Consider the following 55070-nt stretch of genomic DNA (forward strand, 5'->3'; position numbering starts at 1 on the left):
GGCGGAATTTGTCCGGGACGAGCTTGTCGCGAAGCGACATGCAGCGTCCCGGCAAATTCCGCCGCCATCTTGTTTCATCCGCCTGGGCGTCAGCCAGCCAAGCCTTCACCCGACCAGAGCCGGGAAGGGGGGACCGGGGGGCCCGTGGCCCCTCGGCGGGGTCTGGGGCAGAGCCCCAGCCGCCTTTGCCTTTCCCTTCGCCCAGCCTAACCGCTACTCGCCGGCCTTCGTCGCAAAGCCCTTCCTGACGAAGGACAGGGCGAGGCCGGCGCAGAGGGCGGCTTCGGTGGCGATGGTGGCCAGGGCCGCGCCTTTGGCGGCGAGGACTGGGATCAAAAGCAGGTTGAGGCCGATGTTGAGGCCAGCGGCGGCGACGGTGACGCCGGCGTAGTAGCGTTCGCGGCCGAGGGCGACGAGGGCCTGGGTGAGGACGTAATTGGGGAGGATGAAGGGCAGGGAGGCCAGCAGCCAGGAGAGCAGGGGGATGGCTGCGGCGTATTTGTGGCCGAAGGCCAGGGTGAGGATGAAGGGGCCGAGGATGAGCCCGCCGATGGTGGCGGCCGCCGACAGGCCGATCATGACGGTGAGCATGAGGGTGAAGGAACGCTTGAAGGCCTGGGAGTCTTCGAGGGAAACGCGCAGTTTGCGGAAAAAGATGTGGGCCAGCGGCGTGGCCAGCATGATGACGCCTTCGATGAGGCGGTAGGCGGCGGCGTAGTTGCCGACCTCGGCCGGGTCCGGGGTGAGCAGGCGCAGCAGCACGATATCGCAGCGAAAGTAGATGGCCGTGGCGGCGGAGATGCACAGAAAGGCCAGGCAGGGGGCGTAGATTTCGCGGCTGACGGCCAGGCGCGGCCGGGTGGCCAGCGGCTTGGCAAAGGGAGTGGCCAGGGCGATGGCTTGTCCGACGAGCAGACCGAAGAAAATGGCGGTGGGGCCGGGGGACGGCACCAGCAGGGCGAGGCCGGCGCAGACGGCTGTGGCGGTGCGGGTGACGGCGCGCCAGACGGCCTCGGCGGCGAAATTGTTATGGCCCTTGAGGTGGGCGGAGACCAGGGCGGCGGCGGTGAACAGGGCGTAGTAGAGCACGGCCGCGCCCAGGGACCAGCGTTCGCCCCGGGAGAAAAGGGGAAGCAGGCACAGGCCGAAAAGGGTCGTTGCGACCAGATGCCCTATGGCCAGGGACATGAGCGGCGGCCGATCCGTGGAAGTCACGAGCCCGGCCTTGGCGGTTTCGCGGAAGATGAGCGTGGTGAAGCCGCCGTCCTGAAGGATGGCGAAGAGCGAGGCCAGGGTGAGGATGTAGGTGTATTGGCCAAAGCCGGCCGGCCCCAGGACGCGGCCGAGCAGAAAGGTCAGGCCCACGGAGACGGCGGCGGCGTAGAGCGTGGCCGCCCATTGGCTGGACAGGGCCTTGGCCAGGGCGCGGCTCATGGGCGGGGTGTCCCGGCCGTTTCCGCCTCGAGGAGAAACGTCACGGCGGCGGGCAGGTCGCGGGCCAGGACATGGGGCCAGGCGGGTTGGCGCTCGGCCAGGACCCAAATGTCGCCGGAGAGGTGCGGCAGCTCGAGTTTTGCGGCATCCCGCCTGCCATGGCCGGTCATGACGAGGATGGTGACGGCCGCGCCGAAGGCCAGTCCGAAGGCGATGTCCGAAGCCGCGTCGCCGATCATGGCCGTTGTGGCTGGATTGAGGCCGTGGCGGGCGGTAAGCGCCTCGAACAGGCCCGTGGCCGGCTTGCGGCAGGCACAATTGTCGCTCGGTGCGTGGGGGCAGAAGGCCGTTTCGGTAATTTTCGCGCCAAAGGGGACAAGGAGGTCCACCAGGCGCTTTTGGACGGCCTGGAAATGCGTTTGGGTATAATACCCCCGGCCGATGCCGGATTGGTTGGTGACGCAAAAAAGTCGTTTCCCGGCCCGGACGAGTCGTCCCAGGGCCTCGCCGCCACCGGGGACGAGCGCCACGCCGGCCGGGTCGCAGAGATAGTGGCGCTCCTCGATGATGGTGCCGTCCCGGTCGAGGAGCACGTCGCGGATGCCGGGCAGCGCCATCAGAAATCGTCCTGCAGGCCGGGCAGATAAGGCTGGGGCCGGGGCGAGAGGAAAAGGGACAGGGGCGCGCCGGCATTGTCTTCGAGCTTGAGCGGGAAGGTCAGGGCGCTTTCGGTCAGGTCGGGGAACTTGGATGCGTCGAGCACGGCCTCGATGCGCATGCGGGTAACGTCTCGCGACCAGAGCTGCGCGCCCTGGCCGGAAAGATCGAAGCGGACGAAGCCGTTGTTGATGGGGCGGCGAAAGCGCATGACCGACACGCGTCGCACCATGAGTCCCTGCCACAGGCCGGAGCGGTCGCTGCGCAGGGTGTCCAGGGGCCTGAAATGGGTGCCGTCCGGGGAAAAGGACACGGTGACCGTATTTTTGCCGGCCTTGTCCGCGAACACGCGGGGATAGGACAGGATGCGCAGAGTCTTTATCGGATAGGCGGAACTGATGGGCACGGTGACCGAGCAGGGGCCCGGGGCCTTGCAGGACAGGCAGTCCTCGCCGCTATTCTTGCGGATGTTCCAGGCCAGCGGAAAGGCGGCCAGGGCGTCCTTTTCCCGGGCGAAGCTCGGCTCGAAGCGCAGCACGCCGACGCCGTCCGTGCCGAGGAGCAGGGTCGTCGGCGGCGGGGACAGCACCGGCACGGTGAGCGTCGTGTCGCCGATGCGCAGCCTGGGGCGGTTCAGCGCGCCGGAAAGCTTGATGGCCGGAACGTTGCGGGGCGGCTTTTCGCCCAGGCGGGCCGTGACCGGAACATTTTGCGCCAGGGCAACGAAGGGATCGGTCAGGGCCGGATCGTAAAAGAGGTAGGCCGGCCGGCCGTTTTCGCCAGGGATGGCAAACACGGGTGCGATGCCGGGATGGGCGGCCAGAAACGGGGCCAGGGCGCTGGCGGGATTGGCCGGACCCTGGGGAATGTCCTGACCGGCCGGGAAAACGTAGAGCGCATCGGCATCGACCAGCGGTTCCCCGGGATGCCATGTGGTCAGGGCGTTATGCCCGGCGGCGCGAAGAAGGGCGTCCAGGGCCGGGCCGGGGCCGGTCGGACGGCCGGCCAGGGTCGCGCTCGCCTCGATGCGGAAGGCTTCGATGATGCCGGGGTTGGCCACCGGGCCGTAATCCATGCGCAGGCGGATCTTTTCGGTGTCCGGGCCGATGGCCGGCACGTCATACGTTTTGGTGATGAAGCGGCGCTTTTCATGATTGGGGGCGATCAGCTTGCCGTCCGGGCCGAGAAAGTCCTTGCCGGTCACCGTGGCGATTTCCGTAAAGGGCGCGTCGCCGGCGGCCACGGAGACGCCGATGCGCGAATCGGACGGCACGCCTTCAAGGAACGTGGCCGAGAACATCAGCGACAGCTTCGCGGCGGTGATGCGCGTCCCGGCGGCGGCCTGGAACGTATAGGTCGCATGGCCGGGCTTTTCGTAATCGTAGTGGGACAGGGTGTGGTAGCGGCTTTCGGGGCCGAGGTTCACCGCCTCGTCGCAGTCGGCGTAGAAGTCGTAGGTGGTGAAGTCCTCGACGAATCGCGCCGCGCCATTCGCGTCCGGATAGAGCACCACCGGGGCCGTGCTGACAAGGCCGATGGCCGAGACCGTGGTGTCCTGGATCGTGATGCGCTTGTGCGGGAAAAAGGGCGTCTGGGGCGGCGTCAGATCGCTTTGGATCAGGTGGAACGTGCGCTTGTAGCCCCGCGGCGTGTAATGGGAAAGATTTTCGAAGACGCGGGGCAGGTACCAGTCGGCAATGAGCTTGGGGTTGCGGTTGCTCTGGTAGAAGAGATAGCGCACGTCGTTTTTGTTCCAGGCGAGATAGTCGGCCAGCTCCTTGGAATAGGACGTTTCGCGGCGATAATAGGTCCCGAGCGAACGCAGGTTGGGGATGTTGACCGTCAGGCACAGGCAGATGCCGACCAGGGGCACGGCCCAGGCGGCGCTTTTCCCGGACAGGTCCAGATAGGTGGCGATGCGTTCGAGGAGCACGGCCATAGCCAGCCCGGCCATGGCCATGAGCAGGTAATAGGCGTTGAAGACGTAGCGGGAGCTGATTTCGAGCTGGGTGCCGGCGACGAGAAAGGCCACCACCGGCATGAACGCGAAGGCTCCGAGCAGCACCAGCCCGTCGCGGTAGCGGCGACTGGCGGCGACGGCGCAGCCGGCCAGTCCCAAAAGGGCCAGGGGCAGCCAGGGCAGGCCATGGCGCTCGGCTGCGTAGGCTCCGAATTCCGTCAACACGGTGAGGGGGAAATCGGCCGGGATGCCGGGAGAAACGCCTTTGGACCGCAGCAGGGTGAAGATGTTGCGGTAGGCCGGAATCCACGGCAGGTAGCACAGCCCGACCACGGCCACGGCGGCAAGCAGGGCCAGGCCTTTTTTGACCGCGTCCCGCAGCGGCAAGTCCTTTTTCGCCAGCCGGCTGCCCAGGAACCATACCGTGAACACGCCCTCGGCCGCGATGTTGGAGCTGGCCATGTACGACGTGTAGCACATGGCCATGGTGACCAGGGCGTAGGCGACGTAACGCACCGCGCCGCCGCGCGAAAGCGCCCGGTAGAGCGCCCAAAGCGACAGCAGGGCCAGCAGCATGAAGAGGCTGTAGGGCCGCAGTTCCCGGGAATAATGGAGCTGGTAGACGGAAAAAGTGGTGAGCCCGGCGGCGAAAAGCCCGGCCCGGCGCGACAGGATTTCGCTGACCAGTCCGTAGAGCACGGCGATGGAGGCCGTGCCGCTGGCGACGCTTAAAAGCCGCAGCATGGCGTCGTCGTGGCTGACGGAGAGCACGAAGTGGGTGATCAGATGATAGAGCGGCGGGAAGAACTCGCCGCCGATGTCCGACGGGCCGACCACGGTCAGGATGTGGAGCATGCGGCCGATGGAAAGTTGGGAGATGCCGAGCGTTATGAATTCGTCCCACCACAGCGAGGGTTCGCCGAGATAGGCCAGACGCAAGACCGCCCCGGCCAGGAGCAGCAGGACGAGCAGCAGGGGATACAGACGACGGGCGGTGGTTGGCATAAGGAAGGTTCCTGGTCCCGAAACGCCGGGACCAACGCCATTTAGCCAAGCTTTCCGGGGAAGACAAGGCCGGGGCCGGCAGAGCCATACCCCTTGATCCGTTTTTGTCCCGTATCCGGTGCCGCCCCCCAAGTCCCTATGAGAAGTTTTTGAAAGGGGCATCAGGGGGAAACTTTTTTTAAAAAGTTTCCCCCTGGCCGCCGGAGGCCCCCCCGCTTCCTACGCCACGATGACGCCGCCGGCGAGCACGCGGCCTGCCGCGTCATAAAGGGTGGCCACCTGTCCCGGGGTGGGGCGGGGGAGCGGTGCTTCGAACACGATGTCCAGGCTGCCGTCCACCGTGATCGCGGCCCGGGCCGGGCGCGGGGCCATGCGGTAGCAGGTCTGGCCCAGGACCGTTTCCGGCCAGTCGTGCGGCGGGAGGAGCATATTGACCTCCCGGGCGCGGCAGGACGTGGCCAGGAGGTCCTTCTTCGGACCGACGCGCAGGGTGTTGGCGTCGGCGTCCTTGGCCAGGACGTAGAGCGGTTCGCGCCAGCCCACGCCAAGTCCCTTGCGTTGGCCGATGGTGTGCCGCCACAGGCCCTGGTGCGCGCCGAGGATCGTCCCGTCCGGGAGCGCGATGGGGCCGGGGCCGGAGAGGGGAACGCCGCTTGCCTCCAGAAAGGCGCGGTAGTCGTCGCCGGGCACAAAGCAGACCTCGCGGGATTCCCGGGGCAGGGGCGGGGCCAGATCGAGGGCGGCCAGGGCCTCGGGATTGTCGGCCTTCTTGCGATGGGCCAGGGGGAAAATGGCCTGGGCCAAGGCCTCTTGCGGCACCAGGGACAGGAAATAGCTCTGGTCGCGCGTGGCATCCGCGCCGCGAAAAAGGGCCGCGCCTGCCGGCGTGTCCGCAAGCCGGGCATAGTGGCCGGTGGCGATTTTGTCCGCGCCAAGGGAGATCGCGGCCTCGGCCAGCAGGCCGAATTTCAGGTCGCGGTTGCAGGCGGCGCAGGGATTGGGGGTCTCGCCGGCGACATAGGCGGCGATGAAGGGTTCGATGACGCGGGCGCGGAAGGCGTCTGACAGGTCGATGGCCTGGAAGGGCACGCCGATGGCCGCGCACTGGGCGGCAATGGCCGCCGCTAAATCTTTTTGCGTGTCGTCCGAGGGCAGGAAATGGGCGTGGATCGCGAAGACCTCATGCCCTTCCTTTTGCAGCAGGCCCAGGGCAAGGAGGCTGTCCGCGCCGCCGGAAACGGCTACGGCTATGCGCATGAAAATCCTCCGGCTGGTGGTGGGCCGGCGTGGGGGCAGGGCAGCCGCGCGCGGCGTATATTTGAAGAATACGCCTTGGCGTCCGTCCTGCCCCCTGCCCGCCCTGGCGATCCGATTCGCACTCGGGAAAATCTTTCGCCCGGTTCTTGGGCATGGTCGAGAAGGACCATTCCGCCGTACTGGTTGGATGTATTGTGCTGCCTGGCTCTCTGCGTCCCTGGTTGAACGGCCGGCGTGGGGGCAGGGCAGCCGCGCGCGGCGTATATTTGAAGAATACGCCTTGGCGTCCGTCCTGCCCCCACGCCAGCCCTGACGACGCGTTTCAAGTCCGGAAGTATCGGACCGTGAAGGTTGCATGATACAAGGGCAACGAGCCGCTCGTTTCTTACGGGTCTGCCTTCTCGAACATCACGGTCCCGGTGAAGTGAACACACCCCGTCGAAAGTTTTTGAAGGGGGTCCAGGGGGAAACTTTTTTCAAAAAGTTTCCCCCTGGCCGCCGGAGGCTCCTACAATCCCGCCGGCTCGGGCAGTCCCGGCAAAGCGTCGCCAAGGACCTTGGCCGTGCGCAGGATGGTTGTTTCGTCGAAGGCCGGACCGAAGAGCTGCATGCCGATGGGCATGTGCGAATCCTTGCCCAGGCCCACGGGCATGGAGAGTCCGGGCAGGCCGGCGAGGTTCAAGGAAATCGTAAAGATGTCGCTTAAGTACATCTTGAGGGGGTCGCCGGACATCTGGCCAATGGGGAAGGCGGCGAAGGGCGAGGTCGGGCCGCAGATGACGTCGCATTTGGTGAAGGCGTCGAGAAAATCCTGGCGGATGAGGCGTCGGACCTGGGCCGCCTTGCGATAATAGGCGTCGTAGTAGCCGGCCGAGAGCACGTAGGTGCCGATGACGATGCGGCGCTTGACCTCGTGGCCGAAGCCCCGGGAGCGCGACAGTTCGTAGAGCTCCTCCAGGGACTTGGCGTCCGGGGCGCGGTAGCCGTAGCGCACGCCGTCGAACCGGGCCAGGTTGGAGGAGGCTTCGGCCATGGCCACGATGTAGTAGGTGGCCACGGCGTAGGGGGTGTGGGGCAGGGAGACGGGCACGACGTTGGCGCCGAGTTTTTGGGCCGTATCCACGGCCGAGCGGCAGGCGGCGCGCACTTCGTCGTCCACGCCTTCGCCCCAGTATTCGTCCGGCAGGCCGATGGTGAGGCCCGTAAGGTCCTTGGCGTCCGCGATGGCGGCTTCGAAATCCGGGACCTCGCGCGGGGCGGAGGTGGAATCGCGGGGATCGTGGCCGGAAATGACGGTGAGCATGGCGGCGGCGTCGGCGGCATTGCGGGTCAGCGGCCCGATCTGGTCGAGGCTCGAGCCGTAGGCGACCAGCCCGTAGCGCGACACGCGGCCGTAGGTGGGCTTTATGCCGAGCGTCCCGCAAAAGGCAGCGGGCTGGCGGATGGAGCCGCCGGTGTCGGTGCCGAGCGCCGCGAAGCACTGGCCGGAGGCCACGGCCGCAGCCGATCCGCCGCTCGATCCGCCGGGGACGCGGGAGGTGTCCCAGGGGTTGGCCGTGACCTTATAGGCGGAATTTTCCGTGGAAGAGCCCATGGCGAACTCGTCCATGTTGGCCTTGCCGAGGATGATCGCGCCGGCGTCCCGCAGCTTGGCAATGCAGGCGGCATCGTAGAAGGGAACGAAATTTTCCAGGATCTTGGAGGCGCAGGTGGTGGGGGCGTCGGCCACGCAGATGGCGTCCTTGATGAGCACCGGCACGCCCCACAGGCGTTTGCCGGCGTCCGGACCGGCGGCGTCCATGGCCCTGGCTCGTTCCAGGGCGGCCTCGGCTGTGAGGGTGAGGATGGCCTTGATTCTGGGCTCGGTGGCTTCGATGCGGCCCAGGCAGGCGGCGACGGCTTCCTCGGCCTTGATTTCCCCGGCGGCCAGTTTGTCGCGGACTTCGGTCAGGGACAGACGGCAAATCTCGGACATGACAAATCCTTTATGCGCGTACCCCCTTTCCCCTTGTCGGGGGACCGGGGGATGGTCGCCCCCGGCGGGGTGCGGGACAGCGCCCCGCTTGCTTCACTTTTCTTAAACGATCTTAGGCACGACGAAGAACTGGCCGTCGGTGGCCGGCGCGTTGGCCAGCACCTTGTCGCGAGGGCAGGTCTTTTGCGCCTTGTCCTCACGCAGCGGCGTAGCGTGCAGCACCGGGCTGTAAAGCGGCTCCACGCCTTCGGTATCCACCGCGCCAAGGGTGTCCATGTAGGCCAGGATGTCTTCCATCTGGCCGGCGAATCCGGCCAGGGCCTCCTCGTCGAAACGAAGCCGCGCCAGTTTGGCCACCTTGGCCGCTTCTTCCGGGCTGATCTTCATACCTCGAACTTCCTTGGGTCAGGAGACCGACATGACCCGCTGGTGGGCCGGGACCGGCTCCAGCGGGGCGGGCTGTTGCTGTTGCGGCTTGGGCGCGGCCGGGCTGGCCGGCTGCGCGGGTTGGACCGTGGCCGGGCTGGCCGGCTGCGGCTGTGCCGGTTGGGCCGGTTGGGTCGGCACGGGCGCGCCCGGCTGGGCGGCCGGCGCGGGATTGGGCGAATAGGACTGCTCGGTTTCGGGGGCCGGATTTTCCAGGGCCTTTTGCCGAATGGCATTGAGGCGCTGGCGGAATCCCTCGGGATCAAGCAGCACCGGCCCGGCCACCGACGGACGGAAGAGATACATGGCCACATGGGCCCGGCCGTCCGGTCCATAGGACAGGGGGGCCATGCTGAAGTCCATGCCCTTGGCGGCCTGGGCGAGGCGGGAACTGACTTCCTGGGGCGGCGTGCCCTGGGGCAGGCGGCCCAGGCGGGCGGCGAACCGGGTGAAGTCGTAGCCGAGCGCCTCCCACATGTCGGGATGATCTTCGCCGACGGCGTGCATGGCCGCGAGGAGGTCCTGGGTGGCCTTGCCCTGGCTCTCGGGCCACCAGGCCCCGGGGCACACGGCCAGACGGTAGTTGTTGATGTTGATCGGCGTCTTGTTGGCGGCCGCGCGGTAGAGCGCCTCGGTCCACAGTTGCGGGCCGAGGATGAGCAGGTCGTCGACCTTGTTGCGGAAGAAATTGGCCAGCACCTTGTCCGCCCGGGTCCAGTCGTCCGGGATGAAAACGGCCCCGAAACCGGGCCGGCCGCCGCCGGTCTTGAGCATCTCCAGCACGGTCGCGTCCCAGCCGGTGGCGTCCTGGGGCGAATACACGCCCGTGGCCGTGATCTGCCCGCCGAGCTGGGCCGTGGCCAGGGCGAAGGCCTCGCCCATGGACTGGCCGTAGCGGTCGCCGGGGCGCAGGATGCCGAACTGGTTGATGCCGTAATTGGTCAGCGACAGGCGCAACAGCGCGTCGATCTCGTCAGCCGCGCTGGGGAAAAACCGCCAGGCGTCGATGCCCTCGCGGGCCTCGCCCAGGTTGGACAGAAAAGCCAGAAAAACGCGGCTTTGCAGCAGTCCGGTGGATTGCAGCTCCTTGAGCGTCAAGGGGTGCATCGGCCCGCCCACCACGCCGACTTCCGGCGGCAGGTTGCGCAGGGTGTTGACCCAATCGGGCTGGGTGGCGTCGATGACGATGACGTCCAGGGGCGTGCCGGCCGCGGCCAGCTCGTCCTGGGCCGCCTTGATGCCCTTTTGCACCTTGCCGCCGAGTTCGCGGAACGGGCCGCCAAGCGGCAGCAGCACGGCCACGGTGTTTTGGCTCACAGGTGTCGGCGGCGGGGCCGGCGTCACGACCGTCGGCGTCGGCGCAGGCGCTTGCGGCGTCGGCGGCGGTGTCTTGGATCCGGAGAAAAGACCGCCGCAGCCCGAAAGGGTGGTCAGGACGAGACACAATACCAACCCCGCGGCAAGGCGGGGGGAGAGGCGAATAAGTGGGGTCTTGGCGTGCATGGGCGAACCGGGGGTTTGGCGGCCGTGCCGCCGTGGCCAGAGCATGAAAAAAGCCCGACCCGTCATGGGGACGGGTCAGGCTTTCAACTACGCGTGATCGGACGCGAAAGCAAGTGCGCGCCCGGCGCGGCTATTTCACTTCGGTGTAATCGGCGTCGACCACGTCCTCGTCGGGACCGGTCTTGCCGGCCTGGGCTCCGCCAGCGGGGCCGGCCTCGGGACCGCCGGGCTGGGCGCCGCCGGCCTGGGCCTTCTGCTGGTAGAGGGTCTCGGCCAGCTTGTGCGAGGCCTGGGACAGGTCCTCGGTGGCGCGCTTGATGGCGTCGCCGTCCTCACCCTTCAAGGTTTCCTTGACGTGGTTGAGCTTGGCCTCGATCTCGCCGCGGGTGGTGGCGTCGACCTTCTCGCCGAGCTCGGCCAGGGATTTCTCGGTGGTGTAGACCAGCGTGTCGGCCTGGTTGCGCACCTCGATGAGTTCCTGCTTCTTCTTGTCGTCCTCGGCATGGGACTCGGCATCCTTGATGAGATTCTGGATGTCGGATTCGGACAGGCCCGAGGAAGCGGTGATGCGGATGGACTGCTCCTTGCCGGTGCCGGTGTCCTTGGCCGAGACGTTGACGATGCCGTTGGCGTCGATGTCGAAGGTGACTTCGATCTGCGGGATGCCGCGGGCCGCCGGCGGCAGGCCGGCCAACTCGAAGCGCCCGAGCGTCATGTTGTCGTTCGCCATCGGCCGCTCGCCCTGGAGCACGTGGATGGACACGGACGGCTGGTTGTCGGCGGCCGTGGTGAACACCTGGCTCTTGCGGGTCGGGATGGTGGTGTTGCGGTCGATCAGCTTGGTGAACACGCCGCCCAAGGTCTCGATGCCAAGCGACAGCGGGGTCACGTCGAGCAGCAGCACGTCCTTGACGTCACCGGCCAGGATGCCGCCCTGGATGGCCGCGCCCATGGCCACGACCTCGTCCGGGTTGACCGAACGGTTGGGCTCCTTGCCGAAGAACTCCTGCACGCTCTTCTGGACCAGCGGCATACGGGTCATGCCGCCGACGAGCACGACCTCGTCGATCTCGGAGGCCTTGAGGCCGGCGTCGGCCAGGGCCTTGCGGCAGGGCTCCACGGTGCGCTGGACCAGATCATGGACCAGGGACTCTAGCTTGCTGCGGGTGAGCTTGACCAGCATGTGCTTGGGACCGGAGGCGTCGGCCGTGACGAACGGCAGGTTGACCTCGGTCTCCATGGCCGTGGAAAGTTCCTTCTTGGCCTTTTCGCCGGCTTCCTTGAGGCGCTGCAGGGCCATACGGTCCTTGGCCAGATCGATGCCGTTTTCCTTCTTGAACTCCTCGACCAGGAAGTTGATGACGCGCTGGTCGAAGTCCTCGCCGCCCAGGAACGTGTCGCCGTTGGTGGCGCGCACTTCGACGACGTTGTCGCCGACTTCCAGGATGGAAATATCGAAGGTGCCGCCGCCAAGGTCGAACACGGCGATCTTCTCGTTGGACTTCTTGTCGAAGCCGTAGGCCAGGGAGGCGGCCGTGGGCTCGTTGATGATGCGCTTGACCTCGAGGCCGGCGATGCGACCCGCGTCCTTGGTGGCCTGCCTCTGGGCGTCGTTGAAGTAGGCCGGCACGGTGATGACGGCTTCGGACACGGTTTCGCCCAGGTAGGCTTCGGCGTCTTTTTTGAGCTTGCCGAGGATGATGGCCGAGATCTCGGCCGGGCTGTACTTCTTGCCCTCGACCTCGATATAGGCGTCGCCGCCGGTGCCCTCGACGATCTTATAGGGGCAGTGCTCCAGCCAGCGGGTGACTTCCGGGCCGTTGAACTTGCGGCCCATCAGGCGCTTGATGGCGAAAATGGTGCGCTCGGGGTTGGTGACGGCCTGGCGTTTGGCGATCTCGCCCACCAGCCGTTCCTTGGTAAAGGCCACGATGGACGGGGTGGTGCGGCCGCCCTCGGGGTTGGTGACGCACTTCGGGTCCTTACCCTCCATGACGTAGACGCAGGAGTTGGTGGTCCCGAGGTCGATCCCGATTATCTTACCCATGATAGCCTTTCCTCCTTGGTGGTTCCGGTATGGTCTTGCGCCCTGTGGACGCATAATTTCCTGGTGACAGGCTGCTATATAAGGCCCGTTTCATTCGAGTAAAGGGGCTTTGGCGAAAAAAGGCGTCCTAGCCGGCGCCTTGGGCCTTGTTGACCATGACCTTGGCCGGACGCAGCAGTCGGCCGCGCAGGTTGTAGCCTTTCTGGACCACCTGGGCCACCGTATCGTCGGGCAGGTCGGGGCGGGCGGCCATGCCCAGGGCCTCGTGGGTTTCGGGGTTGAACGCCTCGCCCTCGACACCGAATTCGGCCACGCCGTGGCGGGCCAGGATGTCGATAAAGGCCTTTCTGGTCATGTCCACGCCGACCACGAAGTTCTTGCAGGCTTCGTTGCCCCGGCCGTGGGCCAGGGCCAGGTCGAGGTGGTCGAGGACGGGCAGGAGTTCCGACACCAGGGATTCGGTGGCGTATTTCTGGAACTCTTCCTTTTCTTTCAGAAGGCGTTTTTTCAGATTCTCGGCTTCGGCCAGGCTGCGCAGGCGGTGGTCGGTTTCGGCGGCCAGTTCGGCGCGCAGTTTTTCGATCTCTTCCTCCGGGGAGCCGGCGGTTGCGGCCCCATCTTCCGGAGTGGGGACTTCTTCGGGATTTCTCTGCTCAGGGGACATGCTTCCTCCAGGACGTGAGCCACCTGGGCGCGAAAAAAGGCCGGCTCAAACCGGTCGCGCCGCAAGCGGAGGCTTTTTCGGTTAAAAACGCCGGTCCAGCAGCCGGCTTAAGGTGTCGGCGGTGAAATTCACCACAGGCACCAGCTTGGCGTAATTCATGCGCAGGGGGCCGATAAGGCCGATGGCCCCGAGCGGATGGGAGCCCGCGCCGTAGGGCGCGGTGATGACGCCGACGTCGACCAGGGCGACCCGGTCCAGTTCGCCGCCAATGGTTATTACCGTTCTAAGCTCGTTTGCGGTTTTGTCCAGCAGTTCAAGCAGGATCGTGCGCTCTTCGAGCACGCGCATGAGTTCGCGCAGGTGTTCGGCGTCGGTGAATCCCGGCTGGCCCAGGATATTGGGCGTGCCGTCCACGATGACTTCGCTTGCCGCCTCGCGCTCCCCGTCGAAGGCGGAGCTGGCCAGGGTCAGCGCTTCCCGGCACAGGGCGTTGACGGTCCGCTTGGCTTCCTCGAGTTCGCGCACGAGTCTGGCCCGGACCTCGCTTACGGTCATGTCCCCGAACAGGTCGTTTAAATAATTGGCGTAGCTGACTAGGTTGTCGGCCGTGACCTCGGGGGCGGTCTCGATGACCCGGGTGCGCACGAGGCCGCCCTGGAGCACGAGCAGGACCATGACCAGCCCGGGGTTTAAAAGGGAAAAGTCGATGCGCTTGAAGCGCGCGTCGGCCTGCTTGGGCGCGATGACCATGGCCACCTGGAGCGACAGTCCGGCCAGCACGCGCGAGGCCCGGCGCAACAGGTCGCCCACCTCGAGCCCGGCCGTGGCCAGGTCGTCGGCGATGCGGTGGCGCTCCCGGGCGGCCAGCGGCGAGGGGCGCATGACTGTGTCGAGGTAGAAGCGGAAGGCCTTGGATGTGGGCACCCGGCCGGCCGAGGTGTGGGGCTGGTCCAGGTAGCCGGCCTCGGTCAGGTCGGCCATGATGTTGCGGATGGAGGCCGGGGACAGGCCGAGGGGGCTGATTTTGGACACGGCCCGGGAACCGACCGGCGAGGCCGTGGCGATATAGACCTCGATGATGGTGGTCAGTACTTCCCGTTCGCGATCCAAAAGCGTCATGATGGAGCATCCCCGGTTTGGCACTCGAATCAGTAGAGTGCTAAACGAGTAACAATCCGATCACGGCGTGTCAAGGGAAGACGCGCGAATGAAGATGTATCTTCCCAAAATAACAGGGTGTTTCAAAACGGTGCAATCCTGGCCAGTAGCCTGAATCCCAAGGCCGGGCGGCTTACTGGGTGGCAAGCTCCTGGGCGTCGTTGCTGGTGCGGTCCATGGCTTCCAGGGCGAAACGCACGGCCGCATCGGGGTCCTTGTCGACGATGGCGGTCAAAAGGCCCGTGTGGATGCGGTTTTGGTACTGGTTGACGCCCCGGTCGGCAATAAGCGTGTCGAGAAAGTCCTGAAAGACCATGCAGAAGCTGCGGTAGAGGTCGGCCAAAAGGCCATTGCCGCTGGCCGCGGCCACGGCGGTGTGGAAGGCGATGTCGGCGGTCACGTAGCCGTGGGCGTCGCCGGCGATCAGGGCGGTCTGCTTTTTATCCAGGCATTCGCGCATGGTCTCGATATCGGCGGCGCTGCGATTGGCGGCGGCCAGCCGGACCGTCTCCACCTCGAGGATGCGGCGCACCTCGCTTATCTCTTCGGTCTTGGCCCGGCGCAGGCGGTATTCAAGGGGTTCGTGGCCCGAGTGGCGTTCCAGGACATAGGTGCCGTCGCCCTGGCGCACTTCCAAAAGCCCGGCGCTGACCAGCACGCGCACGGCCTCGCGCACGGTGGAGCGGCCGACGCCGAGTTGGGCCATGAGCGTGGGCTCGGTGGGAATCTTCGCCCCCGGCGGGAACACGCCCAGGGAAATCTTCTCCTGGATCTGCTGGATGACGAGATCGCCAAGTTTGCGGCTGCGCACGGGGGTAAGACGGGAAGACATCGTCTGATGATCTCCTCGGATTGCGTAGGGTCTTTTCGTGACCGTTGTCAACAGGCCGGCGGCTGTGCGCCCGAAGCATCGAGCCCCGGCGCGGCGGACGGAACCGGGGAGATGCTGCGGGTCTGGTCGTGCGGCGGGCTGGCCGTGCAGCTTTTCGGCAAGCTCGCCCCCTTTGGCCGCAAATACGGCAGCAAGGCCCTGCGTCTGGCTGGTTACGGCAAGTATCTGGCCCTCGCCGCCTGCCTCTACATCTATTATATCATGAGCCAGCCCCGGGCCGACGTGCCGATCCGGGTGGGGGCCTTTTTCGAGTCCGCCATCCTGACTTTCGATCACGCCGGCCTGCTGTGGCTGGTGCGTTCTTTATCGTCCTGGGCTTTTTGGCTCTGGGACTCGTTCTGGCCGGGGCTTGGTGCCGGTTCGCCTGTCCCATGGGCGGCGCGCTGGAGGCGGTCAAGGGCGTGGCTCTCTGGAAGGTCTTCAAGACCAGCGCCTGCACCGGCTGCGGCAGGTGCAACCGGCTATGCGAACTGGCCACCCGACCCGAGGAAGCCAACTGTACCAACTGCGGCGACTGCCTGGGCGTGTGCCCCGTCGACGCCATCGGCTTCGGCCGCAAGCCGAAGGATGTGGAGGGGAAGAAAAGTGCGAGAGGGGAAACCCTTTAAAAAGGGTTCTCCCCTCTCGCGCTCTCCCCTTCCTAAAGTTTATTATAAGGGGATCGTGCGGTAATCTGCTGTAATGTGGAAGGCTTTGAAGAGAGCCCGGAGGAATTTGGTCGAAAGGCCGGGTTTCCCCGGGCCGTTTTTTTGTGCCAGGGCCTGCTCAGGCCGTGGGGGACACGGTCAGCGTCAGGCCGCCCACCTTGGCCGTGGCCGTGATGAACGTGGTCACGTCGGTTGCCGGGATGCCAGCCTTGGCCGCGTCGTAGCGGGCGGCGTCGTCGGCGAAAAGCGCGATGGAGTGGGTGGTGAGAAACGAGGCCGGATCGGTCAGCAACGTCGACAGGTCGAGGCCCGAGGACGTGCTGGTCTCGCCCGTCGCCACGGTGATGGTGAGCCCGGCCGTCTGGGTGCCGAGGGAATTGGTGAAATCCGAGGCGTCGGCGAAGGCCGTGATCCGGGCGTCCGTGCCCCAGGTCGCGTCGCCGCCGGAAAGGCCCAGGGAGCCGAACACCACGGCCGAGTAGTCGGTCGCGGCGGTGTCGGGATGCTCGGCCATGTAGGCCTGGGCGGCCGCGCCGCCGAGGCTGTGTCCGGTGACGTAGACCTGGCTTATGCCCAGGGTCGAGACCGCGGCGTCGAAGGCCTCCACCCCCTGATCGAGCAGGTGGTAGTAGCCCTCGGTATCGAGCCAATAGGAGGCGTCGGTGCTGCTTACGTACGCACTGAGGCCGTCAAGGGAGTAGTTGATGTCGTCGGTGCCGCGAAAGGCGATGATCGCCGCCGGTTCGTCGTTTATGACCGTGGTCCAGGCGTCGAAGGCGGCATTGGCGGCCACGTAGGTCCCCGTGCCGCTGCCGGTCAGGTCGAGCTGGGTCAGCCCGTCGGTTGTAAGCGCCTTGATGAGGCTCCCGTCGTCGCGGTAGGCGGCGTCGGACACCACGGCCATCACTTCCTCCAGGTTGGCGGCGGTGATGGGGGTGGTCGTAAAAGCGGCGTCGGTCAGGCTGTTCATGTCCGGTCCCTATCGCAACGAGGCGTCATCGTCTCCCCCTACGCGGGTGGAGACTGCGCGTCAAATGACGTTTACGCCACCCGCACCATGGAGCGGCGCATGACCTCGGCCGGCAGGATCTCCTTGACCTTGCCTTCGGCGTAGTGGACCACGTCGCCGCCGAAAAAGACCACATCGGCCGGGTCGTGGGTGACCATGACCAGCGGGATGTCCAGGCGGTTTAAAATGCCGGCCAGCTCCACCCGCAGCCGCTGGCGCAGCGGCACGTCCAGGGCGGAGAAGGGCTCGTCGAGGAGCAGGGCCTTGGGGTCGCCGACAAGGGCCCTGGCCAAGGCCACACGCTGCCGTTGCCCGCCGGAAATGCGGGACGGCCTGACCTCGGCCAGGGGGATGATGCCGAAAAGGTCCATGATCTGCGTCACACGCTCGGTGTTTTCCTGGCTCATTCGCCCGAAAAGCCGTTTCAGGCCGAATCCCACATTTTGGCGCACGGTGAGGTGGGGAAACAGGGCATAATCCTGGAAGAGGTAGCCGATGTTGCGCGAGCGCGGCGGCACGAACTCGCGGGCGGCCGTGTCCACAAGGACGCGGCCGTCCACGGTGATGGTGCCGGCGTCGGGCCGCATGAGCCCGGCAATGGCGCGCAACGTCAGCGTTTTCCCCGAACCGGAGGGGCCAAACAGCACCACCCGGTTGCCCGTGGTGGCGAATTCGGACTGCAGGTGGAAGTCCCGCTGGGCCGATTTGTAGGACTTGGTGATGTTGACGGTGATGCGCATGGACCGGCCTTGCGTTACGGTTTCTTGAAGCCGAACTTGCTCAGGATTTCCTGGCCCTTGGGGCTGGTGACGAATTTGACGAAAGCCTCGGCGTCCTTTTTGTGGGTGGAAGCGGCCGTCACGGCGATAGGGTAGCTCACCGGCTTTTCCAGCGGGATCTCGGCCATGATCGCGACCTTGTCCCCGCCCTGCTTGGCGTCGGTGCCGTACACGAAGCCGCAGTCGACCTCGCCCCGGGTGAGGTAGTTGAGCACCTGGCGCACGGACTCGGCCATGATGAACTTGGGCTTGAGGGTATCCCACACGCCGGCCTTGGTCAGCGCCGTCTTGGTGTAGGTGCCGGCGGGCACGGTTTCGGGGTTGCCCACGGCGATGGTCTTGACGCCGGCGCCCTGGAGGGAGGCGAGGTCCTTCACCTTGGCCGGATTGGCGGCGGGCACGGCCAAGACCAGGGAGTTTTGGGCGAAGTTGACGCGGGTGGCGGTGTCGATGAGCTTTTTATCCACGGCCTTGTCCATGGTCTTCTGGTTGGCCGAGGCGAACACGTCGACGGGCGCGCCTTGTTCCATCTGGGACAGCAGCGGTCCGGAAGCGGCATAGTTCATGCTGAGGGTGGAGCCGGGATGTTCTTTTTCAAAAGCCGTTTTCACCGCGTTGAAGGCGTCGGTAAGGCTGGCGGCGGCGGACACGGTCAACTGGGCGGCCGCGGCGGGCAGGGCCATGGCCAGAACCAGCGTCAGGGCCAGCAGGGTTCTTTTCAACATCGCGCTTCTCCTTCTCATGTTTTGGGTTTGATGACTTTTGCCACGATGACAAGCAGGCTGACGCACACCACGGAAATGATGAGCACCAGCGTGTTGGCCAGGGTTTCGTTGTTGGCGGCCATGGCGCTGTAGACGGCCAGCGACATGGTCTGGGTCTTGCCGGGCAGGTTGCCGGCGACCATGAGCGTGGCGCCGAATTCGCCCATGGCCCTGGCCTGGGCCAGCATGATGCCGGCCAAAAGACCGCGCAGGGCCAGCGGTAGGGACACCCGGAAAAAAATGGCCGTCTCCGTGGCCCCGAGCGTCCTGGCCGCGTTTTCCAGATTTTCGTCCACGCCCTCGAAGGCGGCCCTGGCCGATCGGTAGACCAGGGGAAAGGCCACCACCGCCGCGGCGATGACCGCGCCCTCCCAGGTGAACATGATGTTGAAGCCGAAATGCTCCCACAAATACTGGCCGACGATGCCCCGACGGCCGAGGAACACGATGATGTAGTAGCCAAGCACGGTCGGGGGCAGCACCATGGGCAGGGTCAGTATGGCGTCGGTGAGATCCCTGCCCGGAAAATTGTGCACCGTGGCCAGCCGGGCCATGGCGATGGCCGGAATGCAGGCCGAGGCCGTGGCCAGGACGGAGATCTTGAGGGTCAACAGCAGGGGCGAAAGAACACTGGCGTCAAACATGCGGGGGCGTTTTCCTTGGCGCGTTACGCGCGGCGGGCTGCGGCGCGCCGTACAAGCCGGCCGCCATGATCCATTGTGCTGCCAGGATAGAGAAAGCAGGGCGGTCTGTATAGAGTCACACGAATTTTGATGAACAGGTGTCAGTTGCTTCCCTGTAACGTGTTCCAGATGCGGTTTGTGCCAGGATGGACCTGGCATTGTGAGGACTTATGGTTCCAGCAGCGTTTTCGTCTGGGATATTTTGTCCCAGTCGCGGCCCAAGGGATTTCCTTGTCCCGGGCCGGCCACAGCATTCATGGACGACGCAGGGGACCGGGAAAAGGCGGCCGGTGGAAGAAAAAAAACAGGGACAGCAGGCGTGCAAGCATGGCGCACTCCTTGTTTGCAAGAAGCGGTAAGCAAGAACGGTGCCTGTCGGAAGGAAGCGCGCCATGGGAAGGGGGGGGCGATGGCGATCCCCCTTGCAGCGTCGAACGAACAAAAATGAAGGAGGGCTTGCGACGTTTTCGTTGCGAGGGGAGCCCGGCGGGCGGTCAGCCCAGCACATGCAGGGCGGTATCGAGGTAGCCGGCCAGGGCTTCCCGGATCTCCTGGGGGACTTCCTTGAATTTGAGCCCGATGTCCACCCGGCGGGCCGAAGGGAGTACCCGTTTGACCGCGCAGGGAAGCGTGGCCTTGGCGCTTGACCCGATCAACTCGCAGGACAGTTCCACCACCGCGTCGATGGCCGGCTCCGGCGCTGCGGCCTCGCGCGGAAAGGAGAACTGGCAGCCGGAAATGCTGACGTCCCTGAGCAGGCCGGCGACAGTGACGTCGCCATGCTTCATGCACCCGGGCAGGCAGCAGGTGATACGCTTGTGCTTGCGCAGGTCGCGGGATTCAAGATTGGCCGGGTAGGTGAGAAAGACGAGGGGAAAAGGGATCTGGATGTATTTGATGAGGCGGGAGGAGAATCCCACCACCGCGCCCTCGTGCAGATAGCGGGCGATCACCGTGTTGTCGGGATAGAGCATCGGGTACAGGGCGTCGCGGGAGGTCTCGGTTGCCGACGGCATCTGCACGATTACGAACCGGCCCCGCTGATGGCCCACGCAGGTCGTGGCCAGTTTTTCCTCCAGGCCGGCAATTTCCAGCAGCACCTTGGTGCCGGGCGGGCAGTGCAGGGAAAAGGCTCCGGGAACGCTCATGCCGCCCCCGTATCCTGCGCGGCGCCGTCGCCGGCCTCGGAGGCGAGTCCGTCGAGATGGGCCAGGAAGCGCCTGGCCTCGGCGAAATCGGGGCGCAGGGCCAGGGCCTGGCGCAGATGCCCCTGGGCGGCCGGGATGTCGCCGCTTTCGGCCAGGGCGCGGGCCATGTTGAAGTGGAGGTGCTCGTCGTCGGCATTGCGCGAAAGGGCCTGTTCGTACAGGGCGATCGCCTCGGCGAAGCGTTTCCCCTTGCGCAGGGAGATGGCGAATGTGTTGAACAGGTGCCGTTCCTGTTCCTGGAACAGGGCGTCGATGCCGAGGATGCGCCGCATGGCCGAGGCCAGCTTTTTCCCGTCGCCTTTTTCCAGAGAGATTTTGCCCAGCTCGACGTTGGCCTTGGGGTGCTTTTCGTCCAGGAGCAGGGCTTTGACGAAATCCTTTTCGGCGGCGTCGAGTTCGCCCGCGTCCAGATGCTTGTCGGCCGTGGCGATTTTTTTCTTGAGGGATTCGAGAAACGGCAGACAGCGCTTTTCGTAGTATCCGGGGCGCGGCTGGTAGCTGCGAAGAAACTCGCCTTTGGTGAGCGTCGTTACGGGGCCGGATGGAATGGAATTGGCGTTTAAGGGTTGGACGCAATAATCGTCGTCGTTTATGCGACGCACGAACCAGAGCGTCTCCTGGGCGTAGCGTTTCTTTGTTCCGCCAAGACCTGTCCTCGAATCCTGACTGAGTGCGTAGACGCCGAGGACGTGGCTTTCATCGGAAACGGGTTCGTCAGAACCGGTTTGCAGTTCGATACTATCTGTTATTTCGGTGTTCGCAGTTTTTTGCATGTCCTGTTACAGTGTCGATCAACGGAGGCATGCGCGGATCGAATGTATTTTTGTCTTTTCCCAACTTGCCGTCTGGCCCTTTTAAAGACGCTGCCCGGACAATGATCATATACCATGGGATAATAAAACGCTAACTATACCGACACCACGCTGTTGTCAAAAAATGAACGGCGATCCACCCAAACATCCGGGGGAATCGCCGTTTTTATAAAGATCGACGCCAGGATACGCTACAGGAGCGTTCCGGCGAGATGCCGCGCGGTCGGGGATCAGCCGCAGCCTTCGCCGCTGCCGCCGCTGCAGCCGCAGGCCTTGCCCAGGCCCTTGCGTCGGCTTTTGAGCAGGGACAGGTCCCCCGCGCCGTACACCTCGGTCAGGGCAGTTTCCAGGAATCCCGAGCATTCGTAGGGCAGCACCCCGGCCGCGGTCAGCACCTTGCGCGGCGTTTCGCCGTAAGCCGCCACCAGCACGGCCCGGCAGTCGGAGAGCACCTTGGCCAGTTCCTCCCAGCGCTTGGGGCCGGCCCCCGGGTCCGGGGCGTAGCGATCCTCGACGTAGGAGAAACCGATGCCTTCCTGTTTCCATATCTGGAACCTGTGGGCCTCGCCCAGGTGCATGTTGACGAGCATGCCCTCGCGGGTGGCCACGGCCACGTAGGGGCGCGTGGACAAGTCGGCGCCGGGCACGGTGTGGGAGCATTCGCTTAAAAGCGGGGCCAGCTCGCCCGAACGGTCGTTGCACAAAAGGCCCACGGCGTCGGCCCGGCAGCGCTTGCAATGGCTCATCTGGGGCAGCATCTCGCCGGCGCTGGCCCGCAGGTCCTTGATCATCTCGGCCGTGGGCGCGGGCACCTCGGCAAAGGGCGTCTCGGCCACCGGGAAAAGCGGCATGATATTTTGGATGTCCACCCCGAGTTCGGAGAGCTTCTTGGACACTTCCAACACGTTCCGGTCGTTGACCCCGGGGATGACGATGGTGTTGGATTTGACAATGACGCCTTTTTGCTTAAGGATTTTGATCCCTTCCATCTGGCGTTCGAGCAATAGCCGGGCCGCGTTCTCGCCCCGGTGGATGACCTTGCCGTCCCGGGCCCAGGCATAGATCCTGGCGCCGATCTTCGGGTCCACGGCGTTGACCGTGACCGTGACGTGGGAGACGCCGAGTTCGGCCAGTTCCGCGGCCCGCGCCGGCAGGGCCAGGCCGTTGGTGGACAGGCAGAAAAGCATCTGGGGGAATTTTTCCTTGAGCAGGCGGATGGTCTCGATGGCTTCCGGGTTGGCCATGGGGTCGCCCGGACCGGCGATGCCGGCCACCGTAATGCGGGGCTCTTTTTCCAGCACCTTTTCCATGTACAGCACGGCCTGTTCCGGCGTGAGCACGGCGCTGGTCACGCCGGGGCGCGATTCGCTCACGCAATCGTATTTGCGATTGCAGAAGTTGCACATGATGTTGCACTTGGGCGCAACGGGCAGGTGGACACGGCCGCAGGAGCCGGCGGATTCGCGGTTGAAGCAGGGGTGCTTGGAAAGGTCCTTGGTGGTGGTCATTGCGCGCTCCTTTTAAAGATAGCCGTATCCGACGCCGCTGTCGGCCTGCTTGCGTTCGAGGAGGGTGTTGACGAGCCGGTCGAAAAGCGTCTGGGCACCGCGGTAGCCCACATGGAGCAGGCGCGGGCCGCCGAAGCGGTCGTGGATGGGAAATCCGATGCGAAGAAGCGGCACGCCCATGTCCTTGGCGTAGCGGTAGCCCTTGCTGTGCCCGACGAGGATATCCGGAGCGAGGTCGGCGGCCTGTTCGGCGATGTCGTGGAAGTCCACGCCTTCCCTGGCTTCGGGCGGCTCGGGCAGGATGCCCTCGGTCACGTCGGCCAGGGCCTGCTTGAAGTTGCGGCAGGTGGCGCCGGTGGCGGCCAGGATGGGCTTGACGCCGATTTCGGCCAGGAAGGCCACCATGGCGATGACGAGGTCTTCCTCGCCGTAGACGATGGCCCTTTTCCCGGCCACGTACTTGTGGCCGTCGACGTAGGCGTCGATGAGCCGGCCGCGCTCGGCGGCGTGTTTTTCCGGCAGGGGCGTTCCGGTCAGCTCTTCCAGGGTGGCGAAAAAGGCGTCGGATTCGCGCACGCCGATGGGCAGGCCGACGCGGATGTTGCGCACCCCGAAGCGGCGCTCCAGGTTGGTCCCGGCGCTTTCGGCCATGTGGTCGGCCCGGCCGCATTCGATGGACCCAAGCGCGCCGGACATGGCCCGGATGGAGGCCACGGGCGTGCCGCCGGCCGGCAGCTTCTCGTAGTCGAGCAGGGCCGGCCGGTCCATGGCTTCGGAAATGTCGGGCAGGACCGTATAGGCGACGCCGTAGTCGTCCAGGATTTCCTTGAAGTAGCGGATGTCGGCCGGGGAGACGAAACCGGGGATGAGATTGACGCGGCGCTCGGCCGGGGCCTTTTCCCGCACGAGCTGGGAGGCCAGCGCCGCCGTGGCCGCGTGCCAGCCTTCCATGTGGGTGCCGGAGTAGCTCGGGGTGGAGACGTTCACGATCTCGGGCAGGGGCAGATCGCTGAACTCCTTGCGGAACTCGTGGAGAAGGTGCGGCACGTCGTCGCCGATGGTCTCGGTCAGGCAGGTGGTGGCCACGCCGACCACCGTGGCCCCGTATTTGGACATGACGTTCAAGATGCCCTTTTTGAGGTTGGGGCCGCCGCCGAAGACCGCCTGCTTTTCGCCGAGGGCCGAGGAGGCGATGTCCATGGGCTCGCGAAAATGGCTGATGATGTAGCGGCGCATGTAGGTGGCGCACCCCTGCGAACCGTGCAGGAAGGGAATGGCCCCCTCCACGCCCCGAAAGGCCAGGGCCGCGCCGAGCGGCGTGCACAGCTTGCAGGCGTTGGTGGTGGAAACGTAGGGCGAATCGCTCATATGCCTTCTCCCCCGGCCGCGCGCTTGGCGGTCTCCTGTTCCTTTATGGCCTTGGCCATGGCCTCGCGCCTGGGCACGAAGCGCCAGATGGGGCTGGTGGCCGAGGCGTGCACTTCCTTGGCGAAATTGAGCATGCCGACGAAGCCTTCCAGGGCCTCCTTGCGCTCGTGGTTGTGGTCGCAGAAGCCGACCCCGAGCTTGTGGGCGATGGGCCGTTCCTTGACCCCGCCGACAAAGAGGTCCACGTCGAGTTCCCGGACGAATTTCGACAGCTCCAGCGGATTGGAGTCGTCCACGATGACCGTGCCCGGGTCGCAGATGGAGGCCAGCTCCTCGTAGTCTTCCTTGGTGCCGGTCTGGGACCCGACCAGGACCACCTTCATGCCCAGGTGGCGAAAGGCCTTGATGAGCGAGAAGGCCTTGAACGCGCCGCCGACGTACACGGCCGCCTTCTTGCCCTCGAGATCCTTGCGGTACTCCTTGAGCTTGGGCAAAAGCACGCCCAGTTCCTCGCGCACGAGTTTCTGGGTGCGCTCGACGATGCCCGGATCGAGGTGCTTGAAGCGGTCGGCCACGGCGTAGAGCGAGTCGGCCATGTCCTCGATGCCGAGGTAGGACACCCGCATGAATGGCGTGCCGAACTTCTCCTCCATCATCTTGGCCAGTTCCATGGTGGAGCCGGAGCACTGCACGATATTGAGCCCCGCGCCGTGGCAGCGGCGGACGTCGGCCACCCGGCCGTCGCCGGTGATGTTGGCCACCACCTGGACGCCCATCTTCTCGAAATATTCCCGGATGATCCAGATTTCGCCGGCCAGGTTGAAGTCGCCCAGGATGTTGACCGACATGGGGCTGATGTCCGAGGTGTCGCCGGTGCCGGCCAGGGTGAAAAGGGCCTTGCAGGCGGCGGCGTAGCCTTCGCGCTTGTTGCCCTTGAATCCCTCGGACTGGACCGGGATGACCGGAATGCCGGTCTTCGCGGCCACGTCGCGGCACACCGCGTTCACATCATCGCCGATGATGCCCACGATGCAGGTGGCGTAGACGAAGGCGGCGTTGGGCTTATGGCGCTCGATGAGTTCGAGCAGGGCGGCCTTGAGCTTTTTCTCGCCGCCGAAGATGACGTCGCGTTCCTGGAGGTCGGTGGAGAAGCTTAAGCGATGCAGCTCGGGGCCGGAGGAAAGCGCGCCCCGGATATCCCATGTATAGACGGCGCAGCCGATGGGGCCATGGACCAGATGCAGGGCGTCGGCGATGGGGTAGAGCACCACGCGCGAACCGCAAAAGACGCAGGCCCGCTGGGACACCGCCCCGGCCAGGCTGTCGCGGTTGCAGGCCAGTTCAAAAGGCCCTTCCCCCTTGCGGTGGATCTGATCGCGCCGTTCTTCGAAAATGGCCTGTTCCATGAAGGCTCCTTTCCCCGGTCACCATATGTCGGGGTCAGCGAGACTCTACAAGGATCATGCCAGGAAAAGACTTGTTGATTTATAAGGGTTTTTTGTCACGACCCAGCATGGTGTTACAAAAATGTACGCGAGGCGGCGACAGAAATGTAGAGACAGGCACGTTCGCCTGCAAAAAGCGTGGCCGGAGCCGGCGCGACGTGCCTTGCCCTGCGGGGCGTCAGGCCCTGGCCACGTGCCGCGCCCAAAGCCGGCCGACGACCACCACGCCCACGGCCCCGACGACCTCGCCGGCGTACACGGCCGTTTGGCCGGGCCCGGTCAGCGACGCCACCCAGGCGTCGGTCAGGACCATTTCGGCCGCCACTTTGCCGAGCACGGCCGCGCCGAGCGCGATGATGATCGGGAACCGGTCCATAAGGCGCGACAGGGCGCCCGCCGCGAAGATGACGAAGGGGATGGACAGCCCCAGGCCGAAGACGAGCAGGGCCAGGTTGCCCCGGGACGCGCCGGCCACGGCCAGGATGTTGTCCGTGGACATGACCAGGTCGGCCGCGACAATGGTGGTTATGGCCTGCCAAAAGGTCGTGCAGGACTTTTCCTTGTCCGCCGCGTCGCCCTCGGCGAAGAGCTTGACCGCGATCACGGCCACGAGCAGGCCTCCGGCAAGCTTCAAAAAGGGCAGGTCGAGGAGTTGCGACGCGACGAAGGTGAGGGCCACGCGCAACACGACCGCCGCGCCGGCTCCCACGGCGATGCCCTTCGTGCGGGACCAGGGCGGCAGATTGCGCACGGCCAGGGCGATGACCACGGCGTTGTCGCCGGCCAGCACCACGTCGATGGCCACGATGCTTACAAGCTGCAGCAGGAAATCGGGGGAAAAGGAAAAACCGGAGAGAAAATCAGGCATGGGTGCTCCCTTGGCCAGCCGGCTCTAGCAAACCGGGCCGGCCGGGGCAATGCCCTCCGGGCGGCGGGATTGTCTCACGCCCGTCACTGTCCCGTCGCCTGCCGGGCCAGGGCCTTGCGTATAAACGGCGGTCGACAGTTCATTTTCCAACCAACCGGCCACCCCGTCGGCCAACCGGACTCCGCCCGCACCCATGGCAAAAAAACTCCCCACCCGCGTCCAGGACGCCTTTTTCCGCCTCGTTCACGGCAACCGCCTCGTCTACAACACCTGCTGGGAAGACCCGCGTCTGGACCGGCAGCTGTTGGAACTGGCCCCGGATTCGCGCGTGGCGGTCATCACCTCGGCCGGGGACAACGCCCTGGATTACCTCCTGGACGCGCCGGCCCAAATCGACTGCGTGGACGTCAATTTCCGCCAAAACGCCCTGCTCGAGCTCAAGCGGGCCCTTTTCAGCCGGGCCTCCTTCGAGGAACTGTACGCCTTTTTCGGCGAGGGCGGCGGGGCGGCCTGCGCCGGCGTGTACGCCCGCATCCGGGGGGCCCTGCCGGAATACGCGGCCGGCTTCTGGGACCGCAACATCGCGTATTTCAAGGCCGGACGCCTGTCGCGGTCTTTTTACTACCACGGCGCGTCCGGCGTGGTAGCCTTTGCCTTCTCGAAGATGATAAGCGCGCTCAAGCCCGGGCTGCGGCGCAACATCCCGCGGTTGCTCGGCGCGGCGAGCCTCGAAGAGCAGCGCCGCGTCTTTGCCGCCATCGAACCCGCCTTCTGGGATCGTTTCAGCCGCTGGCTGGTGGGGCGGCCCGAGACCATGGCCCTGCTCGGCGTGCCGCGCCCGCAAATCGACCTTATCCGCGCCTCCCATCCCGGCGGCCTGGAGGGCTTCGTGCGCGACAAGGTCAAGCAGGTCTTCACCGGCCCGTCCATGGCCGAAAACTACTTCTGGCGCGTCTACCTGACCGGCCGCTACACCCGGCGCTGTTGCCCCGAGTACCTGAAGGCGGACAATTTCGCGGCCATCCGCGACCGCCTGCCGCGTCTGGCCAGCCATACCGACACCCTAAGCGGTTTTCTGCGCCGCCATGACGGTCCCGGCTACACCCACTTCATCCTGCTCGACCACCAGGACTGGCTGGCCAGCCACGCGCCGGCCGCCCTGGCCGAGGAATGGGAGCTCATCTTCGCCAACGCCGCTCCCGGCGCGCGCATCCTCATGCGTTCGGCCGGGCTGACCGTGGACTTTCTGCCCCGCGACGCCCGCCGGCGGTTGCGCTTTTTTCCGGAAGTGACCGAACCGCTCCACGCCGCCGACCGCGTCGGCACCTACGGCAGCCAGCATCTGGCGGTGGTGGCATGAGCGGGAATGCCTGCGCCAACGAGGCGCTGCTCGGCTACTACAAGTGGCATGCCCGCATCTACGACGCCACGCGCTGGAGCTTTCTTTTCGGCCGCGACCGCATTGTGCGTCTGGCCGCCGCGGCCCTTGGCCCCCGTCGCGAAAAGCCCCTGCGCATCCTGGAGGTCGGCTGCGGCACCGGCCGCAATCTGACCCGCCTGCTGACCACCTTTCCCGCCGCCCGCATCACCGGCATCGACCTGTGCCCTTCCATGCTCGCCCGGGCGAGTCGCGCCACGGCCGGTCATGCCGCGCGCGTGCGGCTCCTCTGCGCGCCCTATGCCCCCGAAAGCTTCGATCCCGCCCGCGCCGACCTCATCCTCTTTTCCTACAGCCTCTCCATGTTCAACCCCGGCTTCGACGCCGCCCTCGACGCGGCGCGCGGCCATCTCGCCGTGGGCGGCTTGCTGGCCGTGGCCGACTTCCGCCGCAGCCGCTTCCCCTGGTTCGAGCGCTGGATGGGCGTCAACCACGTCCGCATGGACGACCACCTGCTTCCCGCCCTGGAGCGCCGCTTCACCGTCCGGTGCCAGGAATCCCGGCCGGCCTACGCCGGTTTCTGGGACTACTTCTGCTACCTGGGCCAGACGCGGTAGCGACTGGGCAGCGCCCAAGCCCCGCAGGGCCCCGCCCTGGACCACCGGTAGGCGAGCGTCTCCCCGGCACTGGTCGGGGCGTGTGATCTTCACTTTTTTCACAATTTCCGTGCCGTGTATCGCGCGGCCAGTGCGTTGTTTGTGCTGCGAGGCGCAAACTTCGGGTCTTTTGCCGATTGCATTATGCATCGGAGAAGTGAGGTTTAATGGATTCCGGGCGGGTAAAAATTTTTCACGAATCGCTTTTTTAAAAATAAGTATAATTATTTTATCATGTTATATTTGTATGCTTGCGTGCGGCGCAGGCATGGAGTCGTATTTCTATAATAGATGCTCTGGCGGCGGGGGAGGGGACATGCTACAATAAGGTAACTTTTTCATCCTTGACTGGCGTGGGGAAAGGGGTTTATAAGCTTCCGGCAGTCGTAACACAGATAGTAAAAATCATGACACGGCTAGCGCGATTGTTATTTGAAAATTGCAGCATGATACAAGCTACGCGGCAGCGTCGCTTCAATTCCAGGCGCAAATTGTGAAAAAAAGATCATAAAACGCCAGCCATGGGGGCTGGTGCTATTGTTGTTTTGAGTGACGCTGTCTGTAAAATGAAAGTAAAACATAGTGGCACTGGTGCCTCGAGCGTGTTTGAATAAAAAATTGTAGAAACATTTCGAAAAAACAAAAGAAAAAAGTATGCTGCCTGTGGCAATTGCTAGAGTAAACATGCAAGTAGACATACTGTTTTGATAAATATTGATGTTAAATAGCGTGTTTGATTTTTCAGGTATTGTTTTTTTTAGTGTGGTTGACTGTTTTGTGGTGTCCATGTCCGGCTTTACTAACGGATGAGGCCTTTGACCGCTGGAAATCAGCTTGTTCGATTTCCAAAATGAGAGCAGCGGGGCGCTTATGAACGAAATGTATCTTGGCCAGTTCGCCTTCGCCTTTTACACCCTGATCGTCCTGGCCGGCGGCGGCCTTGCCGTTTCCGCCGCGAGCCTGGTCAGGGCCATGCTGGGGCTCGTCGTGGCCCTTTTGGGCGTGGCTGGACTGTATCTTCTGCTTCTGGCCGATTTCGTGGCCCTGATGCAGATCCTCATCTATGTCGGCGCGGTCACCGTCCTGATCTTCTTCGCCATCATGCTCACCCGGGCCGCCGCGGACGGCGGCGAGGCGGAAGGCCCCGGGGCCGGCGGCATCCTGCGCGCCATCCCGGCCTTTCTCGTCCCGGCGGGCATCCTGGTGCCGCTTCTGGCCGTGTACGGCGCGACCGGATTCCCCACACCCAAAAACGTCAGCCCGGCCCAGCTCGGCGCCGGGTTGCTCGGCCCCTACACCCTGGCCTTCGAGCTGATCTCCGTCGTGCTGCTCGCGGCCATGGCCGGGGCTGTCATCCTGGCCTTTGAAAAGCGAGAACCCAGATGAACAATCCGCTCGTGCTTTACCAGGTCGTGGCCGTGATGCTGCTGTGCCTGGGGCTTTATGCCCTGGTGGCCCGGCGCACCCTCATCGGCATGCTCATCGGCGTGGAGTTGATGTTAAACGGCGCGGGGCTTTCCATCGTGGCCGCCGCCCAGCTCACGCCCATGGACGCGGTCCTTGGCCAGCTCGGCGCGCTTCTGGTCATGGGGCTTGCCGCCGCCGAGGCCACGCTGGTTCTGGCCATTGTCCTGGTGGTCAACAAACGTTTCGGGGACGCCACCGCCGACGGCCCCAGCGAACTGAAGGGGTAGCTCATGGCCGTTGCCGCTCAAACCGTCGAAAGCGCCCGGGTCCTCGCCCCGATCATCATCACCTTCCTGGCTCCGTTCGCCTTGTGGCTCCTGCGCAAGAACCAGGACCTGCGCGAGGGCGTGTCCTTCGCCGCCGCGGCCATGGCCTTCGCCGCCGTGGTGTCCATGGTGCCCGGGGTGCTTGACGGGGTTGTCTGGACCTATCACGTCGTCACCTTCTTCCCCGGCGTGTCCATCACCTTCGCCGTGGACGGGCTGTCCTGCATCTTCGCCATCGTCGCCACGTTTTTGTGGTTTTTCGCCACAAGCTACAACATCGGCTACATGCGTACCCTCAAGGAACACGCCCAGACCCGCTATTACTTCTGCTTCGCCGTGGCCATCTTCGGCGCCGTGGGCGTGGCCTTTTCCGGCACCATCCTGACGCTGTACCTCTTTTATGAGATCATCACCGTCTTCACGTATCCCCTGGTCGCCCACCATCAGGACGCCGAAGGCTACCACGGGGCGCGAAAGTACCTCATCTACTTGATGGGCACCTCGAAGCTCTTCCTGCTGCCGGCCATGATCCTGACCTACGTCCAGTGCGGCACCCTGGACTTCAACCTGGTCGACATCAGCCACGGCATGTTCCCTCCGGGGGCCAACCCGACCCTGGTGACCATCACCTACTTCCTTTTCATCTTCGGTCTGGCCAAGGCCGCCATCATGCCGCTGCACAACTGGCTGCCCTCGGCCATGGTCGCGCCGACGCCCGTCTCGGCCCTGCTGCACGCGGTGGCCGTGGTCAAGGCCGGCGTGTTCTCGGTCGCGCGCATCATGCTGTCCTGCTTCGGCGTGGACCTGCTCTCCCATCTGGGACTGGGGCTCATCACCGCCTATCTGGCCGCCTTCACCATCCTGGTGGCCTCGATCATCGCGCTCACCAAGACCGACCTCAAGGCGCGGCTGGCCTATTCCACGGTCAGCCAGCTCTCCTACATTATAATAGGCGTGGCCATGCTTTCGCCGCTGGCCATCGAGGGCGGTCTGCTGCACATCGCCAACCACGCCTTTGCCAAGATCACGCTCTTTTTCGCCGCCGGCGCGATCTTCGTGGCCACGCGTCTGCGGGAGATCCCGCTCATGGACGGGCTTGGCCGCAAATTGCCCTTTACCTTCGGCGCCTTTGCCGTGGCCTCGCTGTCCATGATCGGCGTGCCGCCGGTGTGCGGCTTCGTCAGCAAATGGTATCTGGTCAACGGAGCCGTCAGCATCCACCAGTATATTCTGCTGATCGCGCTTCTGGCCTCGACACTCTTAAACGCCGGCTACTTCGTGCCGGTGGTCTACCGGGCCTTTTTCCGGCCGCCGGTCGCCGGCATGGACCACTCACAGTTCAAGGAAGCGCCGCTGGTCATGGTGGTGCCGCTTTGCCTGACGGCGCTCATCTCCGTGCTGATCGGCGTGTATCCGCAGTTTTTCCTGTCCTTCGTGGACGCTTTCGGCAGATTTTAATCGGCAACCGCAAGGAAATGCCGGTCGTTTGTAAATGATGGCAGGGCCGCGCGTCTCTTGGGGCGGGCGGACACAGAGAAGGGGAGATCGCCATGCAGGAACCGCAATCGCTTGGAAACTGGCTGGAGCGGGCCAGGGCCAACGCCGCCGGATGGAAAAAAGCGCTCTATGCCGTACTGGGCTTATGCGTGGTGCTCAACCTCTTCATCACGCCGCACCATCCCCATTTCCCCGGTGAAGGCATGCCCGGGTTCTGGGAGGTCTTCGCGCTCGTGGCCACGATCGTCATGGTCGTGGTGCTCAAAAAGGTGATCTACCCCATCTTGGCGCGCCCGGAGGACGACAATGGCCGGTCTTGAAAACATCGTGGGCATCCATTTTCTGCACCCGGCCATCGGCTTCCTGGCCTTGGCCCTGGTCATGGCCTTTTTGTCCAATGAAACCTACAAAACGTGGCGCTGGCTGCTGCTGGCCCCGCCCATCCTGGCCATCGCCTCGGTCGTTGCCCTGACGCTCGGCCCCGACGGCGTGCGCAACCTGGCCTCCATTCCCTATCTCGGCCAGACGTTGGAGCTGGGCCGGGTGGACGCCCTGTCGCTCATTTTCGCCGACGTCTTCGCCATTCAGGCGCTTATAGGCTTCATCTACGCCCTGCACGTGCCGGACAGGGGACAGCACATGGCCGCCTGCGCCTACGTCGCCGGGGGATTCGGCTGCGTGTTCGCCGGGGATTACATCACGCTCTTTATTTTCTGGGAACTGATGAGCGTCGCCTCGGTGTTCCTCATCTGGCTGCGCCAGACGCCGCAGGCCACGGCCGCCGGCTTCCGGTACTTCCTGTTCCACACCTTCGGCGGCTTGTTCCTGCTGGCCGGGCTGCTGCTGCGCTACGGGGCCATCGGCACCTTCGCCTTCACCCCGGTGGATCCGGCCACGGCCCACTACTACGACTACCTCATCATGCTCGGCTTCCTGGTCAACGCCGCCTTCGTGCCGCTGCACGCCTGGCTGCCCGACGCCTACCCCGAAGCCACGGTCACGGGCGCGGTGTTCATGAGCGCCTTTACCACCAAGACCGCCGTCTACGTGCTGGCCCGGGGATTCGCCGGGTTCGAGATCCTGGCCGTCGGCGGCTGCATCATGGCGCTCTACGGCGTCTTTTACGCGACCATCGAGAACAATGCCCGGCGCATCCTGTCCTACCACATCGTTTCCCAGGTCGGGTACATGGTCTGCGGCATCGGCATCGGCACGGCCATGGCCGTGGACGGGGCCTGCGCCCACGCCTATGCCCACATCCTTTATAAGGGCCTGCTGTTCATGGGCACGGGCTGCCTGCTCTACGCCTGCGGCACGGCCAAGCTGAGCGAGCTTGGCGGCCTGGCCTCGCGGATGCCGCTGGTCATGATCGGCTACATGGTCGGCGCGGTTTCCATCTCCGGCATGCCGCTTTTCAACGGCTTCGTCACCAAGACCATGACCATCACCGCCGCGGCCGAGGCCCATCGCACCTGGTTGGCCCTCGGCATGGAACTGGCCGCCGTGGGCACGTTCCTCTCCGTCGGCATCAAGCTGCCGTACTTCGCTTTCTGGGCCAAGCCGAAGAGCACCATGGCAATCAAGCCCATCCCCTGGAACATGTACCTCGGCATGGCCATCTCCTCGTTTTTGTGCCTCTTTATCGGCCTGTTCCCGGGCACGCTCTATTCGTTGCTGCCCTTTCCCACGGACTACATCCCCTATACCCCCTGGCATGTGTTGCAGGCCTGCTGCCTGCTCGGCTTCACCGGGCTCGGGTTCTACCTCATGCGCAAGATCATTCCGCCGCACCCCAGCCGCAACCTGGATTTCGACTTCCTGTACCGGGCCATTGGCCGGGGCTTTGTGAAGGTCGTTTCCGTGCCGGCTGCGGCTATCGATAACATCTGGACCGATGTCTACGAGAAGGTTGGGCTTAAGGCCCTGATCGAGGCCGGACACGGCACGAGCATCTTTGACGGCAAAGTCATCGACGGCGTGCTCGACGGCTCGGCCAGGAGCGTGCGTGAAGTCGGCGGGGCAACGGTCGCGCGCGGCCAGACCGGACGGCTGCAGGATTATCTCGCCGCGGCCGTGACCATAGGTCTTGTCATCTTCGCCATCGTCTGGTTCGTCGGCTGACCGCCAAGGGTCAAAGGGAGCTTTGCATGACGACGCAATACGGATTTCCGGTGGTGACGATGCTGATCGTCCTGCCTTTGGTGGTCGCGGCGGCCTTGCTGGTGCTGCGGCGAAACGAGCGCACCGTGCGGCTCGTGACGCTCGGCGCGGGCATTCTCGAATGCCTGCTCGCGTTGCCGCTACTCTCCTACGCGCCAAACGGCCCGGCCTTTCAGTTCGTGGAGCAGGCGCCCTGGCTGCCGGCCCTTGGCATGTCCTACCACATGGGCGTGGATGGCCTGAGCCTCTACATGATCCTTTTAACCGCCCTGATGCTGCCCTTGTGCGTACTCGGCTCCTGGACCTACATCAGTAAGCGCGTCACCGAGTTCCACTTCTGCCTGCTCCTTATGACCTCGGCCTGTATCGGGGTGTTCGCGGCGCTCGATTTCGTGCTCTTCTACGTCTTCTGGGAGGCCATGCTCGTCCCCATGTATCTGCTGATCGCGGTCTGGGGCGGCCCGAGACGGCGCTACGCCTCCATCAAGTTCTTCCTCTATACCCTGGCCGGCTCGACGCTCCTGCTCGCGGCCATCGTGGCCTTCCGCAACGTCGGCGGCACCTTCTCCATCCCGGAACTGATGGAGAAAAGCTATTCCTTCCGCTTCCAGATGTGGGCTTTCCTGGCCATGGCCCTGGCCTTTGCCATCAAGGTCCCCATGTTTCCGTTTCATACCTGGCTGCCGGCCGCCCACGTCGAGGCCCCGGCCGCGGGCAGTGTGCTGCTGGCAGCAATTCTGCTCAAAATGGGCGCCTACGGCTTCCTGCGCTTCTGCCTGCCCCTGACCCCGGCCGCCTCGGTCACGGCCGCCCCGGTCATGATCGCCATCTCCATCGCCTCCATCATCTACGGCGGCTGCATCGCGCTGGGGCAGACCGACATCAAGAAACTGATCGCCTACTCGTCCGTAGGCCATATGGGCTTCGTGACGCTCGGCATCTTCCTTTTTAGCGTCAAGGGCGTCTCCGGGGCCATCCTCCAGATGCTCAACCACGGCATCACCACCGGCGGCCTCTTTATGATGGTCGGACTCATCTACGAACGCAGCCACAGCCGCGAGATCACCGACAACCAGGGGCTCGGCAAGTTCATGCCGGCCTTCATGTTCCTCTTCGGCGTCTTCTCCTTCTCGTCCCTGGCCTTTCCGGGCACCAACAGTTTCGTGGGCGAGATACTGGTCCTTATCGGGGCCTTCTCCAGCAATACCTGGGTCGGCTTCTGCGCCGTGCCCGGGGCCATGCTCGCCGCCGCCTACATGCTGCGCCTGCTGCAGCGCGTGACCTGGGGCGAGCCGAGCTCCTTCAAGAAGAGCTGGCATGACCTCGGCGCGCGGGAATGGGTGACGCTCATCCCGCTGGCCTTGCTCGTCTTCTATATCGGCCTGGCCCCGTCGTTGGCCATCAAGACCATCGAGCCCTCCATCGAGCGTGTGCTTTCCGTCATGCACCAAAAGAATCAGGCCATGGGCTTGACCAGTGACATGAAGTTCACCGAGCGCATGCGCCTTCCCGCGTCCATGACCGTGGCCACTGCCACGGACGCCGTCCGCAAGGAGCTTCCATGACCATCTTCAAACTGTTGCCGGAATTGTGGCTGCTTGGCATTGTCTGCGCCCTGTTCGTCGCCAGTGTGCGCGGCTCGCGCCGGGTGATGTCCTGGCTGCCCGTGGCCGCCGGAATCGGCGTGCTGGTCGCCGTGGCCGGGCTCTCGTCCCGGGGCGAGATGCTCTACGCCACCTACAAGCTGGATGCCCTGTCGCAGTTTTTCAAGCTCGCCATCGCCTTCGGCTTCGCCGTGGTGACCGGCATCGCCGCCGGCAAAAAGGATAGCCGGGACCTGACCCCTGACTACTTCATGCTGCTGGCGCTTTCGGCCTGGGGACTCATGCTTTTGGCCTCGTGCGTGGAGCTGGTCACGCTGTACCTGGCCCTGGAGCTTTCCTCCTACAGCCTCTACGCCCTTATTCCGCTGCGCGGCCAGGATCGCCGCGCGGCCGAAGCCGGCATCAAGTATATCCTTTTCGGCGCGGCGGTGACGGCCATTGCCCTTTTCGGCCTGTCCTACATCATGGCCGCCAAGCACACGACCTACATCGCCGCCTTGGCCGCCTCCTCCTGGAGCTTTGCCGACGCGCCCCTGGCCGTGGTCGGGTTGACCCTCTTTCTGGCCGGCTTTTTTTACAAGCTGGCGCTCTTCCCGTTCCACTTCTGGTGCCCTGACGTCTATCAGGGAACGAAAAACGAGACGGCCGCCTACGTGGCCACCATTCCCAAACTCGGCGCCGTGGTGGTGCTGGTGCGTCTGGCCGCCATCCTCACGCCGCACATGGAAGTGACCACCATCCTGGCCGTGCTCGGCGCGATCTCCATGACCGGCGGCAATCTGGCCGCCCTGGTCCAGCGCGACGTCAAGCGCCTGCTCGGCTACTCCTCCGTGGCCCATGCCGGCTACATCATGCTCGGCCTGGCCGCCGGATCGGCGGCGGGACTTGCCGCCTCGGCCTTTTACAGCCTGGCCTACATCCTCATGAATCTGGCCGCGTTTTACGTGGTGTGCACCATATCCAAGGATGGCGAGAATCCGAGCCTGGACGACCTCGACGGCCTCTACCGGCGCGCGCCGGCCCTGGCCATGATCCTGGCCGTGGCCGCCTTCTCCCTGGTCGGCCTGCCGCCGACCGCCGGGTTCACGGGCAAGCTCTTCCTGCTCTCGGCCGCCTGGGACCAGGGCTTTTACTGGCTGGTGATCGTGGCCGTGCTCAATACGGCCATCTCCATCTACTACTACCTGGGTCTGGTGCGCCACGCCTACACCGGCGAATCTGACGCCCCGGCCCTGGCCATCCCCAAGGGCACGCTGGTCTTTGGCGGCGTGCTGGCGGCGCTGGTGCTTTTGGCCGGCATCATTCCCGCGCCGCTGTACGATCTGGCGGCCTTGGCCGGGACCCAACTGCACCCCTAGGGTGCGGCGGCAGTCAACGAAAGGAGGGAAAGGCGCATGGTCTTTACCTGGTTTCAAGCGGCGATACTGCTCTTCTTCCTGGGCGGGGTGCTCTTTGCCGCCGGCCCGCTTCTGGCCGAGCTGTTCCTCGCCCCCAAGGCCCGCGGCGGAGCCCTGGCCGAGACGTACGAATGCGGCGTGCCCACCCACGGCCGTTCCTGGGTCCGGTTCGGCATCAACTACTACTTCTACGCCCTGATCTTTTTGGCCTTCGAGGTGGATATCCTCTACCTCTTCCCCGTGGCGGCCCTTTTCGCCCAGCCCCAGGGGATGGTCGCGGCCATCAAGTTGCTGGTTTTCATCGCGGTGCTCGGCGCCGCCATCATCTACTTCATGCGTAAGGGAGTGTTCACATGGCCCCGCAGAATCCAGGTCCGTGTTGCGCCCCGGCCGTAAACACGGTCGAACCGGCGCTCGTCGCCACGCCTGCGGTCCAGAAGATCGTGGATGTGTGCCGGGCCATGTCCATCTGGCCCATGACCTTCGGCATCGCCTGCTGCGCCATCGAGATGATGGCCGTGGGCATGGCCCGGTTCGACATCGCGCGCTTCGGCGCGGAGGTTTTCCGGCCCTCGCCGCGCCAGTCCGACCTGATGATCGTGGCCGGTACGGTCAACAAGAAGCTCGCCCCGCTGGTGGTGCGGCTTTTCGAACAGATGCCCGCGCCGCGTTTCGTCATGGCCCTTGGCAATTGCGCCATCTCGGGCGGCCCGTTCAATATTGAGGGCCAGTACAACGTGGTCCAGGGCGTGGACACCCTCATCCCGGTCGACGTCTATGTGCCCGGCTGCCCGCCCCGTCCCGAGGGATTGCTGGAAGGCCTGTTCGCCATCCAGCAGAAGATGACCGGCCGGCGCTGGTGGCAGGTCCCCGCTGGAGGCGAACGATGAACCCGGCCCTTCTGGAAAAACTCCATCCGGCCTGCTCCGCGCCCCTGGATTTCAAGGCCACGGGCTGCGTGCTCTCCGTCACCCTGACGGCGGAAACCATCCACAACGCCGTGGCCGTGCTTTTCGCCGAAGGCTACCTGCTCGAGGACGTCATGGCCTCCGACCTGGAGGAGGGCTTCGAGGTGGCCTACCACCTGAGCCTCCTCGACGGCGCCAACCGCGTCGTGCTGCGCCTGACCGTGCCCCGCGACAACCCGGTGGTGCCGACGGTGAGCGACATCTATTCCGGGGCCGACTGGCACGAACGGGAATGCTTCGATTTTTACGGCATCACTTTCACCGGCCATCCGAACCTGCACAATCTGCTTCTCCCCGAAGACAGCGATATCCATCCGCTGATCAAGGCGGAGAAGGCCCGCAAGTCCCTGGCCGATCTCGTGCCGCTTTCCTATCTCGTCGACTGCGGGCTGGCCGAGCCCGCTCCCGAGCCCAAGGAGAAGGCCAAACCCGCGCCGGTGGTCCCAAAAGCCGCCAAGGACGCCCAGGGCTAAGGAGGAAGCATGCAAGCCTTCGATCCGAATTCCTTGCGGGGTGATCTCGTCTCCGCGCGGTTCGAGCCCGGACCGACCGAGGACAAGCTCATTTTGAGCATGGGCCCGCAGCATCCCTCCACGCACGGCGTGTTGCGCATCATGCTCGAACTCGACGGCGAGTACATCGTGCGGGCCGAGCCGGTGCTCGGCTACATTCACCGCATGCACGAGTGGATGGCCGAGCAGAAGACCTACATGCAGTTCATGCCGAATATGGGCCGGGTGGACTATCTCCATCCCATGGCCTGGAACTGGGCCTTTGCCGGAGCGGTGGAACGGCTGATGGGTCTCGAGGTGCCGGAGCGCGCCGAGTACATCCGCGTGGCCGTGACGGAACTCAACCGCATCACCTCGCATTTGCTGTGGTGGGGCGCCTATCTGCTCGACCTCGGGGCGTTTACTCCCATCATGTACGCCTTCGACGATCGCGAGAAGATCCTCGACATCCTCCAGGACGTCACGGGTTCGCGCCTGACCTATTCCTACTTCACCATCGGCGGACTGTACGGCGACGTGCCGGACGACTTCGCCTCGCGCTGCCTGGCCTTCACCAGGCACCTGCGTTCGCGGCTGCCCATGTACCGCGATCTGGTCACGGACAACGTGATCCTGCGCGGGCGCTGCGAGGGCATCGGCGTCATGGACGTGGAACTGGCCCGACGCTACGGCGCGACCGGCCCCATGATCCGCGGTTCGGGCGCGCCCGTGGACACCCGCCGGGCCGAGCCCTACGGCGTCTACAACCGCTTTGACTTCCACATCCCGACCTACACCGAAGGCGACGCCATGGCCCGCTACATGGTGCGCCTCGACGAGTTGGTCACCAGTTGCGACATCATCGACCAGGCCGTGGCCAACCTGCCGGACGGCCCGATCCAGACCAAGGTGCCGAAGACCATAAAGCCGCCCAAGGGCGAGGCCTCCTTCGCCGTCGAGGGCGCGCGCGGCAAGATCCTTGTCCACGTACGTTCCGACGGCGGCCCCAAGCCGTACCGGGTCAAGCTGCGCGCCCCGGGTTTTTCCAACCTGCACGTGTTCAGCGAACTGGCCGAGGGCACGCTCCTGGCCGACGCCGTTTCCATCCTGGGCAGCCTTGACCTTGTCATCCCGGAGATCGACCGATGAACATGGACATGCTTTTAAGCCTCGATTATCCGCTGACGCGGCTGGTCATCGGCCTGCTGGGCATCTTCGCCTTTGTCGGCCTCAACGGTCTGATTCTGGTGTGGGTCGAGCGCAAGGTGGCCGGCCATTGCCAGTACCGTCCCGGTCCGTTGCACGTGGGCCCGTACGGCCTGCTGCAGCCGCTGGTCGACGCGGTCAAGCTCATGGGCAAACAGCTCGTGGCGCCGGCCCGGTGCGACCGGGTCCTTTTCTGGACCGCACCGCTTCTGGCCTTCGCCCCGGTGTGTATCTGCCTGTTGCCGTTGCCCTACGGCCCCAGCCTTTCGCCCATCCCCATGAACCTCGGGTTGGTGCTCATCCTGGCCTTTTCCGGACTTGGCGTGCTGTCGCTGATCCTGGCCGGCTGGGGTTCCAACAACAAATACGGTCTGCTCGGCGCGGCCCGGGCCGTGGCCCAGTCGGTGGCCTACGAGGTGCCGCTGCTCCTCTCGGTCATGGCCGTGGCCCTGACCGCCGGATCGCTCGACCTCTACACCATCTCGGCCCAGCAGGGCGGCTGGCCCTGGCAGTGGTACGGCGTCAAGAATCCGCTGGCCTTTTTCATCTTCCTCATCTGCGCCGTGGCCGAGACCAACCGTGCCCCCTTCGACCTGCCGGAAGCCGAATCCGAACTGACGGCCGGGTTCCACACCGAGTATTCGGGCATGGGCTTCGGCCTCTTCTTCCTGGCCGAATACGCCAACATGATCGTGGTTTCGGGCGTTGCCGCCGCGCTGTTCCTGGGCGGCTGGCAGGGGCCGTTTCTGCCCGGCGTGTGGTGGTTTCTGGTCAAGATCTACTGCGTGCTCTTCTTCATCATCTGGCTGCGCTGGACGTATCCGCGCGTGCGCTTCGACCAGCTCCTTAACCTCAGCTGGAAGTGGCTCACGCCCCTGGCGCTGATCGACCTTGCCCTGACCGTGGTCGTGGCGGGACTTGGAGGCTGACATGTCGCAACTTTCGCAACTTATCGAAGAAGCCTACACGGGGCTCAAAAGCCTGGTCATCGGCCTTGGCGTGACGGGCAAGGCGCTGTGCGAGCCCGGCGTGACCGTGCTCTATCCCAAAGAGGAAGTGGACAACCTGTCCACCTTTCGCGGCCATGTGGAGCTGATCGGCAAGGACGACGACCCGGCCGTGGCGCGTTGCGTGGCCTGCGGCGCCTGCGCCAAGGCCTGCCCGTCGAACTGCATCTCGGTGCTGTGCCCGGTGCCGGTCAAGGAAGGCGAGGCGGATACGGGCAAGCTGGGTCCGGCTCCCCAGAAGGGCAGCAAGACGCCGGCGCAGTTCATTGTGGATTACTCGCTTTGCAGCCTGTGCGGCCAATGCGCCCGGGCCTGCCCCGTGGATTCGCTACGCTTTTGCCACGACGCCTACATGGTGGCTTTTGACCGCAAGGCGTTTCAATTCGAACTGGTTTCCCGGCTGCGCCAGCAGGTGGAGCAGGCGCTCGAAGGCGGCGAGGAATAGGAACGCGTCACGCCGGCTGTACGGCGTTTTCGATGGATACGACAAGCGCCCGTGGGTAACCACGGGCGCTTTTACGTTATTGAGTATCAGGCAAACAAAGATAACTGGATGCTATTTGAAGTGCTTTTTTTGTCTGGAGTAATCGTTTCTGGGAGCGATAGTGGTTTGTCGCCTCTGGCGATTCGCTCAAGTTGTTGCTTCATGTTGTTGCAAAAAGGATGGACAGGTTTTAAGTTTTCAACGCATGTTTCTTTTTTTATCGAGTAGTCAACGAAAAAGTGGTCATATTGTTTGCCCAAGCTTAGATTTATGACGCCTTTACATATTGGACATCGTGTGCTCTCTTTGAAAAGATGCTCAAGGTTGATCGTGTTCTTTTGAGATTTTGAAGCTGCTCTGCTTTTATTGATTTTGTTCGCTTTGAGTTGAAAGCCAAATTCTGTAGCGATATTTTGAATGGATGATTTTTCATCTAATCCAGACATTTTGTTTTCTGATAGCTTGATAATGATATTGTTTATAGTTGAAGCAATCTCTTTTGTTGATTTAAAACTACCACCTCTAGATGAAGCAATGTTCGTAATGTTGGATTTGTATTCCATTAGCAATGCTTCAAATGTGCCTCTGACAAAAGTTAATGCTAGTTTCTTTTCTTGTACAAGCTCTTTATTGCAAAAAATCCAGTATATAAAAGCATATAGGAGGTTTTTTGAATATGTTCCTTGATGGTTGTAGTTGTAAATTGCTGGTACGATACTTAGCGATTTACTTGTGGTATTTTCGCCAACTAGGTGTGAGAGTCTATCCTTTATAATGTTGAGTATAGTCTTTGCGTTTTCAATGATTATGTTGGGAGGGGCGTCATGCATTTGCTGTAAGAATTCTTTCTTTGAATCTTCGGTGCTCAAAAATTTATTTTCAGAAATCAAAGCAAGAAGCTCTAAAGCGTCTTCGTATTGTTGGCTAGGTTTTGACATTACTAAAGGTTGATTGAGGTCGATAATTGCTCCATCAAATGGGGGGACAAATAGTATCTTATGGATTGCGCTTGAAAGTTGGTCAAAGCTTTTTATTTTTTCTTGTAGACTAGTGTCAAGGCCGGAAGAAGGCCAGTAATGTCCGCTTTTCCCATTGATTATACTCATCGCTATCCGAGCATAAGGACCATTCCTAAATTCAATTAAAGACTGTTCAAAAATGTCTAGCTTTTGACCACCTTTGTTGATCTTTAAAAAAGATTTTTCAGCAACTTCATATGTGCCATAAATCCATTGAGTAGGGATAGTAGCACCTTCTTGTATCCTATTGTAAAAACGAGATTGAGCAAAAGCTTTGGGGCTCATAACATTTTTGGGTGCTCCTCCAGCTTCTGTGATTCGCTTGCATTCTTCAGAGGCTCTTTTATAATCAGAAAATGATCCAATTTTACTTTTTACAAGTTCCCGTGTCGCATGACCCATATCACGAATTTCAGTTTCATAAAGGCTGTTGTAACTTTTGTCGTTGTTTTCTCCCCAGTCATCAATCATCCATGCTCTGATAACTGAAAGTCTATGGGCTCCATCGATTACAAATACATATCCAGAATCATCACTCTTCCAGATAATAATTCCTGGTATTACTAGATTGTTGACTAAAGAATCAAGAAAATCTGCACACTCATTAGGCCCCCATGAGTTAGTCTCTCTTTGAAAATCGGGTTTTCTTAAATTGTTGAACCATTCATTTTCGAATATATCTCGTAGTCTGAAATCTGCTCGTGCACCAGGTTCGTTTTGATATTCATAGGCCTTGTGATTGATATCAATATACCTGAGATTTTGGCGTGGAATGATGTGATCTAAAAAAACTTTAGGCATGGAATACGCATCCTTGTTCGTCTCTTTGTAAAAGAAAATAGATAAAAGTCAAGAGAACGCGATGAAATAACAGGGAAATAAATGAGTTTCTTTTGAACTAAAAAATTTTTCCCGGGTTCATGACGCCCCGGGGATCGAACAGGTGTTTGAGGCCCTGTTGCAGGGCAATGGAGCGGGGGGAAAGTTCCATGTCGAGAAAGGGCTTTTTGGCCAGGCCGATGCCGTGCTCGCCGGACATGGTGCCGCCGAGTTCGAGCACGACGGCGATAAGTTCGCGCAAAAGCGCCTGGCCGCGCTCGCGGCTGCCGTCCTCGCCGGTGACGTTGACGTGGATGTTGCCGTCGCCGGCATGGCCGAAGGCGTAGACCGTCATGCCGAAGCGCTGCCCGAGCCCGGGCAGGCGGGCCACCAGCTCCGGGATGCGGGCTATCGGCACCACCGTGTCGTCGGAAAGGTACACCGGCGCGCTTTCGTGGATGCGCGTGGAGGTCTGGCGGCGGATGTCCCAGAGCTTCTCGCGCTTGGCGGCATCGTCGGCCGGCATGATGGCCAGGGCTCCGGCGTCGCGGCAGAGGGCGGCGATGCGGGCGATGTCCCTGGCCGCCTCGTCCGGGTCGCCGTCGGCTTCGAGCAACAGCAGCGTCGGTTCGCCGTCCGGAAGCGTCAAGGGCAAAAGCTCCTCCACAAGCCCCAGACAGGCCCGGTCCATGAACTCCACGGCCGAGGGCGTGATGCCGCTGGTCATGATGGCGGACACGGTGGTCACGGCGGCGCGGGCGTCGGCGAAAAGCGCGGCCACCGCCCGCACCTCGCGCGGATGGGGAATGAGCTTGACGGTCAGCTCGGTGATGACGCCAAGGGTTCCTTCCGAGCCGACGAGCAGCCCGGTCAGGTTGTAGCCCACCACGCCCTTGCGCGTGGCCACGCCCGTCTTGAGGATTTCCCCGTCCGGCAGCACACAGGTCGCGCCGAGCACATAGTCGCGGGTGACGCCGTATTTGACGCAGGCCGGGCCGCCGGCGTTGGTGGCGGCGTTGCCGCCCAGGGTGGAGGTGGCCAGGCTCGCCGGGTCGGGCGGGTAGAAAAGGCCGGTTTCGGCGGCGGCGTCGCGAAGTGTCTTGGTGACCACACCGGGCTCGACCACGGCCACGAGGTTGGCCGTATCGATGGCCAGGATGCGGTCCATGGCCGTGGTCGCCACCACCACGCCGCCGGACGTGGCCACGCAGCCGGCGCAAAGCCCGGTGCCGGCCCCGCGCGGGGTCACGGCAAAGCCGTGGCGATGGGCCAACTGCAGCAGGCGGCTGATCTCGTCGGCGTTTCGAGGGAAAAAAACGGCTTCGGGCGCGGCGGCAATGCCCGAATCATCGGTCGCGGCCCCATTGAGAACATCGGGGTCCGTGCGAAAGCCCGGCCCCAGCTCGCGGGCCAGGGCGGCAAGCAGCGCGACGTCCACGGTCAATCCTTTTTGGCTTCGAATCCCGGCAGTTCCAGGCGTTTTTCCACCGCGCGATGCACCAGGGTGGCCACGGTCACCAGCGCCAGATAGTAGACGCCGACCACGACGAAGACCTCGGTGTTGCGGAAGGTGGACTTGGCCAGGCTTCTGCCCATGCCGGTCAGGTCGCTGACCGTGATGATGGAGGCCAGCGACGAATATTTGATGAGGTAGATGATCTCGTTGCCGCAACCGGGCAGGGCCCGGCGAAACGCCTGGGGCAGGACCACCGAGGTGATGGTGGTCAGCGGCGTCATGCCGAGCGCCTGGGCGGCCCGCAGCTGGCCCCGCTTGATGGAGAGCAGCCCGCCCCGGATGTACTCGGACTGGTAGGCCCCGCTGCACAGCGCAAACCCGATGATCGAGGCCCACATGGGCGACAGGATGCAGCGCCAGCCACCGATGGAGAGGTAGGGCAGGGCGAAGTACCAGAAGTAGAGCTGCACCACCAGCGGTGTGCCGCGAAAAAGCGACACGTACCATTCAAGGCCGCGCACCAGCGGCCGGGGGCCGTAGACCCGGGCCGTGCCCACGGTCACGCCGATGGCCACGCCCAGGAGCGAGGAGGGGATGATCAGGAGAATGCTCGTCCACAGGCCCGCATTGAGCGCCGGGATGATGCGGCTGGCCGCGAAATGGAAAAAACTGTCCATGGCGTCAGGCGGCCGGGGAGGCGAGTTCGCAGGTGGCTTCGCCGGCAAGTTCGCTGAGCTTGGCGCAAAACGACTGGGTGCGGCTGCCCGAGCCCGGGGCGAGCAGGACCGCGGGCGAGCCGCGCTCCACGATGCGGCCCTGTTCCATAAACAGGAACTCGTCGGCCAGGGCGGCCGAAAAACTGATCTGGTGCGTGGCCATGATCATGGTCATGCCCTCGTCGGCCAGATCGCGGATGACGGTGAGCACCTCGCCGATAAGCTCCGGGTCCAGCGCCGAGGTCGGCTCGTCGAGGAGCAGCACCTTGGGGTCCAGGGCGAGCGCCCGGGCCACGGACACCCGCTGCTTCTGGCCGCCGGAAAGCTGGGCCGGGTAGAGCGAGGGTTTGTCGGCCAGACCCACCCGGGCCAGTTCCTCCATGGCCCGCGCGGTTGCGGCGCGCTTGTCCATGCCCTTGACCTTGATTAAGGCCACGCGCACGTTCTCCATGGCGGAGAGGTGGTCGAACAGGTTGAAATCCTGAAAGATCATGCCGACCTGCTGCCGCAGGGCGAGCAGTTCGCGCTTGCTTTTGCCGTCGATGGTCTTGCCTTCGAGGGAAATGGTGCCGGAGTCGGGCGGGGAGAGGAAGTTGATGCAGGCAAGCAGCGTGGATTTGCCCGCGCCCGAAGGGCCGATGAGCACCTTGAGTCCGCCCCTTTTGACGGTAAGGGACACGTCGTCGAGGATGCGATTCCCGCCGATGGTCTTGACGATGTTTTCGACGCGCAAAATGGGCTGGTCAACCATGCTACAATGATCCCTGGTGCGCGTATCCGGGGATGCGCACCTTGGCCTCGAGGCGTTTGAGGGCCTTGATGCCGGCCCAGGTGAGAAAGAAAAAGAGCGCCCCGGCCAGCAGCGAAAGGGGCAGCGGCTGGTGGGTGACGGCCGCCACCGACCGGGTCCGGGACATGACCTCGAGCACGCCGATGGTAAAGGCCAGGGCCGAGTCCTTGAGCAGAATGGAATATTCGTTGGACCAGGCCGGAATGGCCAGACGCAACGCCTGGGGCAGGATGATGGCGCGGATGGCGGTGGCGTCGCTCATGCCGAGGGCCCGGGCGGCCTTGAGCTGTCCCGGCGGCAGGCCCTGGATGGCGCCCCGGAAAATCTGCGACTGGTAGGCGGCGCTGGTCAGGCCAAGGACCAGCACGGCGGACAGAAAGCCCGAGGACAGGGGCAGAAAGGACAGGGCCGGAATCTCGCTTAGGTAGGCCATGATGCCGAAGTAAAAGAGGTAGAGCTGGACCAGGATGGGAATGCCGCGAAAAAGCCAGATGTAGGCCGAGACGAAACGGCGCATGGCCTTGCCGCCGTAGACGTGGGCCACGGCCAGGGGAATGCCGAACAAAAGCCCCAGCCCCATGGCGCCGATGATAAGTCCCGCCGTCCACCACAGGCCGCCGAGGATGTAGGGCAGGCCTTCCCATATGGCCAGGGCTGCCTTGACGTAACCGTCCATAATGATTTGTGTCCGGGAAAGGCGCGCCCGCGCCCGGAGCCGCCCGAAGAAGGACGTCCGGACGCGGGCGGCGCGGCGGATTACAGGCCGTACTTGGCCTTGAGTTCCTTCCAGTAGGGATCGGCCATAAGGAGCTTGAGCCCCTCGTTGATCTTCTTCTGGAATTCCTTGTCTTCCTTGCGCATGGCGTAACCGTACTTCTCCGGCTTGGCGTCGAAGGTGCCGGCGATCTTGTAGCCGGGGTTCTTCATGGCTTCCTTGGCGATGGTGCTGTCCATGCCGGAGCCGGCGATGCGGCCGATTTTCAGGTCCTCCAGGGACAGGTCCGTGGAGTCGTAGGGCACGACCTCGAATTTGTAACCGGGCTTGGTGACCAACTCTTCGAGTAGCTTGGCCGTGACCGTGCCGCGCTGCACGCCGATCTTCTTGCCGGAGTGCAGTATGTCGGCCAGGGAGGTGTTGTCCTTTTCCGGGACCACCAGAACCTGGGTGACTTCATAGTAGGGGATGGAGAAAGCGACCTTTTCGGCACGCTCGGCCGTGGCGCTCATGCCCGAGGCGATGATGTCGATTTTCTTGGCCAGAAGCGCCGGGATGATGCCGTCCCAGTCCATGGGCTGGTGCTTGACCTTGAAGCCCATTTTCTTGGCGATCCAATTGAGCGACTCGACATCGAAGCCGGAGGGCTTGCCGTCCTTGTCCACGAAGCCGAACGGCGGAAAGCCGAAATCGATGCCGTTGATGTAGACTTTTTCCTCCGCCGCGGCCAGACCGCCGAAGCACAGGACAAAGACGGCCAGTGCGGCCAGAAGAAGGCCAAGACGCTTGCGCATGGTACGCTCCCGGGTTGAGGTGGCGAGGTGAGGGCCTGGGCCGAAACCGACGATGCCGGAACTTCCGGCGTGGACAGACGATGCGGCGTTACGGAACCGTAACCGGATAGCAGAGATGCCGCATCCGGGCAAGGGCGCGGCGCATGGGGAAGGGGCTTGTGGGAAGGCGTGGACGCGGCCTAAAGGGCCATTTCGCCAAGAACCCGGTTGCGTCCGGCCTGCTTGGCCGCATAGAGCATGCGGTCGGCGGCGCCGATGAGCGCCTCGGGCGTCATGCCGGCCTTGGGCGTGAGCGTTGCCGCTCCAAGACTCACCGTGACCACCTCGGCGGCGCGCGAATCCTCGTGCCCGATGTCGAGGTCGATGACGGCGGAACGCATGGCCTCGGCCAGATGCAGCGCGCCGCGAAGGTCGGTGTTTTCGAGCACCACGGCGAATTCCTCGCCGCCGAAGCGCGCCACCAGATCGCCGGGGCGGCGCAAGGCGTCGGAAAGGGCCCGGGCCACGGATCGCAGGCATTCGTCGCCGGCCATGTGGCCGTAGGCGTCGTTGTAGGCCTTGAAGTCGTCGATGTCGGCCATGATCATCGACAGGGTGGTGTTGCAGCGCATGGCGTGACGCCAGGTCTGATCCAGGTATTCGTCGAAACGCCGCCGGTTGGGGATGCCGGTCAGCCCGTCGCGCATGGAAAGCGTCTCGAGCAGGTCGCCCCGGCGTTTGAGTTCCACATGGGCGCGGACCCGGGCCTGCACGATGGGCACGGTGATGGGCTTGGTGATGTAGTCCACCGCCCCGAGGGCCAGACCCAACGTCTCGTCGGACACCTCGTTTTTGGCGGTGAGGAAGATGATCGGGATGTTGCGGGTGGAAAAGTCGGCCTTGAGACGGCGGCAAACCTCATAGCCGTCCATCTCCGGCATGAGGATGTCGAGCAGGATGAGGTCCGGCGGCGTGTCGCACACGAGGCGCAATGCCTCGGGACCGCTCGTGGCGATACGCACGGCGAATTCGTTTCGCAGCGTTTCGGTCAAAATGGCCAGGTTCGACGGGGCGTCGTCAACAACCAGGACATCGGCCGGGGTGGTGGGCGTATCCATGAACAAGGTCTCCGGGACGGGAAAAGTGGCTATGCTGTAGCCGCAAGCGGGTGAAAGCGCAAGACGGTTATCGGTTTTCATATGGTTTCGTTTTCCGGTTGGTCAGCCAGACCCCGGCCAGCACCAGCGTGCCGCCAAGGGCCAGGGAGGAGGAGAGCGGCTCGCCGAGAAGCAGCCAGCCCAGAAAGACCGCCGTGACCGGCACCAGATTGATGAACACCCCGGCCTTGGTCGGGCCGATGGCGCGCACCCCTTCGTAGTACCAGGAGAAACCGAAGCCGGTGGCCAGGATGCCGAAAAAAAGCAGGCAGCCCCAGGCCACGACGCCGGCGCCGGCCACGTCCCGGGCAAGCCCCGTGGCCAGGGCCGGGGGCAGGAGCATGGCCGCGCCGAGAATGCACGACCAGGTGACCGCGCCGTACGGGGCCACCCGCTCCATGGCCTTTTTCCCGGCCAGCGTATACGCGGCCCAGGTCAGCACGCAGCCGAAAATGCAGACATCGCCGAAGGACAGTCCCTGGCGCAAAAGCGCCCCGGGATCGCCGCCGGAAACGATGAGCCCCACCCCGGCGAAGGAGACCGCGATGCCGCAGGCCTTGGCCACGGTGAAGCGTTCCCGAAAGAGCAGGGCGGAAAAAAGCGCCACCACGGCCGGAATCGAGGCCACGATCAGGGCCGCCCGGCCGGCCGGCACCGTGCGCAGCCCGGCGAAAAAAAGCGCGTTGTAGGCGAAGATGCCGGTCGCGGCCAGGAGCAGCAGCCAGGGCAGGGTCCGGCGGGTGAGCTTCGGCACCCGGCCTTCCAGGCGCGCCGTGAGAAAGACCAGGAAGATCGAAGCGAGCAGAAAGCGCATGAACGCGGCGGAAAAAGGCCCCATGTACCGGCCGAGAATCCGCCCGGCCACCCATGTGCCGCCCCACAGCACGGCCGAGCCGATCAGTTTGCAGTAGATGCCGGACATGGTTTCCTCCGATGGCTTTGGGCCCTGGACGTGTGGCAGGTCGTGGCACAAAGGCGGGGGAAAGTCATCCGACCGTTGTGCAGTCACGGTCTTTCGCATATCCTGGCATCGGAACCGGAGGCTTTCATGGACGCCATGAATTTCAATTTCCTGTGCGACGAGCCGCCCCCGCCGAGCGGGGCCTCGGTCGGCATCATCGGAGCCGGTCCGTCGGGATTGGCGGCGGCCGGGTATCTCTCATGCCTGGGCCATGCGGTCGAGGTCTACGACAAGATGCCCAAGCCCGGGGGGCTCATGCTCTTCGGCATCCCCGGCTACCGCATCCCCCGCGAACGCATCGAGGCCGGTACCCTGCGTATGGCCAGGCGCTACGGCGTGGTCTTTCACACTCACACGAAAATCTGTTGCAGCGCGCCGCTTTTCGAGGAAGAGGGCGACCATTTCGCAACCGAGGTCAAGGGCCTAGGCGACATGGTCAAAAAGCACGACGCCATCATGATCGCCACCGGCTCGTGGAAATCGCGCCGGCTGGAGATCCCGGGCGAGGAACTCCCGGGCGTGCTGTCCGGGCTGGAATTCCTCTTTCCCATCCGGGCCGCCCACTACTGCGCCCCGAACGTCAAGGCCCCGGACGTGGCCGGCCGGCGGGTGGTGGTCATCGGGGCCGGGCACTCGGCCGTGGACGTGGCCCATGGGGCCGTGTCCCTGGGCGCGGCGTCGGTCGACGTGCTCTACCGGCGCAGCCGCGCGGAGGCCCCCTGCGGCAGCCTCGAGATCGAACGCCTGGAGCATTCGGGCGTCACCTGGAACGAAGGCTGCGTGCCGGTGCGCGTGTCGGGCGAAGAGGCGGTCGCCGGCATCGAATTCAGGCGCGACGGGGCGGTGGAAAGCCTGCCGGCCGATCTGGTGGTCGCGGCCATCGGCGAGGTGGCCACGCCTCCCTTCGCCAAGGAGCTCGGGCTCGAATCCGTGCGCAAGGGCGAGGTGCGCTGGCTCAATATGACGGCCATCGAAAACGTGTTCGTGGCCGGCGATGCCCTAACCGGCCCGAGCAAGATCGGCAAGGCCGTCTATTCCGGGCTGCGGGCGGCCCGTTCCCTTGGCAACTGGCTGGAGCTCAAGGCCCAGAACCGGCAGACGGAATTCGCCGCCGACGAGCTTATCAGCCGCGAGGCCGACCGCTTCCCGGGCGGCGGCTTTCGGGACGCGCCCCGGGTGCGCGGGCTGTAACGGACGGACGTCACCATGACCGCGCGCAAGACGCTTTACATCGACTATTCCAAATGCATCGGCTGCGAGACCTGCGAGTATGTCTGCCGGTTCGTCCACGACGTGCCGCGCATCCACATGATCCGAGCCGTCTCGGGCCTTATGGCCCCACTGTACTGCCGGCACTGCGCCGAGCCCAATTGCGCCAAGGTCTGCAAGCGCGGGGCCATCCGCCGCGACGTGGACGGGGCCATGGTGCTCCAGCCCATGCTGTGCCGGGGCTGCGAATCGCGCCAGTGCATGCTGGCCTGCCCCTACATGGCCGTTTTCGAGACGGACAAGGGCGTCATGGTGGTCAAATGCGACCTGTGCGCCGCCCGCCGGCAGATCGGCCAGGAGCCGGCCTGCGCCCAGATGTGTCCCTGCGGGGCCATTCATTACGTCGCGCCGGACGACATCCCGGCCCTGGCCTGCGAAGCGGCCCGGGACGCCGAGGAGCGGGTGCTGGCCTGCCTGCGTCCCCCGAAAAAAAGCGGGAATCCGGGCGGGGGCGGCCAAACGCCTTGACCTCGCCGGAAAAGACCGTCACCCCAGCCGTGCGGCGCAAGCATCAATCGTAACCGGCCGGCCGCTGCCGGCGCGCGGGAGGACAGACGTGCACACACCCGAACAAGACGACGCGGCCCTCGCCAAGGCCGAAGCCATCCACCAGGCCGCCCTGGAGGCCCTGGAGCGCAAGGAGTTCGATGCCGCCCGGGAAGGTTTTTTCAAGGCCCTCGAAGCCTTCCTCGCCCTGGACGATGCCGTGGGACAGGCCATGAGCCAGCATAACCTGGGACTCACCAGCCAGGAAATGGGTGATTTGGCCAAGGCTCGGGAATGGCTGGAAAAATCCCTGGCCATCAGCGAAAAGGAAGAACTCGAGGGCGGCATCACCGTCACCTGCCATCAGCTCGGCGTGGTGGCCCAGATGGCCGAGGATTACCCCAAGGCCGTCGCATGCTACGAGCGCGCCCTGGAGCTCGAGGAAAAAACCGGCAACACTGCCGGAGAAGCCAGGACCTGCCACCAGCTCGGGCTCGTCGCCCACTACCAGGGCGACCTGGAAGCCGCCAAGGTCTGGTACGCCCGGGCCGTGGCCATCTTCGAGGAACTGGGCGATACGGAAAATGTCGGCAAGACCAACAAACTGCTCGATTTTCTCACCGATTTCGAACGCAAGGGCAGCCACGAAGGCCACTCCGGTCCCTGCGGCAACGCCTAGCTGTCGAGCGGCGCGGTTTCGCCTGCCAGGGCGCTGCCCTGGCCCCGAGACTGGGGCTCTGCCCCAGACCCCGCCGGGAGGCCGAAGGCCCCCCGGACCCCCCATCCGGTGCGCTTTGGCTGGGCGGAAGGCTTGGCTGGCGGGCCGGAGGGCGAAGTGTCGAGAAGATGGAGGCGGAATTTGTCGGGACGGGCATGTCGCTTCGCGACAAGCTCGCCCCGAGCAAATTCCGCCTCCACCACGCCGGTCGCCCCAAGGGGGCGACAAGTTTGAAGTTCCCTGAATTTTTTTTGACTGGTTCTTGAATGCGGCGCTTCGCCGCTGGCGTGATTGTTGCCGCAATCGTGGCCGGCGTCGAGGGGCGAAAGCCCCTCGTGCCGCCGGGCCGATTGCGGCAACAAACGTCTGGCCTCCCGCCAACCCGCCGTAGCCTCGCCCGGCCGAGCGTGAAGGGGGGACCGGGGGGCATCAAGCCCCCCGGCGGAGAGGTGCAGGAGAGGCGGAGCCTCTCCTGCCGGGGTCTGGGGCGGAGCCCCGGCCGGTGCTTTATTTCGGCGTGATGGCCCAGGCGGGCAGGTGGGACAGGTCGATGCCCCACAGAAGCGGCATGAGGTAGAAGGTCATGCAGGTGATGATGAAGATGCCGAACACGTTGAGCCAGAATCCGGCCTTGCACATCTGTCCTATACTGACGCAGCCGCTGCCGAAGACGACGGCGTTTGGCGGCGTGGCCACGGGCAGCATGAAGGCGAAGGAGGCGGCCACGCAGGCGCCGATGATGGTGGCGTAGGGGTTGATCCCGAGCGCCACGGCGGCGCTGCCCATGATGGGGATGAGCAGGGTGGCGGTGGCGGTGTTGGAGGTGAGTTCCGTCATGAAGATGGTGATGGTCACCACCAGCGTGACGAACAGGATCGGGGCCATGCCCTGCAGGGTGGACAGGTTGCCGGCGATCCAGTCGGCGAGGCCGGTCTTGGTGAAGCCGTTGGCGATGGCCAGGCCGCCGCCGAAGAGCAGGATCACGTCCCAGGGGATCTTGACGGCCGTCTTCCAGTCCAGCAGGAATTTGCCGTTCTTGAAGTCCGTGGGCAGGGCGAAGAGGATCAGCGCGCCGACGATGCCGATGGTGGCGTCGTGGACCATGCTGAGCGCGGGGATTTTGACGAAGCCGCGCACGATCCAGCAGAAGCCCACGAAGCAGCCCACGGCCACGATCCATTTTTCCTCTTTCTTCATGGGCCCGAGCAGTTCGAGTTCGTGGTCGATAATGTCAGCGCCGCCGGCCAGGGCCAGATCGCCCATGGGGAACAGCACGCGGGTGAGCAACCACCAGCAGAAGAGCAGCGTGATGAGCGCCAGGGGCACGCCGAAGGCCATCCACTGGGCGAAGCCGATATGCTGGCCGTACATTTTGCCGATCATGGCCACCATGATGACATTGGGCGGGGTGCCGATGATGGTGGCCACGCCGCCAATGGAGGCGGCGTAGGCGATCCCGAGCATGAGCGCCGTGCCGAAGTTGTATTCCGGGCCCGAGCCGGTCCCGTGCTTGAGGTCATGCCCTTCGAAGCCGAAGGCCTGCTGGATGACGGCCAGGCCGATGGGCACCATCATCATGGTGGTGGCGGTGTTGCTTACCCACATGGACAGAAAGGCCGTTGCCGCCATGAAGCCGAAGATCATGCGGCTGGGGCTTACGCCGACGAGTTTGATGGTCTTGAGCGCGATGCGCCGGTGCAGGTTCCAGCGCTCCATGGTGACGGCGATGAAAAAGCCGCCCATGAAGAGGTAGATGAGGTGGTCGGCGTAGGGCGCCGTGGCCGCTTTGGACGGCATGATCTTGAGGAGCGGAAACAAGGCGATGGGCAGCAAACTGGTGGCCGGAATGGGAATGGCTTCCGTGATCCACCAGATGGCCATCAATGCCGTTACGGCCGCCACGCGTTGGGCTTCCGGCTTCATGCCCGGCGGCAGCGGCATGAGCAGCAAGAGGATGAACACCACGGGGCCAAGGAAGAAACCGACCTTGTTGGCTGTGTGATACTGACGCACAAAACCCCCCTCTACGTTAAGGAAACAATGCCATGCCGGCGGATTCCGCATGGAACCGTCCGGCCTTCGCGTCCGCGCTCCGGAGTCTGCTTCCCGGGAGCGTCGGGCACGTTCGCCTCATTGTCTGGGTGCGTTCTCACAGAACCGGACCGCGACTGCGCGCGGGGGCAATGCGCGGTCGCCACGTGGGGTGGCCGGAACCGTCGGGGCCGGGCGCTCTCCCTGCAAACGGCATGGCGGGAAAACGTGGCGGACGGGTGCATTGCAGTGGAAGGAGCGTAACATGGGTTGATTGATTGGTCAATCAGCCCAGAAAAAAAACTGGGGTTCCAGCTGATTGCGCCAGTCTTGCCAATGGCCGGCGAGTGCCCTAAGGTGCGACTCTCCATGAAACGATCTCAAAATGAAACGTCAAACGCGCCATTCGAACCCGACGCTTCCGCTCGGGAGATGGAGCCTTTCGTACCGAGTGCGGGGGGTGATGCGGTTTCGGGCGGGGCCGGCAAGAAGGAGCGCATCCTGCGCGCCGCCCAGGCCATGTTCGGCCGGCACGGCTTTGCCAACACGACCATGAAAATGATCGCCGAGGAGGCCGGGGTGGCTTTCGGGCTGGTGGCCCATCATTTCGGGGGCAAGGAGAACCTTTTCATCACCGCCGGGTTCGACATGATCGGGCGGCTTCTGACCCGGGTACGGGAGGAAGCGAGCGATGCGGAGTCAGGCTATGATGCCCTGACCCAGTTTATACGGGCCTATCTGCGCTTTACCCTCGACAATCCCGAGACGTTTCCGGTGCTCATTCGGTGTTCGCCGTTCGGGGAGCTTGGCGGGGAAGACCACAAGGCGCTTGTGGCGGAGAAGTTCGACCTGATTTTCGACGAGATCGCAGCCCACTTGAAGCGCGGCATGGACGATGGTTCCATTCGTCTTTTGCCGGTGCGCAAGACGGCGCTGCTGCTCTACGGCAACATCCTGACCGCCGTGCGCACCCACTTCATCACGCCCTACAAGTTCGCCGGTCTCTACGAGGAGACGCTTCGCTACGTGCAGCACGCCGTGGCCAATCCCGAGGGGCTCGGACGCGAAGCGGTCTTTCGCCGCAAGTTCCAGCATTTGTCGCTGATCGACTAGGACCCGCAATTTCAGGTCCTTTGTCAGCGCATCTCAACGGCTTTCCGAGGTCTTCTCGAAAAGCCCTTCTTCCGTCCACAGCCTACCCAGGGAAAAAGTTGAGGAAGGGGAGAGCGCGAGAGGGGAAACCCTTTTCAAAGGGTTTCCCCTCTCGCATCTTCTTCTCTATCTTCTCTTCTCTCTTATTTGCGGGGGGCCCATTCGCTGGCCATGGTTTTGATCGAGGCGATCTGGCGCTGGGTCAGCATGCCCTGGATCTGGTCGCGCAGGGCCTGGGCCCCGGGCTTGTCCTCGGGCGGCAGGTTGGCGGCGCCGGCGGCCAGGAGGGACCAAAAATAGGCTTTGACCGGATTTTGGGCCACGCCCTTGCCGTACAGATACAAGGTGGCGAGCAGGT

At 63.9% G+C, this 55070-nt stretch carries 52 protein-coding genes (1 of these 52 running past the window's edge); 20 read left to right on the top strand and 32 right to left on the bottom strand.

Features of this window, described 5'->3' with window-relative positions:
* Window positions 1-213 precede the first annotated feature (213 nt).
* The 11 genes from ACMZ6R_RS07710 to ACMZ6R_RS07760 form a co-directional block, all read right to left on the bottom strand.
* Entirely contained in the window at window positions 214-1434 is a 1221-nt protein-coding gene (locus tag ACMZ6R_RS07710) for an oligosaccharide flippase family protein (RefSeq protein WP_416110338.1), read from the bottom strand.
* On the bottom strand, window positions 1431-2051 hold the full coding sequence (locus ACMZ6R_RS07715; RefSeq protein WP_416110339.1) for a D-glycero-alpha-D-manno-heptose-1,7-bisphosphate 7-phosphatase: 621 nt from the start codon (window positions 2049-2051) through the stop codon (window positions 1431-1433). The genes ACMZ6R_RS07710 and ACMZ6R_RS07715 overlap by 4 nt, the downstream gene beginning before the upstream one ends.
* The gene (locus ACMZ6R_RS07720) at window positions 2051-5056 is read right to left on the bottom strand and encodes a glycosyltransferase family 39 protein (RefSeq protein ID WP_416110340.1); all 3006 of its coding nucleotides are present in this window, start codon (window positions 5054-5056) and stop codon (window positions 2051-2053) included. Before ACMZ6R_RS07720 ends, ACMZ6R_RS07715 begins: the two co-directional genes overlap by 1 nt.
* A gap of 219 nt (window positions 5057-5275) precedes the next feature.
* Window positions 5276-6313, bottom strand: a complete 1038-nt coding sequence (gene mnmA, locus ACMZ6R_RS07725; protein ID WP_416110341.1) for a tRNA 2-thiouridine(34) synthase MnmA — start codon at window positions 6311-6313, stop codon at window positions 5276-5278.
* A gap of 508 nt (window positions 6314-6821) precedes the next feature.
* Window positions 6822-8288: an Asp-tRNA(Asn)/Glu-tRNA(Gln) amidotransferase subunit GatA gene (gene gatA / locus ACMZ6R_RS07730; RefSeq protein WP_416110342.1), complete on the bottom strand. Its 1467-nt coding sequence runs from the start codon at window positions 8286-8288 to the stop codon at window positions 6822-6824.
* A 102-nt stretch (window positions 8289-8390) separates the two neighbouring features.
* Entirely contained in the window at window positions 8391-8675 is a 285-nt protein-coding gene (gene gatC, locus ACMZ6R_RS07735) for an Asp-tRNA(Asn)/Glu-tRNA(Gln) amidotransferase subunit GatC (RefSeq protein WP_416110343.1), read from the bottom strand.
* 18 nt (window positions 8676-8693) lie between these two features.
* On the bottom strand, window positions 8694-10217 hold the full coding sequence (locus tag ACMZ6R_RS07740; RefSeq protein WP_416110344.1) for a penicillin-binding protein activator: 1524 nt from the start codon (window positions 10215-10217) through the stop codon (window positions 8694-8696).
* Window positions 10218-10347: 130 nt separating this feature from the next.
* Window positions 10348-12264 carry a molecular chaperone DnaK gene (gene dnaK, locus ACMZ6R_RS07745; protein WP_416110345.1) on the bottom strand — a complete coding sequence of 639 codons (1917 nt, stop codon included), beginning with the start codon at window positions 12262-12264 and terminating at the stop codon, window positions 10348-10350.
* Between the two features lie 127 nt (window positions 12265-12391).
* Window positions 12392-12928, bottom strand: a complete 537-nt coding sequence (locus ACMZ6R_RS07750; RefSeq protein WP_416110346.1) for a nucleotide exchange factor GrpE — start codon at window positions 12926-12928, stop codon at window positions 12392-12394.
* 81 nt (window positions 12929-13009) lie between these two features.
* Window positions 13010-14047 (bottom strand): heat-inducible transcriptional repressor HrcA, encoded by a 1038-nt coding sequence (hrcA, locus tag ACMZ6R_RS07755; RefSeq protein ID WP_416110347.1) that lies wholly within the window; start codon window positions 14045-14047, stop codon window positions 13010-13012.
* Between the two features lie 172 nt (window positions 14048-14219).
* Window positions 14220-14918 carry a FadR/GntR family transcriptional regulator gene (locus tag ACMZ6R_RS07760; protein WP_416110348.1) on the bottom strand — a complete coding sequence of 233 codons (699 nt, stop codon included), beginning with the start codon at window positions 14916-14918 and terminating at the stop codon, window positions 14220-14222.
* Window positions 14919-15265: 347 nt separating this feature from the next.
* On the opposite strand from ACMZ6R_RS07760, the gene ACMZ6R_RS07765 reads away from it, so the two are divergent.
* Window positions 15266-15586 carry a 4Fe-4S binding protein gene (locus tag ACMZ6R_RS07765; protein ID WP_416110349.1) on the top strand — a complete coding sequence of 107 codons (321 nt, stop codon included), beginning with the start codon at window positions 15266-15268 and terminating at the stop codon, window positions 15584-15586.
* A 157-nt stretch (window positions 15587-15743) separates the two neighbouring features.
* Here the strand turns inward: ACMZ6R_RS07765 and ACMZ6R_RS07770 are convergent, their stop codons facing one another.
* The 10 genes from ACMZ6R_RS07770 to ACMZ6R_RS07815 form a co-directional block, all read right to left on the bottom strand.
* Window positions 15744-16595: an alpha/beta hydrolase gene (locus ACMZ6R_RS07770; protein WP_416110350.1), complete on the bottom strand. Its 852-nt coding sequence runs from the start codon at window positions 16593-16595 to the stop codon at window positions 15744-15746.
* A 71-nt stretch (window positions 16596-16666) separates the two neighbouring features.
* Window positions 16667-17374, bottom strand: a complete 708-nt coding sequence (locus ACMZ6R_RS07775; RefSeq protein ID WP_416110351.1) for an ABC transporter ATP-binding protein — start codon at window positions 17372-17374, stop codon at window positions 16667-16669.
* 14 nt (window positions 17375-17388) lie between these two features.
* Window positions 17389-18138, bottom strand: a complete 750-nt coding sequence (modA, locus tag ACMZ6R_RS07780; protein ID WP_416110352.1) for a molybdate ABC transporter substrate-binding protein — start codon at window positions 18136-18138, stop codon at window positions 17389-17391.
* A 14-nt stretch (window positions 18139-18152) separates the two neighbouring features.
* Window positions 18153-18821: a molybdate ABC transporter permease subunit gene (gene modB / locus ACMZ6R_RS07785; RefSeq protein ID WP_416110353.1), complete on the bottom strand. Its 669-nt coding sequence runs from the start codon at window positions 18819-18821 to the stop codon at window positions 18153-18155.
* 533 nt (window positions 18822-19354) lie between these two features.
* Entirely contained in the window at window positions 19355-20008 is a 654-nt protein-coding gene (locus ACMZ6R_RS07790; RefSeq protein WP_416110354.1) for a flagellar brake protein, read from the bottom strand.
* Window positions 20005-20841, bottom strand: a complete 837-nt coding sequence (locus ACMZ6R_RS07795) for a tetratricopeptide repeat protein (RefSeq protein WP_416110355.1) — start codon at window positions 20839-20841, stop codon at window positions 20005-20007. The genes ACMZ6R_RS07790 and ACMZ6R_RS07795 overlap by 4 nt, the downstream gene beginning before the upstream one ends.
* Window positions 20842-21110: 269 nt before the next feature.
* Window positions 21111-22388, bottom strand: a complete 1278-nt coding sequence (locus tag ACMZ6R_RS07800) for a radical SAM protein (protein ID WP_416110356.1) — start codon at window positions 22386-22388, stop codon at window positions 21111-21113.
* 12 nt (window positions 22389-22400) lie between these two features.
* Window positions 22401-23756 carry a nitrogenase component 1 gene (locus ACMZ6R_RS07805; RefSeq protein ID WP_416110357.1) on the bottom strand — a complete coding sequence of 452 codons (1356 nt, stop codon included), beginning with the start codon at window positions 23754-23756 and terminating at the stop codon, window positions 22401-22403.
* On the bottom strand, window positions 23753-25162 hold the full coding sequence (gene nifE / locus ACMZ6R_RS07810) for a nitrogenase iron-molybdenum cofactor biosynthesis protein NifE (protein ID WP_416110358.1): 1410 nt from the start codon (window positions 25160-25162) through the stop codon (window positions 23753-23755). Before nifE ends, ACMZ6R_RS07805 begins: the two co-directional genes overlap by 4 nt.
* A 217-nt stretch (window positions 25163-25379) precedes the next feature.
* Complete coding sequence (locus ACMZ6R_RS07815; protein WP_416110359.1) at window positions 25380-26069, bottom strand: TerC family protein; 690 nt, start codon at window positions 26067-26069, stop codon at window positions 25380-25382.
* 193 nt (window positions 26070-26262) lie between these two features.
* Here ACMZ6R_RS07815 and ACMZ6R_RS07820 point away from each other — a divergent pair, with 193 nt between their 5' ends.
* Window positions 26263-27429: a DUF3419 family protein gene (locus ACMZ6R_RS07820; protein WP_416110360.1), complete on the top strand. Its 1167-nt coding sequence runs from the start codon at window positions 26263-26265 to the stop codon at window positions 27427-27429.
* Window positions 27426-28064, top strand: a complete 639-nt coding sequence (locus tag ACMZ6R_RS07825) for a class I SAM-dependent methyltransferase (RefSeq protein WP_416110361.1) — start codon at window positions 27426-27428, stop codon at window positions 28062-28064. The genes ACMZ6R_RS07820 and ACMZ6R_RS07825 overlap by 4 nt, the downstream gene beginning before the upstream one ends.
* 467 nt (window positions 28065-28531) lie before the next feature.
* Here the strand turns inward: ACMZ6R_RS07825 and ACMZ6R_RS07830 are convergent, their stop codons facing one another.
* Window positions 28532-28891, bottom strand: a complete 360-nt coding sequence (locus tag ACMZ6R_RS07830; protein ID WP_416110362.1) for a hypothetical protein — start codon at window positions 28889-28891, stop codon at window positions 28532-28534.
* An 82-nt stretch (window positions 28892-28973) separates the two neighbouring features.
* Between ACMZ6R_RS07830 and ACMZ6R_RS07835 the strand changes: the two genes are divergently transcribed.
* The 13 genes from ACMZ6R_RS07835 to ACMZ6R_RS07895 all read left to right on the top strand — a co-directional run bounded on the left by ACMZ6R_RS07835 (window position 28974) and on the right by ACMZ6R_RS07895 (window position 40611).
* Complete coding sequence (locus ACMZ6R_RS07835; RefSeq protein WP_416110363.1) at window positions 28974-29489, top strand: NADH-quinone oxidoreductase subunit J; 516 nt, start codon at window positions 28974-28976, stop codon at window positions 29487-29489.
* Window positions 29486-29797 carry an NADH-quinone oxidoreductase subunit NuoK gene (gene nuoK / locus ACMZ6R_RS07840; RefSeq protein ID WP_416110364.1) on the top strand — a complete coding sequence of 104 codons (312 nt, stop codon included), beginning with the start codon at window positions 29486-29488 and terminating at the stop codon, window positions 29795-29797. Before ACMZ6R_RS07835 ends, nuoK begins: the two co-directional genes overlap by 4 nt.
* 3 nt (window positions 29798-29800) lie before the next feature.
* Window positions 29801-31294 carry a monovalent cation/H+ antiporter subunit D family protein gene (locus ACMZ6R_RS07845; protein WP_416110365.1) on the top strand — a complete coding sequence of 498 codons (1494 nt, stop codon included), beginning with the start codon at window positions 29801-29803 and terminating at the stop codon, window positions 31292-31294.
* A gap of 92 nt (window positions 31295-31386) precedes the next feature.
* The gene (locus ACMZ6R_RS07850) at window positions 31387-31653 is read left to right on the top strand and encodes a hypothetical protein (protein WP_416110366.1); all 267 of its coding nucleotides are present in this window, start codon (window positions 31387-31389) and stop codon (window positions 31651-31653) included.
* Window positions 31640-33454, top strand: coding sequence for a Na(+)/H(+) antiporter subunit D (locus ACMZ6R_RS07855; protein WP_416110367.1), 1815 nt, complete (start codon window positions 31640-31642; stop codon window positions 33452-33454). The genes ACMZ6R_RS07850 and ACMZ6R_RS07855 overlap by 14 nt, the downstream gene beginning before the upstream one ends.
* Window positions 33455-33480: 26 nt before the next feature.
* Window positions 33481-35058 (top strand): complex I subunit 4 family protein, encoded by a 1578-nt coding sequence (locus ACMZ6R_RS07860; RefSeq protein ID WP_416110368.1) that lies wholly within the window; start codon window positions 33481-33483, stop codon window positions 35056-35058.
* Window positions 35055-36455 (top strand): NADH-quinone oxidoreductase subunit N, encoded by a 1401-nt coding sequence (locus tag ACMZ6R_RS07865; RefSeq protein ID WP_416110369.1) that lies wholly within the window; start codon window positions 35055-35057, stop codon window positions 36453-36455. The genes ACMZ6R_RS07860 and ACMZ6R_RS07865 overlap by 4 nt, the downstream gene beginning before the upstream one ends.
* Before the next feature lie 36 nt (window positions 36456-36491).
* Complete coding sequence (locus ACMZ6R_RS07870; protein ID WP_416110370.1) at window positions 36492-36890, top strand: NADH-quinone oxidoreductase subunit A; 399 nt, start codon at window positions 36492-36494, stop codon at window positions 36888-36890.
* Window positions 36848-37384, top strand: a complete 537-nt coding sequence (locus ACMZ6R_RS07875) for an NADH-quinone oxidoreductase subunit B (RefSeq protein WP_416110371.1) — start codon at window positions 36848-36850, stop codon at window positions 37382-37384. Before ACMZ6R_RS07870 ends, ACMZ6R_RS07875 begins: the two co-directional genes overlap by 43 nt.
* On the top strand, window positions 37381-37935 hold the full coding sequence (locus ACMZ6R_RS07880; RefSeq protein WP_416110372.1) for an NADH-quinone oxidoreductase subunit C: 555 nt from the start codon (window positions 37381-37383) through the stop codon (window positions 37933-37935). Before ACMZ6R_RS07875 ends, ACMZ6R_RS07880 begins: the two co-directional genes overlap by 4 nt.
* A 9-nt stretch (window positions 37936-37944) precedes the next feature.
* The gene (locus ACMZ6R_RS07885) at window positions 37945-39102 is read left to right on the top strand and encodes an NADH-quinone oxidoreductase subunit D (protein ID WP_416110373.1); all 1158 of its coding nucleotides are present in this window, start codon (window positions 37945-37947) and stop codon (window positions 39100-39102) included.
* Window positions 39099-40088 (top strand): NADH-quinone oxidoreductase subunit NuoH, encoded by a 990-nt coding sequence (gene nuoH / locus ACMZ6R_RS07890; protein WP_416110374.1) that lies wholly within the window; start codon window positions 39099-39101, stop codon window positions 40086-40088. Before ACMZ6R_RS07885 ends, nuoH begins: the two co-directional genes overlap by 4 nt.
* Window position 40089: 1 nt before the next feature.
* Entirely contained in the window at window positions 40090-40611 is a 522-nt protein-coding gene (locus ACMZ6R_RS07895; protein ID WP_416110375.1) for a 4Fe-4S binding protein, read from the top strand.
* A gap of 86 nt (window positions 40612-40697) precedes the next feature.
* Here ACMZ6R_RS07895 and ACMZ6R_RS07900 read toward each other — a convergent pair whose 3' ends face one another.
* The 8 genes from ACMZ6R_RS07900 to ACMZ6R_RS07935 all read right to left on the bottom strand — a co-directional run bounded on the left by ACMZ6R_RS07900 (window position 40698) and on the right by ACMZ6R_RS07935 (window position 49017).
* Window positions 40698-42470, bottom strand: a complete 1773-nt coding sequence (locus ACMZ6R_RS07900) for a hypothetical protein (RefSeq protein ID WP_416110376.1) — start codon at window positions 42468-42470, stop codon at window positions 40698-40700.
* Between the two features lie 97 nt (window positions 42471-42567).
* Window positions 42568-43926: an FAD-binding oxidoreductase gene (locus tag ACMZ6R_RS07905; RefSeq protein ID WP_416110377.1), complete on the bottom strand. Its 1359-nt coding sequence runs from the start codon at window positions 43924-43926 to the stop codon at window positions 42568-42570.
* A gap of 2 nt (window positions 43927-43928) precedes the next feature.
* A complete protein-coding gene (locus ACMZ6R_RS07910) occupies window positions 43929-44621 on the bottom strand; it encodes an amino acid ABC transporter permease (RefSeq protein ID WP_416110378.1) in 693 nt (230 codons plus the stop codon).
* Between the two features lie 4 nt (window positions 44622-44625).
* Window positions 44626-45411 carry an amino acid ABC transporter ATP-binding protein gene (locus tag ACMZ6R_RS07915; protein WP_416110379.1) on the bottom strand — a complete coding sequence of 262 codons (786 nt, stop codon included), beginning with the start codon at window positions 45409-45411 and terminating at the stop codon, window positions 44626-44628.
* 1 nt (window position 45412) lies between these two features.
* Window positions 45413-46126: an amino acid ABC transporter permease gene (locus ACMZ6R_RS07920; protein WP_416110380.1), complete on the bottom strand. Its 714-nt coding sequence runs from the start codon at window positions 46124-46126 to the stop codon at window positions 45413-45415.
* Window positions 46127-46206: 80 nt separating this feature from the next.
* Window positions 46207-46959, bottom strand: coding sequence for an ABC transporter substrate-binding protein (locus ACMZ6R_RS07925; protein WP_416110381.1), 753 nt, complete (start codon window positions 46957-46959; stop codon window positions 46207-46209).
* 179 nt (window positions 46960-47138) lie between these two features.
* Window positions 47139-48056, bottom strand: coding sequence for a diguanylate cyclase domain-containing protein (locus ACMZ6R_RS07930; protein ID WP_416110382.1), 918 nt, complete (start codon window positions 48054-48056; stop codon window positions 47139-47141).
* Window positions 48057-48123: 67 nt separating this feature from the next.
* Entirely contained in the window at window positions 48124-49017 is an 894-nt protein-coding gene (locus ACMZ6R_RS07935) for a DMT family transporter (protein WP_416110383.1), read from the bottom strand.
* Window positions 49018-49143: 126 nt separating this feature from the next.
* On the opposite strand from ACMZ6R_RS07935, the gene ACMZ6R_RS07940 reads away from it, so the two are divergent.
* The 3 genes from ACMZ6R_RS07940 to ACMZ6R_RS07950 all read left to right on the top strand — a co-directional run bounded on the left by ACMZ6R_RS07940 (window position 49144) and on the right by ACMZ6R_RS07950 (window position 51490).
* Complete coding sequence (locus ACMZ6R_RS07940) at window positions 49144-50247, top strand: FAD-dependent oxidoreductase (protein WP_416110384.1); 1104 nt, start codon at window positions 49144-49146, stop codon at window positions 50245-50247.
* Window positions 50248-50262: 15 nt separating this feature from the next.
* The gene (locus tag ACMZ6R_RS07945; protein WP_416110385.1) at window positions 50263-50793 is read left to right on the top strand and encodes a 4Fe-4S dicluster domain-containing protein; all 531 of its coding nucleotides are present in this window, start codon (window positions 50263-50265) and stop codon (window positions 50791-50793) included.
* An 88-nt stretch (window positions 50794-50881) separates the two neighbouring features.
* Window positions 50882-51490, top strand: coding sequence for a tetratricopeptide repeat protein (locus ACMZ6R_RS07950; protein WP_416110386.1), 609 nt, complete (start codon window positions 50882-50884; stop codon window positions 51488-51490).
* 546 nt (window positions 51491-52036) lie between these two features.
* On the opposite strand, the gene ACMZ6R_RS07955 is transcribed toward ACMZ6R_RS07950, so the two are convergent.
* Window positions 52037-53542, bottom strand: a complete 1506-nt coding sequence (locus ACMZ6R_RS07955; protein ID WP_416110387.1) for an SLC13 family permease — start codon at window positions 53540-53542, stop codon at window positions 52037-52039.
* Window positions 53543-53929: 387 nt separating this feature from the next.
* Here ACMZ6R_RS07955 and ACMZ6R_RS07960 point away from each other — a divergent pair, with 387 nt between their 5' ends.
* On the top strand, window positions 53930-54673 hold the full coding sequence (locus ACMZ6R_RS07960; RefSeq protein WP_416110388.1) for a TetR/AcrR family transcriptional regulator: 744 nt from the start codon (window positions 53930-53932) through the stop codon (window positions 54671-54673).
* 182 nt (window positions 54674-54855) lie between these two features.
* Here ACMZ6R_RS07960 and ACMZ6R_RS07965 read toward each other — a convergent pair whose 3' ends face one another.
* On the bottom strand, window positions 54856-55070 hold the final stretch of the coding sequence (locus ACMZ6R_RS07965; RefSeq protein ID WP_416110389.1) for a tetratricopeptide repeat protein. Its footprint extends 394 nt past the window's final position; 215 of the gene's 609 nt are visible here — the last part of the coding sequence; its start codon lies off the right edge, out of view — the gene reads right to left on this strand; its stop codon occupies window positions 54856-54858.

Origin of the sequence: Solidesulfovibrio sp. C21 (genome assembly GCF_047785625.1) — a bacterium.
In the GTDB taxonomy this organism is placed as follows: Bacteria; Desulfobacterota; Desulfovibrionia; order Desulfovibrionales; family Desulfovibrionaceae; genus Solidesulfovibrio.

Excerpts from the sequence above, each read along its gene's own strand:
- ACMZ6R_RS07710 (WP_416110338.1), bottom strand. The coding sequence starts at position 1,434 with ATGAGCCGCGCCCTGGCCAAGGCCCTGTCCAGCCAATGGGCGGCCACG.
- ACMZ6R_RS07715 (WP_416110339.1), bottom strand. The coding sequence starts at position 2,051 with ATGGCGCTGCCCGGCATCCGCGACGTGCTCCTCGACCGGGACGGCACC.
- ACMZ6R_RS07720 (WP_416110340.1), bottom strand. The coding sequence starts at position 5,056 with ATGCCAACCACCGCCCGTCGTCTGTATCCCCTGCTGCTCGTCCTGCTG.
- mnmA (WP_416110341.1), bottom strand. The coding sequence starts at position 6,313 with ATGCGCATAGCCGTAGCCGTTTCCGGCGGCGCGGACAGCCTCCTTGCC.
- gatA (WP_416110342.1), bottom strand. The coding sequence starts at position 8,288 with ATGTCCGAGATTTGCCGTCTGTCCCTGACCGAAGTCCGCGACAAACTG.
- gatC (WP_416110343.1), bottom strand. The coding sequence starts at position 8,675 with ATGAAGATCAGCCCGGAAGAAGCGGCCAAGGTGGCCAAACTGGCGCGG.
- ACMZ6R_RS07740 (WP_416110344.1), bottom strand. The coding sequence starts at position 10,217 with ATGCACGCCAAGACCCCACTTATTCGCCTCTCCCCCCGCCTTGCCGCG.
- dnaK (WP_416110345.1), bottom strand. The coding sequence starts at position 12,264 with ATGGGTAAGATAATCGGGATCGACCTCGGGACCACCAACTCCTGCGTC.
- ACMZ6R_RS07750 (WP_416110346.1), bottom strand. The coding sequence starts at position 12,928 with ATGTCCCCTGAGCAGAGAAATCCCGAAGAAGTCCCCACTCCGGAAGAT.
- hrcA (WP_416110347.1), bottom strand. The coding sequence starts at position 14,047 with ATGACGCTTTTGGATCGCGAACGGGAAGTACTGACCACCATCATCGAG.
- ACMZ6R_RS07760 (WP_416110348.1), bottom strand. The coding sequence starts at position 14,918 with ATGTCTTCCCGTCTTACCCCCGTGCGCAGCCGCAAACTTGGCGATCTC.
- ACMZ6R_RS07770 (WP_416110350.1), bottom strand. The coding sequence starts at position 16,595 with ATGAACAGCCTGACCGACGCCGCTTTTACGACCACCCCCATCACCGCC.
- ACMZ6R_RS07775 (WP_416110351.1), bottom strand. The coding sequence starts at position 17,374 with ATGCGCATCACCGTCAACATCACCAAGTCCTACAAATCGGCCCAGCGG.
- modA (WP_416110352.1), bottom strand. The coding sequence starts at position 18,138 with ATGTTGAAAAGAACCCTGCTGGCCCTGACGCTGGTTCTGGCCATGGCC.
- modB (WP_416110353.1), bottom strand. The coding sequence starts at position 18,821 with ATGTTTGACGCCAGTGTTCTTTCGCCCCTGCTGTTGACCCTCAAGATC.
- ACMZ6R_RS07790 (WP_416110354.1), bottom strand. The coding sequence starts at position 20,008 with ATGAGCGTTCCCGGAGCCTTTTCCCTGCACTGCCCGCCCGGCACCAAG.
- ACMZ6R_RS07795 (WP_416110355.1), bottom strand. The coding sequence starts at position 20,841 with ATGCAAAAAACTGCGAACACCGAAATAACAGATAGTATCGAACTGCAA.
- ACMZ6R_RS07800 (WP_416110356.1), bottom strand. The coding sequence starts at position 22,388 with ATGACCACCACCAAGGACCTTTCCAAGCACCCCTGCTTCAACCGCGAA.
- ACMZ6R_RS07805 (WP_416110357.1), bottom strand. The coding sequence starts at position 23,756 with ATGAGCGATTCGCCCTACGTTTCCACCACCAACGCCTGCAAGCTGTGC.
- nifE (WP_416110358.1), bottom strand. The coding sequence starts at position 25,162 with ATGGAACAGGCCATTTTCGAAGAACGGCGCGATCAGATCCACCGCAAG.
- ACMZ6R_RS07815 (WP_416110359.1), bottom strand. The coding sequence starts at position 26,069 with ATGCCTGATTTTCTCTCCGGTTTTTCCTTTTCCCCCGATTTCCTGCTG.
- ACMZ6R_RS07820 (WP_416110360.1), top strand. The coding sequence starts at position 26,263 with ATGGCAAAAAAACTCCCCACCCGCGTCCAGGACGCCTTTTTCCGCCTC.
- ACMZ6R_RS07825 (WP_416110361.1), top strand. The coding sequence starts at position 27,426 with ATGAGCGGGAATGCCTGCGCCAACGAGGCGCTGCTCGGCTACTACAAG.
- ACMZ6R_RS07830 (WP_416110362.1), bottom strand. The coding sequence starts at position 28,891 with ATGGACACCACAAAACAGTCAACCACACTAAAAAAAACAATACCTGAA.
- ACMZ6R_RS07835 (WP_416110363.1), top strand. The coding sequence starts at position 28,974 with ATGAACGAAATGTATCTTGGCCAGTTCGCCTTCGCCTTTTACACCCTG.
- nuoK (WP_416110364.1), top strand. The coding sequence starts at position 29,486 with ATGAACAATCCGCTCGTGCTTTACCAGGTCGTGGCCGTGATGCTGCTG.
- ACMZ6R_RS07845 (WP_416110365.1), top strand. The coding sequence starts at position 29,801 with ATGGCCGTTGCCGCTCAAACCGTCGAAAGCGCCCGGGTCCTCGCCCCG.
- ACMZ6R_RS07850 (WP_416110366.1), top strand. The coding sequence starts at position 31,387 with ATGCAGGAACCGCAATCGCTTGGAAACTGGCTGGAGCGGGCCAGGGCC.
- ACMZ6R_RS07855 (WP_416110367.1), top strand. The coding sequence starts at position 31,640 with ATGGCCGGTCTTGAAAACATCGTGGGCATCCATTTTCTGCACCCGGCC.
- ACMZ6R_RS07860 (WP_416110368.1), top strand. The coding sequence starts at position 33,481 with ATGACGACGCAATACGGATTTCCGGTGGTGACGATGCTGATCGTCCTG.
- ACMZ6R_RS07865 (WP_416110369.1), top strand. The coding sequence starts at position 35,055 with ATGACCATCTTCAAACTGTTGCCGGAATTGTGGCTGCTTGGCATTGTC.
- ACMZ6R_RS07870 (WP_416110370.1), top strand. The coding sequence starts at position 36,492 with ATGGTCTTTACCTGGTTTCAAGCGGCGATACTGCTCTTCTTCCTGGGC.
- ACMZ6R_RS07875 (WP_416110371.1), top strand. The coding sequence starts at position 36,848 with ATGGCCCCGCAGAATCCAGGTCCGTGTTGCGCCCCGGCCGTAAACACG.
- ACMZ6R_RS07880 (WP_416110372.1), top strand. The coding sequence starts at position 37,381 with ATGAACCCGGCCCTTCTGGAAAAACTCCATCCGGCCTGCTCCGCGCCC.
- ACMZ6R_RS07885 (WP_416110373.1), top strand. The coding sequence starts at position 37,945 with ATGCAAGCCTTCGATCCGAATTCCTTGCGGGGTGATCTCGTCTCCGCG.
- nuoH (WP_416110374.1), top strand. The coding sequence starts at position 39,099 with ATGAACATGGACATGCTTTTAAGCCTCGATTATCCGCTGACGCGGCTG.
- ACMZ6R_RS07895 (WP_416110375.1), top strand. The coding sequence starts at position 40,090 with ATGTCGCAACTTTCGCAACTTATCGAAGAAGCCTACACGGGGCTCAAA.
- ACMZ6R_RS07900 (WP_416110376.1), bottom strand. The coding sequence starts at position 42,470 with ATGCCTAAAGTTTTTTTAGATCACATCATTCCACGCCAAAATCTCAGG.
- ACMZ6R_RS07910 (WP_416110378.1), bottom strand. The coding sequence starts at position 44,621 with ATGGACAGTTTTTTCCATTTCGCGGCCAGCCGCATCATCCCGGCGCTC.
- ACMZ6R_RS07915 (WP_416110379.1), bottom strand. The coding sequence starts at position 45,411 with ATGGTTGACCAGCCCATTTTGCGCGTCGAAAACATCGTCAAGACCATC.
- ACMZ6R_RS07920 (WP_416110380.1), bottom strand. The coding sequence starts at position 46,126 with ATGGACGGTTACGTCAAGGCAGCCCTGGCCATATGGGAAGGCCTGCCC.
- ACMZ6R_RS07925 (WP_416110381.1), bottom strand. The coding sequence starts at position 46,959 with ATGCGCAAGCGTCTTGGCCTTCTTCTGGCCGCACTGGCCGTCTTTGTC.
- ACMZ6R_RS07930 (WP_416110382.1), bottom strand. The coding sequence starts at position 48,056 with ATGGATACGCCCACCACCCCGGCCGATGTCCTGGTTGTTGACGACGCC.
- ACMZ6R_RS07935 (WP_416110383.1), bottom strand. The coding sequence starts at position 49,017 with ATGTCCGGCATCTACTGCAAACTGATCGGCTCGGCCGTGCTGTGGGGC.
- ACMZ6R_RS07940 (WP_416110384.1), top strand. The coding sequence starts at position 49,144 with ATGGACGCCATGAATTTCAATTTCCTGTGCGACGAGCCGCCCCCGCCG.
- ACMZ6R_RS07945 (WP_416110385.1), top strand. The coding sequence starts at position 50,263 with ATGACCGCGCGCAAGACGCTTTACATCGACTATTCCAAATGCATCGGC.
- ACMZ6R_RS07960 (WP_416110388.1), top strand. The coding sequence starts at position 53,930 with ATGAAACGATCTCAAAATGAAACGTCAAACGCGCCATTCGAACCCGAC.